Genomic DNA, 57,671 nt, shown 5'->3' with positions numbered 1-57,671 from the left:
TCAGCCAGATCTTCGATCACAACACATGTACCACGTGCCGCATTGATGAAGATTGAACCTTCTTTCATTTGCGCGAATTGTTCTTTGGTCATGAAGTTACGTGTAGACGGAACATCAGGAACGTGAATAGAAACAACATCGGCATTTGCAAGAAGTTCGCCCATTGTGCCGACCTGACGTGCATTACCGAGTGGTAATTTAGTCACTGTGTCGAAATAGATCACTTTCATACCCAGGCTTTCAGCAAGGACAGAAAGTTGTGAACCAATTGAACCGTAACCAACGATACCTAAAGTCTTACCACGAGTTTCAAACGAACCTACAGCAGATTTGTTCCAGCCGCCTGCATGTGTATCTGTAGATTTTTCAGGTACACGGCGAAGCAAAAGAATCGCTTCAGCAAGTACAAGTTCAGCAACTGAACGTGTGTTTGAATACGGTGCGTTGAATACCGGAATACCGCGACGCATTGCTGCATCCAGATTCACTTGGTTGGTACCGATACAGAAACAACCTACCGCGATCAGTTTGTTCGCAGCTTCAAACACTTCTTCAGTGAGCTGAGTACGGGAACGGATACCAATGAAGTGTGCATCTTTAATCGCTTCTTTCAGTGCTTCACCCTCAAGCGCTGTTTTGCGATAGTCGATATTGGTATATCCAGCTGCATTCAATGTGTCAATTGCGTTCTGGTGAACGCCTTCTAACAATAGAAAACGGATTTTATCTTTAGGTAGAGATAGATGTTGGCTCATTACGGCTCCGCTACAAAGGCCAAATTTAGTCGCCGTATAATAGCACAGGAATGGGGCGGTTATACATTTCCTTGATGACTACAATATCAGCTATTTTTGCAAGTGATAGTAGTGAAAATGATAGAACTGGTTGAATTAAACTATCATTTTCAAAGGTATATTATCAAAATTGTCATTTTTTAAGGGAAAGCCCCAAAAATAGCTTATAATATTGCGCCATGCTGTTTAAGCTGCCAGTTTTGGTGCTTTAATCATCATGTTTCGCCTGCTTTGTATACAGGTTTTAATGCCTGAAAAATATACAAATAAACCGGCGAGGTCTCTCTTGTTTAATTCATGCTAGGTCTGCAAACGATGAATGCTCCAGTCGCTTTAACCCCAGAGTTATTGACCCAATTGACTGCAATTGTGGGTGAAAACCGTATTAAAACTGATGCGGACAGCCTCCAGAATTGGGGTCGTGATCATACCAAACACTTTGATCCAAACCCATCGGTCATCGTTTTCCCATCTTCGACTGAACAGGTTCAAACAATTGTGAAGCTTGCCAACCAGTTCAATGTTGCAGTGACTCCATCAGGTGGTCGTACAGGTCTTTCTGCAGGCGCTGTCGCTGCGAATGGTGAGATTGTGGTGAGCATGGACAAGATGAACCAGATTCTGGAATTCTTCCCGGCAGACCGTATGGTGCGCGTACAGGCCGGTGTGGTGACTGAACAGCTGCAAAACTATGCTGAAGAGCAGGGCATGTATTACCCGGTAGATTTTGCCTCTTCTGGTTCAAGCCAGATCGGCGGGAACATCGGAACCAATGCTGGCGGAATTAAAGTGATCAAATACGGCATGACCCGTAACTGGGTGCTTGGCCTGACTGTGGTGACTGGTAAAGGTGATGTACTGCGTCTGAACAAGGGCATGATCAAGAACGCGACTGGTTATGCGTTACAACACCTGTTCATCGGTGGTGAAGGTACTTTAGGTTTAGTCACTGAAGCAGAAATCAAACTTGAGCGTCAGCCACAAGACCTGCAAGTGCTGGTACTGGGCGTACCTGATTTTGATGCGATCATGCCAGTGTTACATGCATTCCAGGCAAAAATCGACCTGACTGCATTCGAGTTCTTCGGTGAGCTGGCGATGCAAAAAGTACTGGCCAATGGTCACGTACAGCGTCCATTTGAAACTGAATGTCCATTCTATGTATTGCTTGAATTTGAAGCGCCGTTTGAGCCAATTATGGACAAGGCGATGGAAATCTTCGAGCACTGTATGGAACAGGGTTGGGTGCTGGATGGCGTGATGAGCCAAAGTCTTGAGCAAGTACATAGCCTATGGCGTCTGCGTGAAGACATCTCTGAGTCAATCGCTCCATTCATTCCGTATAAAAATGACATCTCTGTACTGATCACTCACGTACCGGCATTCATTAAAGAAATCGATTCGATCGTGAATGAAAACTACCCAGACTTCGAAATCTGCTGGTTCGGTCATATCGGTGACGGTAACCTGCACTTGAATATCCTGAAACCGGCTGACCTGGCCAAAGATGAATTCTTTGCGAAATGCCAAGTCGTGAACAAGTACGTATTTGATACCGTGAAAAAATATGACGGTTCAATTTCTGCGGAACATGGTGTGGGTATGACCAAGAAACCTTATCTTGAATACACCCGTTCAGCTGAAGAAATCGAATACATGAAAGCCTTGAAAAAAGTGTTCGATCCAAATGGCATTATGAACCCAGGCAAACTATTCGATCTTTAATCAGAATAGATTTACAAAAGCGCATCGAAAGGTGCGCTTTTTTTATTGCTCTGTAACTGGACTTACAGAGTCTAAATAGCGTTAAGCTGAAAAGCCCGGCATGATAATTTCTGCATAATAAAGATAATCTGGGTTAAACAATATGTTACGGTTATTGGCGGTTACAATTTTAGGTCTGGGTGTGATGACATCAGGTTGTACAACCACCCAAAAAGTGATTGCAAGAGTGCAGTCTTCTTCAGATACACCTTTGGATCAGGTGCTTAAAATGAGGCCTGACCTGCGTGAAGAACTGGCAACAGTCGAGATTCGTCAGTTCTTTAATCGTGTTGAGTCACCGACGGTTGGACAGGTGAAAGTGACTGAAACAGGTCTGATGGATGATTCGGTGAGATCAATTCAGACCATTTATCATTTCAGAAAAGAAGAGAAGAACTGGAAAATGCACAATACTGAGAAGCTCTATCAATGTGTACGTGGTTCAAATACCAAAACTTTCCAGAAAGCAGTCTGTCCATAATAATGTTTGATCTTTAAACAAAACTTCGTTAAAAGCGTATCTTGTTGATGCGCTTTTTTGTTTTAGAAAAGAGGAATTAATGGACTCAAATATATTAGCCGCCACAATTGGTGTTATTGGGGGATTTTTAGCTTCACTTTCACTATTCTACTTAAATAGGTTTCATACTAACTACGATAAAATAAAATCAGAAAAAATCCTACGAGAAAAATTATTGTATCGTGAGAAAGATAATGAACTAGAGGCAGATAAAATTTTTATTTTTTCTTTACCCGCTCTGAAAAGAGAAGTCTATTTAAATTGTCATGTTAATTGGGATAGTGGCATCACGCTTAATATAATGAAAGGTAATGAAGATTTAATATGGTTCTTAAGATTCTGTTGGTTAAGTTTGGTAAGGTTTTTTCCTCAAGACCATTTTTCAGCAGAAGGGCATATTGATTATATTGATAAACTTATTACGGATAGGGCCAACTATCATTACTCTAGATTGGACTGTAGTGACCAATTAAAAAGTGGGAGTATTTCAAAAATAACTTTAGGATATTCGATAGCAAAAGATATTGATCAACTGATTATAGAGTTAGTAGAACAACTTCTTCCTTTTGAAGATTCTAGAAAAGAAAAATGGTTTCAAGACTGGAATACTGTATAATTTACTTAATTATCATAAGTATATAATATTTATTGAATTAACTTGGAAGAGCTATAAATTCTTTTAATTTTTAGTTTTTCACTCGTGCTTATGAACCGGATGATTTGAGGTTAATTCAGAAAGAGAAAAATATAATATTTTGATTAGACCCTTCAAAAAGAGAACGGATTTAAAAATAGTACTCTGCTAAAATTATTCTTCTCTATTTTAGATAAAGTTCGGTCTGCTATTAACGGACAAACTGGCAATAACAACTCCCATGCAAAATATCCAGACCCAAAAACTGACCAGTGCCACACTGATGTTTCCTCTGGCACTGGTACTGTTTGAATTCTCCGTCTATATCTGTAATGACCTGATCCAGCCGGCCATGTTGGCCATTACCCGTGATTTTGGCGTAAGCAGTTCCTGGGCACCATCTTCTATGTCCTTTTTCCTGTTAGGTGGGGCATTTGTTGCCGCAATTTTAGGACCCTTATCAGACCGATTAGGCCGTAAAAAAGTCCTGCTGGGTGGCGTAGCATTTTTTGTAATCTGCTGTCTGGCGATTTTACTCACACCGAATATTCAAAGCTTCCTGTTCCTGCGCTTTTTACAAGGTTTTGGCTTGTCCTTTATTGCTGCTGTGGGTTATGCCGCGATTCAGGAAAGTTTTGAAGAACGCGATGCCATTAAAGTCATGGCACTTATGGCCAATGTTTCCTTGCTGGCACCACTTTTAGGGCCAGTAGTCGGTGCCTTTATGATTGACCATGTCTCATGGCACTGGGGTTTTATCGGCATTGCCTGTCTGGCATTTCTGAGCTGGTTTGGACTAAAAGCGAAGATGCCGAATCCGAATATCAGTATTCCCAAACAGCCACTCAGCTATATTATCGATGACTTTAAGCAGGTCCTGAAAAATAAGCGTTTCGTGATCATGACCATGGCATTACCGCTGGTGAGCTTGCCATTGATGCTATGGATTGCATTATCTCCCGTGATTCTGGTTGAAGAACTAGGCTTGAGCAGCATGCAATATGGCTTGGCTCAGTTTCCGGTATTGGGTGGCCTGATTCTGGGCAATATCATTCTGCTAAAAATTATCGACAAGATGCCGCTCGGTAAAACAGTAATGCTGGGTGTGCCATTGATGCTGTTCGGAACCATTTTGTTGTTAGTGGGAATATTGATTCCAGACTATTTTCTGCATTGTCTGATTATCGGTACCACTTGCATCAGTCTGGGTGAAGGGATCAGCTTCTCAGTATTGTACCGTTTTGCGCTGATGTCATCTGAAGTGTCTAAAGGCACGGTTGCGGCAACGGTATCTATCTTGATGATGCTGAGTTTCTTTATCGTGATTGAAGTGGTCAGAATTGCTTATGAAGCTTTTGATCTTTTGGCTTATTGCGGCGCCTCGTTTATTTTAATTGCACTCTGGTTTAGCTTGCCACGTATGCAGCTAAAACAGGTGATGCTGGAAAGAAAAGAGCGAGGGGAGTTTTAGAAGAATTCCTTCCTTTTAAATGTTTAATCGAATGAAGCTATTTACTTTATGTGCCTCAAATAAATGTATTGAATGTTCTCTCCCTATGGGAGAGAGTTAGAGAGAGGGAAATATTAATAAAATAACCTCACCCTTGCGCAGCAGTGCTGCTTATCTCCTAAAAGGAGAGAAAACGTCCATGATGGATTTAATAATAATTAGAATCCAAAAGTTAAGCTTCAGCCGGCTGCTCCAACTTCTTTAATTTCATATCAAAGATAAATGGTCCAAACGGCAGAATTGACGCGATCAAGCCCAGAATAAACATACTCAGAGACCATTTCTGTTTTTCACAGACAGCAAATAACACCACAAGAAAAAGCACAAAAAGTACGCCGTGACCCATGCCGATATATTTCACCAGAATCGGGTTATCCATCATGTACTTGACCGGCATGGCAATAAATAACAGCAACAGAAATGAAATACCTTCAAGCAATCCAACCAGACGTAAAGTTTTAATATTCACGCGCACTCACTCTTCTATGTTCTATTCAATCAGGCTTGAGTGTACCCAATCTGCCGATTTAAGCAAAAGAAATTTATAGAATAAAATTAATTATTTTAGATACTTATATCCTAGTAATCTGCTTGGTTATTTTATTTCAACCGCCAGTAACTGCTGCCTTAAAGACAATAATTCAGGCAAGGTTTCCAGTAACAAACTGATCTGTTTAAGTACTAGCAGCAGGTGGGTGGAAATATGCTCCTGCTGACTCAGCTGCCGGATTTCTGCCAGTTGGTCCTGAATGTTCTGCTGCGGTACATTTTCAGGATTTGATAGGGCAGAGGTTAAAGTCTGCTGACAGGCAGATAGCAGTTGCAAAATTTGTGGATCAGATACCTGTTCGCGATGGCTACCCAATGCGGAAATATAACTGAGCTGACTGTGACTATAAACCAGATAGCGAAAGGCATTGCGAATTAGCACTGGATCTGGATTCGGTTCGGTACTCAGACTCGAAATCATATTGGAAAGGTCAATCTGGGCATTGTGGGCCAAACGACGCGCTGTCCGATAAGCAATACTGTTATTTTTGCCATGCTGATATTGCTCCAGAATAGCCAGTAAATAGTTCAGCGTCGCTTGGGAAGACTTTTTAATATTGCTAGAAATATTCCGGAAATTCCAGTCCGGCCAGATACAACTGACCGCCAGCCAGGCAATCAGACAACCAATCAGGGTATCGATAATGCGTGGCAGAATGACTGCATAGCCAGCGCCTTTCAGATTGAAAATCAGCAGTACCACCAAGGTTGCCATCAACGTGGCCATGGCATATTTCTTGGAACGCAAATAGAAAAAACCGACACCGAAAATCACAGTAAGCAGCAACTGGCCTTCAATACTTGGTACAAAATACAGGATCGGGATGCCTAAAATGACACCGAGCAATGTACCTAAAGTCCGCAGTTTTAAACGGCTTTTGGTAGCGAAATAACTGATCTGGCAGACAAACAGACTGGTCAGCAATATCCAGTAGCCATTTTTGGCAAAGGGCAATAGAGAAATGGCATAGCCAACCAGAAAGACCAAAGCGATCCGCACCGCATGACGAAACAGCGCCGATTGTGGTCCCAAATGGGGTTTTAATTTCAGCCAGAAATCTGCGGGTCCACGCAGGTCATCATCAAACAGGCTGGAATCATCAAAATGCTTTGGATAATCCGGACGGTAAATGGCTTGTTTATCCTGCAAATGTTGCAGCTGTTCATGCACACTGAGCAGATTGCTCAGAATGAGCTGTAAGTTTTTTACCTCAATATTCTGTGGATGCTGGGCAATCCAGTCCTGCATGGAGGCTTCTAATGCTTTGAGTGCCAGCTGATGCTGTTCAGGAAGTTGATAGGTTTCATTACGCAGTACACAAGCAGCCAGCTGCTGACAGGCAAGTGCCTGCAAGTGAAAATTTTTCTGAATGCGAAAAATCAGATCGGTACGGCTAAAATGCTGGTGAATCTGCTCATAATGCAGATAGTTGGCAGTTGCCTGCTCATGAATATCCTGAGTCAGAAAATAAAGGTTCAGCCAGTAAATGGTCTTATGATTCGGACGCGAGGCTTTGAGTCGGGTCAGTAAAGAATCTTTGGTACGGTTAAAGCTTTCAATCACTTGAGTATTTTTTAAGGAAAGCTCGTAGAGCAGCGGCTCGACATTATTCTGATTATCGGGATCAAATAATTTGGCTTTGGTCGATAGAAGCTCCGCCATCTGTTGCAGGTTGATGGACAGATTTTCCTGAACCTGTAAAGTTGGACGAATCAGATAAAATAGGATAGAAGTCAGGCCATACCACACCACCCCAACTACAAAATAAAGCGGCTGCTCATACCAGTGTCCATATTCTCCCAAGCCAAACATGGTGTAAATGGACAGCAATACAGTGCCAAAAGAAATAGTGGCATAACGCTGTCCCAAAGCACCCATCAAGATAAATACAGCACTAGAAAGTGATAACCAGAGCGAAAACCAGATTTTATAGGGATGCAGAAATTCCAGCATGCTACTGACTGCAAAAAACAGCAGCATGACCAGCCCCAGATTGCGTAGCCTTAAACTTAAACGGTCATCAAAATCGGTCAGGGCAGTGGCAATTGCTCCTAAAGTGACCGGAACAATCAAGGTCTCATAGCCGAGAAGTTTTAGACCGAAAGTCGTCCCTGAAAGCACAATAAACATCTGCAAACAGTAAGTCATCAAGGCACTGGACTGAAAAGGCAACAGGGCTTTTTTAAGTATGTGATGAAGAGGATGTAACATGGAATCTGAGCTATTCACAAGAATATGATCCGTGGTATTTGACTGCCGGTTTTAAATGCAATTTAAGCGCCTATTTCAGAAGAAATGTCTACTAAAAAACGGGCAAGAAGCCCGTTTTTGAATGCTAATCATCTGTAATAAATCAGATCACACCACAGGCAATACGTTCACCGCCACCGCCCAATGGTAATGGGTTGTCAGAATAATTGTCGCCACCGGCATGTACCATAATCGCACGACCCTGAACATCAGCCAGTTTCAGACGTGGCGCAAGCAGGGTGACACGTGCAGTTCCATCTGTATTAACTTTCAATGCGGGTAAATCACCGAGATGACCGGTTGTTGGCGTACCGTGATGTGGAGCCTGATTTGGATTGTAATGGCTACCTGCAGCCAGTGCTGCGCCCATCTTGCCGTCTTTCATGGCAGGTGCACATGAACCATTTTCATGAATGTGGAAACCACGCTCACCCGCAGGAAGCTGTTTCAGATTAGTACGAATCACCAAGCCAGCCGGGCTGTCACTCAATAATACGGTACCAATCGATTCACCGACGCCCTGTGCAGAAACTGCATTCAGGGTCACGGTTTTAACATTTTCAGTCGAAGTAGAGGTTGAAGCGCAACCGGTAAAAAGTGCGGCACTGACTGCGCACAAAGCTGTAAGTTTAAATAATGAAGACATAATTATCACACCTTGATCTTTATTCTGCTTTTCGGAATCTATTGAAACAGAGCAAGACCAAAAGCACTATAGAAAATCAGTACTTAAATGTTTTAATTTGTTTAAGCCAGTCAGTCTTGTGATTTCGGTGCCTTGTTACGGCGCAGACGGAATTTTTTCTTCGGTTCAACCTCATGCGCCATAGTGGCTTTAGGCATCATCAAAGGTTCGTTCAGGTTGCTTTCATGCAGCCATTCACGCCAGATGGCCAGTAGTACGGCCAGAATCACCGGTCCAATAAAGACACCAACCAGACCAAAGCTGGCAATACCACCCAAAACACCAAACATAATCAGCAGGAATGGAATCTGTGTTGCACCCGAAATGACCAGTGGACGAATCACGTTGTCCGCTGTACTCACAATACAGACACCCCAGACCATGACGCCAACGGCTTCAATGGTTTGTCCTTGCGAGAACAGCCATAGCGAAACTGCACCATAAGCAACGGGAGGGCCAAAAGGAATTAAGGCAAAGATGAAGGTGATAATGGTCAGTACCATCGGGTTCGGTACACCAGCCACGAAATAGCTGATACCTGCCAGCAAAGACTGGGCAATTGCTGTTAAGCCTACCCCATAGACCACCGCACGTGTGGTATCTGAAATTGTCGCCAGATAATGGTGAATACGTGGACCGACTACCATCTCAAAGGCTTTACGCACCTGATTCAGAATGGTATGACCATCACGGTAGAAGAAGAATAACGACAGTACGGCAAAACACAGCTTGAAGACATTTTTACTGATTTCATTCAGTACAACTTTACCGTAATTCAGATGACCCTGAATCCAGACCGAAATAGTTTGTGCAATGCTGTTTGGATCGGCATTAATCTCATTCAGGGTACGGGTAATTTCCTTACCTACAAGTGGTAGGCCGCGAATAAAATCTGGAACGCTAAGATGACCTGAGAATACCTGTTTTTGCAATTCAAAATACAGGTTCCGACCTTCGTGCTGCAGCATAAAAATGGCAAAAATAAAAGGTAGACCAAACACCAGAATCACACCCAGAATCATAATAGTCGCACTCAGTGTCGGCCGATTGCCACTCATTCTTAAGATCGACTGATACAACGGCCAGGTCATGTACGCAATAATGGCTGCCCAAACTACAGGAATGATGAAATACTTGAGTATGTGAAAACTCAGAAAAATCAGAATGAAAAACAGTCCAAATAATAAGACTTTTTGTAGTGTGGGCGCGTATTGTTGCACTGAATTTAGAAGCTCATTTTTTTAGGTCATGTCAGGCATATTAACTGAAAAAAAAGCGATCGAAAACGATAGTACAGGAAGTAGTACGATTATTTTCCTAAGAATAAAAAGAAGAGGCAAAAATAACAGAACTAGAACCATTGGCTTGGATCGTCAATAATGGCATTCAATAAAGGTTGCCATTGATCCTGTAATTCCCGGTACATCTTCTGCTGTTTGTCAAAAATAGACAGGCCTTGCATGGCCAGTCGGCTATAGGGTACACGTTCAGAAATCCAGGCAACCGGTTGCTGATCAATTTTATTGAAAAACTGCTGAATGTCCTGATTGCTGGCTGCATTAGGTTTGGTGCGGTTGGCGAGGAGCAGAATTTCAACCTTGCCTTTACGGATGCGTTTAATGTCCTGCAAGTGCTTGAGAAAACGGCGCGTAGAATCAATATCAAAAAATGAAGGCTGCAGCGGGGTAATGATGGCATCTGCTTCACTGATTAACTGCTCGGCATGATCTTCATTCAGCGCTCCGGGTGCATCGATGATCAGATATTCCAAGTTTTTAGGCGCATCCCCAATCGATTTGGCATTTCGCCAGTCCAGACTCTGAATCGGCGCGGCATCTTTTGGGCGATGTTTCAACCATTGCAAGGTCGATTTCTGGCTGTCCGCATCAGCCAGAGCAACTCTATAACCCTTTTGTGCCAGGGCAGCTGCCAGGCTAATTGCAGTAATGGTTTTACCACAGCCGCCTTTCTGATTTGCAACTAAAATAGTTTTCATGACCTTGGATGATTTAATTCTGCTCCCGCCTAGCATATCATTCTTTGCAGGCTTACTGGATGGCAGACCCTTTCAACTTCAGTCGAAGGTAGGCAGCAAAATAAAGCAGATTAGGAAGATTGAATGTCCATTGGAATGGCTATGCTGATTGGTGCCTGTATTGGAGTGGTTTTAACTACCCTGATTCTGGGCCAGACGCGAAATGGTCGAATTAAAGCAGAATATGAACAATATATTGCCGAGCTGGAGCTGGAACATCAGCAAGCTTTAGTTGCTGCACAAAAACGCAGTGTGAATACCAGTCGTGCGGTACTCAAAGGCAAAATGGCCGAGCAGTTGGCACCGATCATGCCAGAGTTTCAATATCTGCCTAGTGATGCCAAATTTTTAGGTGATCCGGTGGATTATGTGGTCTTTGATGGTTATACCGATTTTCGTGATGGTGAAGGGCTGGCTGAAGATATTGAAGTGGTGTTGATTGATATTAAAAGTGGGGGTGCACGTCTGACCAAAGGCCAGATGGCAATTGCTCAAGCCATTCAGGAAGGGCGGGTACGTTTTGAAACCATCCGGATTGATTTTGAAGACTGAAGGACAGCAAGCTTCAACTCTACACTATGGATAAACTGATTATTGTCGCAGCACTGTTTGCGCTTGGACTATGGATCTGGTCGGAATACTTTCGGGCGATTCCGAATCTGGAGCAGGCCGGAGTACTCAAAAATTTTCAGGTAGAATCGATTGAGCCGCATCAGGCTGAATATCGCGTACTGGCTAAACAGTATTATGGGCCTGAGCGGCGTACCATTCATCCAGCCAGTCCAGTGGTGGGAAGCTTTAATGATCTGGCCTATGTCAGCAATATTGATCTGTTACTGGTCGCACCGAAAGTATCCAGTACTGTATTTAAACCATTCAAGCTTGAGCAGGACAGGCATTGTTTCAATATGACCGCTACAGACGCACAGGCCAATCCTGCGAACATTCAACCTCATTTGCTGAACCTGAGTGTGATTGCCGCCAGCGAAGTTGTTGCCAATAAGGTTCGCCGTTTAAAAGCAGATCAGCGGATCAGGCTGCAAGGGGACTGGGTACAGGTCAAATCAGCGACTAGCCAGCAAGAATTTCAAGTTGGAATAGGCAATCCAAGATCAGACCAATGCCGTCTGTTTAGAATAACTGATTTAAAAGTGCTGGATTAAAGCGGTTTATGTACTCGTGCCAGCAGCATACGCTGACCAATCTTTGGAATACCTTCTGCATCGATATAATGAACTTCATCCAGTTCAAACCCAGCCTCTAAAAGAGCGGTTTCAATATCCCGGTTGAGATAACAGCCATCTGCCACTTTCTTCTGAATCGGGGTGAGTAAATGCTGCAAGCGCTGAATGTTGAGATGCTCTCGGTTTAATACATGCTTAACCAGATGAAAATGGCCGCCTGGCTTCAGAACCTGGTAAATTTCATGCAGACTTTGATGCAGATCCGGAATACTGCATAAGGTCCAGGTTGATACGATATTTTCCAGACTATTTTCTGCAAAAGGCAGGACTTCTGCGCTCGCCTGAATCTGTTCGACTGCAAAAGGGCTTTGACTGATGCGCTGCTCAGCCAGTTTAAAAATGTCCGGGTTAGGTTCCAGCGCATAGACTTTATCTACGGCCTGATAAAAAGGCAGATTCAGTCCTGTACCAAAGCCAATTTCCAGAACTTCACCTGTAATAGGCAATAATAATTCGCGGCGTAAATCCATCAGGGAGGGGGTCTGCATAACCTGATTCAGCAGATGCGGAAAAATATGTTGTTGATAGAATTTATACAGCATGGTCGCATTCAAATGATTCTTAGACAGGCTTAGATTAACCGAAAATAATCAGATTAGCTAAAGCTCTCCGCTCACCAAAATTGATCAACTTGTTACTAATTTCAACTATTTATTCATTAAAAAAATTGTACTATCAAGCAAAATATTCTTGAAAAGATTTGATGGAATAAAGACAGAATTATGTTCAAACATCTTCGATACTATGCCTTGGCGGCCAGTCTTTTACTACCGCTTTATGGTCACACTTCTGTAGACCATAATGTTGCCAAAGGACTGCCACCGATGGCCAAAGACCAATCTATTTCAGTCTTGCAGCCGTTTAAAGGTGATTTCCGTATTTTGGGATCAAAAATTTATACCGACGACGAGCAGGCTAAGTTCTCTCCGATCGATTATGCGGTGAGTTGGGGGCTGTTTGCACAACCTGAAATTGCCCGGCACATTACAGTCAATCAGTATAACCGTTATCTGAACTGGAAAATGGATCGCGTGCCAGTGCCCATTAAACAAGCCAAACAGATGGTATCCAATATGCACATCATTCCTGCCAATCCACAAATTGCCAAAGCAATTAAACAGGTAAAACGTGGTGATCTGGTGCGTTTGCAAGGTGAACTGGTGGAAGTACGTGATAAAGATCTCGTCTGGAAATCTTCCTTAACCCCAACCGATACTGGTGATGGTGCTTGTGAAGTGTTTCGGGTTAGCTCAATCAAGTGGGTTGAGAAAGTAGGTAAAGGTTAAAAACTGGAAAACTTTTAAAGCTTTCTAAAAGGGTGGCCTAGGATGCTTCTGGGTGACCAGGCTTTATTGATATTTAATTTATTTTAAGCCTCATAGTTTTTCATTTTTTAAATGAGTTACTTCTTCCAAAAAATAATTTTAATCTTAAATAAGAATGTCATCTTGTTTTGTTAGTTTGATATAAAAAACCGCCAGAAATAGGCGGTTTTTTATTTGGCAGAATAACTTATTTGGCAGCTAGAGCTTCACCTTCAAAGGCAATGCCATCCCAGCCATTTTGCATGAACTGGCGGATATTCTGGTGATCCGTTGCTTCTGGTGTGGCCAGTACAGCCGCATAGTGTTCTGCAAACAGGCTCAAGGTTTGTGCCTGATCTAGGCCATTCAATTTGGCAAATGAAAATACTTTGGCACTGCCTTGGTTCTCAGTGGCAGCATTGGCCTGTTGGCCATTTTTAAAAGCAGTGGGTGTATGAGCATAGTGCGCATCGATATATGCAATCACATCTGCAAATTTAGGTTCGCCCGCAGCCAATTGGGCCAGTAATTCCTGAGCCATGTAGATTCCCTCTAAACTTAAATCAATTTGAATGGCGTCGAATATACCAATTTTTTGGCAAAGATCCATGTTCATTCTGCAATTTTAGGTGCATGATGTTATTCATTATTCTCGTCCCACATGGCGGCTGACGAAAGATTTAAGATCGAATCGAATAAAGACGGAGTAGACATGAACTGGCTTTTGGTGGCAATGGGCGGCGCGATTGGGGCAACACTGCGTTATGGAACAGGAATGTTGATTGCCAAACCACAGATGCTATTTCCGTGGCCGACCTGGTGGATCAATATTATAGGTTGCCTGTGTGCCGGGATTTTCTTTGCCTTTAGCCAGAAATACAGTTTCCTGCAAAGTGAAGCGCGGCTATTTTTGATGATAGGCATCCTGGGTGGCTTTACGACTTTTTCCAGTTTTGGTCTAGAAACTTTTCAGCTGCTTAAGCAGGGTGCAGTCACGATTGCCCTAAGTTATGTGATCTCTAGTGTGATTGTCGGAGTATTTATGCTGGGGGTGGGCTTTTATTTAACCCAGCTGACTTTGCCACAAGCATAAAAAAGCCAGGAAATTGGAGGTAATTTCCTGACATAAACCACGATTTAAATTGAGAGAAAAAAATCGGAGGTTTTAAGTTTAACCACGTTTAAAACGGGCAAAACGTTTGTTAAAGCTCGCTACGCGACCTTCATTACTGGTTTGACGTTGCTCACCGGTATAAAACGGATGTGAAGCACTCGAAATATCCAGGGTGACATAAGGATAGGTTTTACCTTCATATTCCTTGGTCTGGCTAGAAGTCATGGTGCTGCCAATCACGAAGTAGGCATCAGCATTAGTGTCATGAAATAAAACTTCTCGATATTCGGGATGAATGTCTGGACGCATCGTAATATTCCTCTTGTAATTTAAGAGTAATGTTATAATGTAACATTTGATATTTCAAGTGAAGTAGGGTTACAGCTTGTAAGCTTATTACTGTAACTTAACTGCGACTTGGCACAATTTCCTCAAATACATCACTCAAATCATCATGTACTTTCAAATGAATCAGGTTCCAGTATTGTCCGGAAATAGTACGATTTACCATCAGGGTATCTGGCGAAGGTTTGAATACATCCCAATATTTCAGAGAAGGTTTGAGCAATTCCATTCCATCATGATGTGCTGAGTTTTCAGCAAAATCATAATTGGTAGTTAAAGGACGCATCAGTACTTCTAGCCATTGCTCATACAGATCGGCCGGGAATTTTCCGGTCTCTGTCAGGGTATGCAGGGCATCTAGTTGCTGTTCAATAGTCGAAATATCCTTGTCACGGGCTGCATGGATTAATTCTTTGAAATGAGTAATGATCTCGGTAGAAAGGGTTTTAACACCGCCGTAATCGTAAATAATCACCGAGCCATCTTCACGGAAGGCAAAGTTCCCTGGATGCGGATCACAGTGAAAACGTTTCAGATAGAAAATTTCCTGACCAATTGCACGGAATAGACGGCGGCCTAGGGCATTACGGGTTTCTAGCGGCCATTGGCTGGCCGTTTCCATACTCTCACCCTGTTCCAGACTTAGGGTCAGAATATGGCGGGAAGAATATTCACTAAATACTTTCGGAATCACAATTTGATGATCGAGCGATTCATGAAAGGCACGCGCCACTTCCAGATTCTGAGCCTCAATTTCATAATTGAGTTCATTGTCCAGACTATGCTGGATTTCCTTGAATAGCTGATCCTGCAATTTGCGGTCAATTTTCAGTACACCCATCAAACGCAAAGCGAGACGAACCTGTTTCAGGTCACTTTCGCAGGCTTCTTCTACTCCTGGATATTGCACTTTGACCACAACCTGCTGGCCATCGGGAAGAGTCGCTTTATGTACCTGTCCGATCGAGGCTGCGGCAAAAGGCTGCTCATCAAACTGCTGGAATAGATCCTGCAAAGACTTGCCCAATTCTTTTTCGACCTGTGATTGAATCTCTTTAAATGGCATCGGTGGAGCCTGACGCTGCAATTTGGAAATGGCTCGAGCAACTTCAGGCGGAAAAATATCTTTATATTGCGACGCAATCTGGCCGACTTTCATCACCGCACCTTTCATTTCCCCCAAGGTATCAGCAATCTGTACTCCAATATCCTGAAATAATTTACTGCGTGCAGCATTTTTCTGCTCTTCATCCGCAGTTAAATTTTTAATCGAATTGGATAGGGTTTTACTTGCAATACTTGCGGTCATTCCAGCCAATTTCATAAAGCGGCGACCAGGCGTTCGAGCCGTTTTTGCCATGCGAGATTCCTCAAAATCACCATTTTTATGGGTGTATTTGATCATAGGTGACAAACTATAAATTGCCTATATTTAATTGTAGATGTTATGTTGCAAAGCTTCTCAAAGTGTTCATATTTGCTTGATATTGTTCACTTGATTTACGCAATTTTTAAACCATTTTGTCGTCTGTACGGCAGTTTTTGAATCAATTATTTAATTATTCTGAAGAGAGCAAAGCACGATTTTTAAGTTCCTTTCCATGATGAAAGGCTTAAAATAATGGCACCTCAAGATCAAGAAATTTCAATGAAAGTCTATCGATATTTTACTGGCAAAGATGATGTGAATTTTTGTGCCCGTGTGACCAAGGCACTCAATGAAGGCTATGAACTTTATGGTGCACCGACCATGACCTTTAATGGAACAGAGGTCATTGTCGGGCAAGTGGTGATTAAGGAAGTGTCAGATGAGTCCGAGATTCCACAGGGATTAAAAGATGCATTAAATCAGTAATTCAATGCATCTTTTTAAATAATAAGAGGATTAGGCACGCTGGCTTAAACGTTTGTTATTGCCATAAAGCCGTGCCAGCAATAAAACACAGGCCACGCTCAGACCGACAATCAGACCGACCCAGACGCCTGCCGCCCCCATATTTCCAAAACGGGACAAATAAACCCCCACCGGGAAGGCAATCACCCAATAGGCAATCATGGTGATCCACATTGGGCCTTTGGTATCCTGCATACCGCGTAAGCAGCCTGCAGCACTGATCTGCCAGGCATCCATCAGCTGATAGGCCACTGCAAAGAGCACCAGATAAAGCGCGATCTGGGTCACCATCGGGTCAGAAGTATAGAGTGCTACGATTTCACTACGGAACACCCAAAGCATCAGCATGATCAGCAGAGCTAGAATCGTCGCGGTCATCAGACCTAAACCTTGTACTCTACGCATGGCATCCCAGTTCTGTTCACCATAGTAAGTTCCCACCCGAATGGTCAGCGCAATGGCCAGAGACATCGGAATCATGAATAATTGTGAGGTAACGGAAATAGCAATCTGGTGAGCGGCCACAATGGTTTCACCTAATGGACTCAAGACAATCGCTGCGGTACTAAAAATACTCACTTCAAAGAAAATTGCCAGTCCGATCGGAAAGCCCAGCTTTAAAATCCGTTTCAGCCAATATCCGTTCAGCTTTTCCCAGTGACTAAATGGCTGACTGCTTTGATAGACCTGATTTTTAAAAATATATAGTGCCAGACTCATTAACATGAGCCATTGCAGAATTGCTGTAGCAAAACCACAACCGGCACTGCCCAGTGCTGTAATAGGGCCAACTCCATACATAAAAATGAAGTTTAATGGAACCAGAAGCAGTAGCGCCATGAGGCTAATGGCAGTGACCGGACGCGGGTAACCAATGGCCTCAGAATAGCCGCGTAAAGCCGCATACATAGTCACAGCAGGCATACCAAAACCGATCGCATGCAGGAACAGGCCAGCTTTAGGTTGCAGGCTTTCTGGGACACCTAGTAAAGGTAAAGTGAGGGGCAAAACTTGTAAAACCAGACCCGCAATCACCCCCAGGATGAATGCGACCCATAATGATTGCCGCGCAATTGTAGCGATTTTTTCAGGTGTACGTGCGCCTTTGGCTTCCGCCACTAAAGGTGTAGTGGCGATCATGATACCGCTAAAAAGCAGCATGACTGGAATCCATAGCCCGACACCAACTGCAATCGCTGCCAGGTCAGTCGGTGAGAGACGTCCGGCCATAATGGTATCAATCAGACCCAAACCTGCCTGGGAAAATTGTGTGACCAGAATGGGCAACATCAGATGGAACAGCTGTTTTAATTCATAACGACGGGTTGTGGCTGTCAAAACATTAGACACAAAAATTACTCATTAGTGATCATGTGCTTAGAGATAAGGTTTAGCGTTGTAAAGTGAGAAGCACACCAATAAAAATCACCACGCCACCTAAAAGACGTTGCCAGTTCACCGGCATTTTTTCATTGCCCAGCAGACCAAACTGATCGACGATCATGGACATCACCATCTGACCAAAAATAATCATTCCGGTCAGTGTCAGGAAGCCCATTTTAGGTGCAGCATAAATGCTCATGCTGATCGCATAAACACCTAAAAATCCACCTAACCAGAGATACCAGGGAACTGTCATCAGCTCCTGTAAGCTTGGTTTGAGATGTGACTGAAATAGCACGATGCCGGCAAGTACTATTGTACCAATCAAAAAGGAAAAAAATGCAGCTTGAATAGGAGAATATAAATATTCTTTTAGTTGGGTATTAACAGCCGTCTGTAAGGTCAGCAAGACCCCGATTGCAAAGACCAAAGGCAGTAAAATGAGGAGCTGGGAGGATATTTTCATAATTTTAACTATCTAATTCTATTTAAATTTTTAGGCATTAGGCGATGGCGATTTTAATTTTAGCAGTGTTGTTGCCGAGTCATGTTAAAATTACGCTAGATCTTGTAGTTGTTTTTGAGTAGTTCTTTGGCTGAATTGAATCCTGCACTTATTCCCTTATCCTTGTATATCCATATGCCGTGGTGTGTACGTAAATGTCCGTATTGTGACTTTAACTCGCATGCCGTGCCTGATGGGGAGTTGTCTCTCGAGCTGGAGCGGGAATATCTGCATGCGCTGGTAGAAGACTTGAAGACTCAGGTTGATTTTGCCCAAGGCCGTTCGATTCATAGTGTATTTATTGGTGGCGGAACGCCGTCACTGATCTCTGCTGCAGGTTACCAGTGGTTATTAACCGAACTGAAAGCACTGATTCCTTTTGAAGAGAATTGTGAAATCACGCTGGAAGCCAATCCGGGTACAGTGGAGCATGATCCATTTGCTGGCTATTTAGCAGCTGGTATTAATCGTCTGTCGATTGGTGTGCAAAGTTTTAATACCGAGCATCTGAAAAAGCTGGGCCGAATCCATAGCAATGAAGAGGCGATCTCAGCGATTGGCCTGGCGCGTGACGCAGGATTTCAGCGGATTAATGTCGACTTGATGCATGGCTTGCCTGAACAGTCACTGGAGCAGGCACTCAATGACCTGAAACTGGCGGTCGAGAATGGTGCTACGCATATTTCCTGGTATCAGTTAACTATTGAGCCAAATACCGTATTTTTCCGTACTCAGCCGATTTTACCGGTCGATGAAGTACTGGAAGAGATTCAGGAGCAGGGCGAGGCCTATTTAAAAGCCAATGGCTTTATCAATTATGAAGTCTCTGCTTGGCGTAAAGAATTACCCTCGGCACATAATATAAATTACTGGCAATTTGGTGATTATCTGGCCATTGGAGCAGGGGCACATGGCAAAGTGACTCAACCGGATGGTGTTTACCGTTTCCAGAAAACCCGTTTGCCTAAAGACTATTTAGCCAAAGTGCCAGCCGAACATTTGCAGTTTAAGCGCATCGAAGCGGCAGATATGGCGTTTGAATTTATGATGAATGCCTTACGTTTAAATGATGGTGTGAAAGCGAAGCTTTATCTTGAACGAACAGGCTATAGTCTGGATACACTGAGTGAATTATTGACTTCACTGCGTCAACATCAACTGATGGTAGAAGATACAGAACGTCTGGCATGTACTGAGCAAGGTCACATCTTTTTAAACTCTGTGCTGGAAGAGTTTCTTTAATTGCCTAATCTATCCGAATAATTAATCCAATTTAAAAAGAAAAAGCCCGATGAGTTACATCGGGCTTTTCTTCTCTCTCCACTATGCATTTAAACTATTCAGATTAACGATACTTAGGTGGCAATGTGTGATGCGGGCCATTGTGATGATTTTTGTTGAAGAAGCCTTTATGGTCTTTTTTGCCAAAGTTATCATGACGATCATGCTGGTTAAAATGCGCATTAGGAGGTGCTTTATAGAAACCACCTCTATGCGGCATTGGTTTCTTATCAAAATGATGCGCTGATGGCGTTGGATAACGATGATCCGGTCCAGGCGCCGCCATTGCAGACATGGTAGCTGTTGTTACAATCAAGCCAATCATTAAAGAGGAAACTAATTTTTTCGTGATCATACTCATATTTATTCAATGAGTTCATCATAGGAGTCAGCGATGTAGGGAAGAGGGAGCCATAGACAACACTTTTGTAAATTTCAGAATTTCTTTCAATTTTGTATTTAAATAATTAATAAATAATAAATTTTATTAAAAATTCTATATTTTTATGGGCAATTTTTGATTTTAAAATCATAAAAATTCTTCTCCGTTTCTTCATGTTTTAACGTGAGCGAAATCAGATGAAGAAATTTAGGACAAGATGATGAATGAAAAGCGAATATAATATTTAATTATCTTTTAAATTTAATTAATTGATCTGGAAACTAAAATTAGTCAATTTAAGTTACAAAAAAAGCACTCTAATGAGTGCCTTTTTTCATCTTTGCAATATTAGATCGCAGTGATGTTAGTCGCTGTAGGACCTTTTTGGCCTTGAGCTACGATGAAAGAAACCTTTTGGCCTTCAGCTAAAGTTTTGAAACCTGAACCTTGGATTTCGCTGAAGTGAGCGAAAACGTCTGGACCATTGTCTTGTTGAATGAAGCCAAAACCTTTAGTTTCGTTGAACCACTTTACTGTACCGGTAACTGTGTTAGACATAATATAACCTATTGAATCTTATGGATTTATAGTCAAAATTTCAGATGACTAGCTGTAACTTTGAAAAATAAAAAGGATGGAGCTTATTGATCTTTAAAACGAAGGTTTATGACTAAAACTGCGATACTTAAAAGAAGACTAACCAAAACAAGAATTTTTCTAGTTATCGCCATCATACCCTGTATTTATAGATATTCAAGTAAATTATATGGATAATTTAATAGACGTCTGAAAATTATAGATATAAATTTGTGTAGTTTGTGTACGCAGCAGATTTTTCTTTGTATCCAGTCATCATTTTGACATATGAAAAAGAGCGCCGTAGCGCTCTTTTTAAAGCTAAAACCTAAACTTTTGACTTAGTAATCAAAACTGAAGTGTTCTGCTGCCAGTGAAGTCATGGTTTTGGATGGATTCACCATTGCTTCAGCATGGCCTTGGGCACGTGGCAATAAACGCTCAAAGTAGAAATCAGCAGTTTTAATTTTCGCTTTGTAGAACTCTGGAACTTCTGCACCATCACCAGCAACCAGTTTCGCTGAAGCCACTGCAGCTTGTTGTGCCCAGAAGTAAGCCATCATTACATAGCCTGAGAACATCAGGAAGTCCACAGAAGCAGAGGATACGATGTCACGGTCTTTACGTGCTGCCAGCATGATACGTACAGTTAACGCATTCCACTGTGCACATAGCTTGGTCAGGTCCCAGGCAAAACGGCGCATGTATTTATTGCGTGCATGCTGTCCACAGAATTTCAGAATTTCAGCGGTGTAATCACGAATCACTTTACCTTTAGAGGTTAGCAGGACCTTACGACCAATCAGGTCAAGTGCCTGAACGCCAGTCGTTCCTTCGTACAGGGTAGAGATACGTGAGTCACGAACGATTTGCTCCATGCCCCATTCTTTGATGTAACCATGACCACCAAATACTTGCATACCGTGGTTCGCTGCTTCATAACCCATTTCAGTCAGGAAGCCTTTCAGAATAGGGGTATAGAAACCTAAGTGATCATCCTGCTGTTCAAATTCAGCAGTATCACCACGCAGCAGGGCATCATTCATGTTATCTGCGATTTTTGCTGCATGATAGATCATGGCACGACCACCTTCAGCAATCGCTTTCTGGGTCAACAGCATACGGCGCACATCGGCATGGTGGATGATCGCATCCGCCACTTTTTCCGGATCTTTTTTACCAGACAGGGCACGCATCGACATACGTTCTTTGGCATATGGCAATGCACCCTGGAACGATAATTCTGCATGACAGATACCTTGAATTGCGGTACCAATACGCGCGGTATTCATGAAGGTAAACATGGCATGCAGGCCTTTGTTTGGCTCGCCAATTAAATAACCCACTGCATTATCAAAGTTCAGTACAGCGGTTGCAGAGGCACGGATCCCCATCTTGTGTTCAATCGAACCACAGTTCACGGCATTACGTTCACCGATGCCGCCATCTTCAGTGGCAATGAATTTCGGTACGATAAACAGGGAAATGCCTTTGGTGCCTTGTGGTGCATCTGGAAGACGTGCCAAAACGATGTGTACGATGTTTTCAGTTAAATCGTGTTCACCCGCAGAAATGAAGATTTTAGTACCAGAAATCGCATAAGTACCATCAGCTTGTGGTTCTGCTTTAGTTTTTACCTGACCCAGATCGGTACCGCATTGTGGCTCAGTCAGGCACATGGTTCCTGACCAGGTACCTGCAACCAAATGCGGTAAATAGGTATTTTTCTGTTCATCAGTACCATACTGGATGATGGTATTGATACAGCCCACGCTCAAACCTGGATACATCTGGAAAGACCAGTTTGCCGTACCCATCATTTCTGATTTGATCAGGTTTAAAGACATCGGCAGATTTTGACCGCCAAATTCTTCAGGATAAGACAGACCTTGCCAGCCACCTTGCACGAACTGATCATAAGCTTCCTTGAAGCCTTTCGGTGTGCGTACTTCGCCATTTTCAAAGTGACAGCCTTCTGCATCGCCAGTCTGGTTAAGCGGAGAAAGTACATTTTCACAGAAATCTGCCGCACCTTCTAGGATCATGTCTACCGTATCTGCATCGGCATATTCGCCATTTGACAGTTCTTGGTAATGTGCAGGGTAATCAAGCACTTCATTCATTAAGAAGCGAATATCACGTAAAGGAGCTTTATATGCTGGCATGCGTTTAATCCTGATTAAAATAGTTTTGGATTATCTGTATCGATTCTATGATTATTCACATTGGAGATAAAAAAACATTGATAAAGACAACAAATAAAAATGTCAGAAAAGCGAATCGAGAAGATCAGACAAGTTTAAAGATTAAATAAAGGAACTCTCCATCTTTAAATAAGACACTTGTATTTAAAAATGCTTATCTGTCTGGACTTTAATCAATATTTAGGGAGATTGTCTAGGGGTATTTTTGTATGAATTGTACACGAATGTTAGGATCTAATCATTGGATAAATCATGTCATTAAATCCAATTTAATTTTATTATTTTTAATGAAAGGAAAAGAGTGAACGAATTAATGACTAACGCGTTCACCTCAAAAATATTCAGAATTAAAGAAAATCTTTCAGCTCAGGTTTTACCCCGTTCCAGATATAAAAAGATTCAATAGCCTGACCGACCAGCATGCCGAAACCCTCAGAAGTAGGGACGCCACGGGCTTGAGCTTGATCCAGAAAAGTGGACGGTTTGCCATAGGCCATTTCATAGGCATGTTTAAACTGTAGAGCTTCAGGTAGTACCAGCGCATCACCACTAAGACTGGCAGAAGTCGCATTAATTACAATATCAAACTCACCGGCCAAATCAGTTAAAGCAATGGCTTGCAGTTCTGCTTGTGGAACAGCGTCTTTTAGATCGGCAACCAGTTGTTCTGCACGTGACAAAGTACGGTTAGCAATAACAATCTTCTTCACACCGGCCTGTACTAATGGATAGATAACACCGCGGGTCGCGCCACCAGCACCAATAATCAGGATATCGGTATTTTCCAGAGTCCAGTCAAGAGCACGAATAGCCTCCACTAAGCCTTGTCCGTCAGTATTGTCACCATGCAGAATGCCATCTTTCATCCATAGGGTATTCACGGCTTTGGCGATTTTGGCACGTTCGGTAAGGACCTGGCATTGGGCAAAGGCCTGTTCTTTGAAGGGCACAGTCACATTCATGCCAATACCGCCCTGAGCAAAAAATTCCTGGATATTAGCTGTGAAACCATCCAGTGGGGCAAGGCGTTTGGTATAGGTCAGATCGACCCCGGTTTTAGCAGCGAAAGCCTGATGTAGTTCAGGAGAGCGTGATTGTTCGATGGGGTTGCCAATAACGGCAAATTGCTTGCTCATTTCACCATGTCCATGTGCGGAAATGGCCATTAATATACGTGAAAATGCAGGAGGGCTAAAGCCTGTCAGCAGTGAAAAGCAGGCTGGAGTTTAAAGGTTTAGGAACTACAGATTTCAATAATATGTTCGACAAAAAGCAAGGCCATACTAAAGAGGGTTCCGGCAATCGTGAGGACACTCACAAAAATGGCAACTACATCTAAAATCAGGTTATGACTGATGACAGCGGTACTAATCGCACTAATACCAAGCGCCAGAAATAGCCAAAAGGCCAATGTAGCAGGATTAAGGTGAAGCTTAAACATTGTTATTTTTACCTAGCAGAATTTATCTTTATCAGAGTCGAGATCTAGGAGTAGATCCTGAAATATCTTTCTGAGTTGCAGTATAGAGGATTTATCCATTAAAAAAGCCCTCGATCTGAGGGCAATTTGTATTTAAATATTTTGATTGCTTTATTTAGTTTTTAATTCTGTTAACCAGTCATGCGGTTTAAGGTAGTAATCGGTCAAGCGTTTTTCTGGTGATCCTTCAGCCCATTCCGGGCGGTATAACCAGCCGGTAAGAGGCGGCAGGCTCACTAGAATCGATTCAATCCGGCCACCCGTCTGCAGGCCAAACAGTGTGCCACGGTCATATACCAGATTGTATTCCACATAACGGCCACGACGGTACAGCTGGAAATCACGTTGTGCTTCAGTATAAGACTTGTCTTGGTTACGCTGGAAAATTGGCAGAATTGCTTCGAGATAACCATTACCTACAGCCTGTATATACTGAAAACAGGTTTCAAAATCCCATTGATTCAGGTCATCAAAGAATAGGCCACCGACACCGCGCTGCTCATCACGGTGTTTTAGATAGAAATAATCATCACACCATTTTTTATGTTCTGGATAAACCTCTTCGCCAAAAGGCGCACAGAGATCATGCGCGGTCTGGTGCCATGACAGCACATCTTCATCATTTGGATAGAAAGGGGTGAGGTCAAAACCGCCACCAAACCACCAGATCGGATCCTGACCTTCTTTTTCCGCTACAAATAAACGTACATTGGCATGTGAGGTCGGGACATTCGGATTTTTAGGATGGATGACTAACGATACACCCATGGCTTGGGCTTTAGCTCCTGCTATATTCGGATGGCGTTCGGTGGCAGAAGCGGGCAGTTTGGAAATATTGATGTGAGAGAACATCACACCGCCTTTTTCAATTACCGTACCATTTTGCAGTACGCGTGAACGGCCACCGCCACCTTCAGGGCGTTCCCAGTCATCAATTACGAATTCAGCTGTGCCGCCACCGGCACGTTCCTGCTGTTCCAGCGCGGCACAAATCCGGGCTTGCAGGTCGAGGAGAAAATCGCGAACGCGTTGAATATCTGCAGAGGTGGGATGCTGCATCAGAACCCTCATAGGGAAATAAAAAGACTGATAACATCAAAGCATAAAATGGCCTAAAAATTAAGGTGTTTTTCTGGATGCTCACCATCTGTAACAACATTCAACCTAATGTTTTAGAGCAATTTGCTTCAGCTCAAATCCGACCAGACTACTAGGTTGAATTCTTTTTTTGAGCTCCGCACAATAACCTCAACAGCGCTCTATGCAGCGCATTAACCTGACTGATAAGGTGGTAGGCATTCATGACTGTGCAGGCAAATTCTCTCATTCAAAAATATAATGTCCCCGGTCCCCGCTACACCAGTTATCCAACCGTTCCTTATTGGGAAGACTCAGGATTTTCACTAGAGCTCTGGAAGCAGACACTAAAACGTTCTTTTCAGGAGTCGAATGCGACTGAAGGCATTAGCCTGTATATCCATCTGCCATTTTGTGAAAGTTTATGCACCTTTTGTGGCTGTCACAAACGGGTGACCAAACGTCATGAAGTCGAGCAGCCCTATATACAAGCTGTGCTGAAAGAATGGGAGCTGTATTATGAGTTATTAGAAGAAAAACCCATCATCAAAGAAATTCATCTTGGCGGTGGGACACCAACGTTCTTTTCAATTGAACATTTAACCCAGCTCATTCAAGGTATTTTGTCCAAAGCCGAGATTGCAGCAGAACATGAATTCAGCTTCGAAGGTCACCCAAACAATACCACGCGTGAGCATTTGCAAGGCTTGTATGACCTAGGCTTTCGTCGGGTGAGTTATGGCGTGCAGGATTATAATGAAACTGTACAAAATGCCATTCACCGGATTCAACCTTATGGAAATGTTAAACAGGTGACTGAATGGGCAAGAGAAATTGGTTATGAATCGATTTCGCATGATCTGGTTTTTGGTCTGCCATTTCAAAGCCTGGAGGATGTCTTAAATACCATTGATCAGACCAATTCCCTATTACCAGACCGTCTGGCTTTATATAGCTATGCACATGTGCCTTGGATTAAAGGGAATGGCCAGCGCGGTTTTAAAGATGCTGATGTACCCAAAGATGAGATCAAGCGTCAGTGCTATGAAGAGGGTAAGAAAAAGCTCTTGGCGCATGGTTATCATGAAATTGGTATGGATCATTTTGCGCTAGAAAAAGACAGCATGTACCAGTCCTTTCAGTCTGGAACTTTGCACCGCAATTTTATGGGTTATACCGCGTCTAAAACTCAGGTGATGATCGGACTCGGAATTTCTTCGATTAGTGATAGCTGGTATAGCTTTGCGCAGAATGTGAAAACTATTGAAGAATATTATGAACTGCTAGAGCAGAATCAGATTCCAGTGGTGAAAGGGCATATCCTGACTCAGGAAGATCTGATTATTCGCAAACATATCCTGAACTTGATGTGTAGCTTTACCACCTCTTGGGCAAAACCTGACATGCAGTTTGCTGAAATTAATGAAGTTCTAAAGCAGCTTGAGGAAATGCAGCAGGATCAGCTGATCAAAATTGAAGACTCTTCAGTCACGATTTTGGAGAAAGGGAAACCATTTGTACGCAATATTTGCATGGCTTTTGATTTACGTTTAAAGCGTCGTATGCCAGAGAACCGGATTTTCTCGATGACGATTTAAGAATCCCTCTTAGGATCTTATAAATCCCTCCAAACTTCCCTTTAAAAAAGGGAGGCTTCCCTATACTTATATAAAAGGAAATTTCCCCTCTTTGAAAAAGAGGGGGCAGGGGGAGATTCTTTTAAAAATCTTCCTTCTGATACATATGCGCCATACGCTCATGCTTGGTTTTGAGATATTGCTCATTGAAGGGATTTAAGCCCACAGTGAGTGGTACACGGTCCACTACATTAATACCTTGCTCTTTCAGTGCATCAATTTTTAAAGGGTTATTGGTGATCAGGCGGACGGCTTTTACACCTAGGTGATCCAGCATGATGCTGCACATATCATATTGACGTGCATCTGCAGGTAAATTCAGCATCAGATTGGCATCGACCGTATCATGTCCCTGGTCTTGCAAGGCGTATGCACGGATTTTATTGGTCAGGCCAATTCCGCGTCCTTCCTGACGTAAATAAAGAATGACACCGCGACCCACTTCATTAATCAGTTTTTGTGTTGCCTGGAGTTGAGGGCCACAGTCGCATTTTAATGAAGCAAAGGCATCACCGGTTAAACATTCAGAATGTACACGGACCAGCACAGGTTCATCACTTGGTTCTTCGAGACCTTTAGAAAGAGCGACATGCTCTTCTCCAGTTTTAGGGTCTTGAAAAACAGTAATTTTAAATTCACCATGAGCGGTCGGTAATCTTGAAGTTGCGACAAATTCGATAGGCACAGCTGAACCCGTAAAATCCTAATAAAGTAGCTAAAGTATAGCGTAATGCTTAAACATTAGTAGAATTGCTCAGCTGAATTTATGAAGAACATTTTCTTTTTTGTAGAAAGCGAACGATAATAGTTGATAAATAGTAAGATTATTCAGGATAATCGTAGCCTGCAAATTTTTCACCCCGACGAGATCGCTGTTTAATATTGCATCGCTAGAAGCGTAGTTGAATTGAAGCTGCTACAATTCAACTATATGATCGGTTATTCCCCATTGACCTAGCTTAAGATTTTGCCAGGCTTTAGAAGGCTTTGCCATATATGCTGTATACAGAAATACCAACTCAACGCCCTGTAACACCGTTGCTTGATGCGATCGATCATCCTGAGCAACTGCGTGCACTCGAGCAAAGCCAGCTCACACAAGTGGCGGATGAGTTACGTCAATTCATTTTGTATGCTGCGGGTCAGAGTGGTGGACACTTTGGGGCCAATCTGGGTGTGATTGAGCTTACTGTCGCTTTACATTACTGCTTTAATACGCCACATGATCGCCTGATCTGGGATGTGGGTCATCAGGCTTATCCGCATAAGGCGTTAACCGGACGTCGTGAACAGCTCACTACAATCCGTGCAAAAGATGGTCTGGCTGCATTTCCGGCACGTGAAGAATCCGAATTTGATACTTTTGGGGTAGGGCATTCATCTACCGCCATTTCTGCTGGCCTCGGCATGGCTTTGGCACGCCGTTATCAGAACAATCCGTGTGAAGTCGTATCAATCATTGGTGATGGGGCCATGACCGCAGGTATGGCTTTTGAAGCTATGAATGATGCTGTGGCACATCAGGCTGACCTGATGGTGGTTCTGAACGACAATGATATGTCGATTTCATGTAGTACTGGCGGTTTTGCCAAGCATCTCGCTGCAATCTGGGAACGTGGCGAATTCGTCAACGTAACTGAAGATGGTGAGGCTTATGTACAGCCGCACCCGGAATGGCTGTATAACTCGCGTTTACATCAAGCTGCAACTGATGCCGCAGATAACCTGTTTAAAGCCATTGGTTTTGATTATTTTGGTCCTTATGATGGCCATGATGTTAAACAGCTGGTACACGTTTTTAAAGCCTTGAAAAAACGTAAAGGCCCACGTCTGATCCACATCTATACCAAAAAAGGTAAGGGCTTTGCGCCAGCAGAATGTGATCAGATTAAATACCACGCCATTAGCAAACTCAATGCAGTTGCAGCCCCTAATCCAGCACCCAAATATTCAGATGTATTTGGACAATGGTTATGTGATGAAGCAGCACAGGATAAACGTCTATTGGCGATTACTCCGGCAATGTGTGAAGGCTCGGGCATGGTGCAGTTTGCCAAAGAATATCCTGAACGTTTCTTTGATGTGGCCATTGCAGAACAGCATGCAGTGACGCTGGCAGCAGGTATGGCTTGTGAAGGTTTAAAACCGGTCGTCGCTATCTATTCAACTTTCTTGCAACGTGGATATGACCAGTTGGTCCATGACGTGGCACTGCAAAATCTGGATGTGACGTTTGGGATCGACCGTGCCGGTCTGGTCGGTGAAGATGGTCCAACGCATGCCGGTGCCTATGATTATGCCTATATGCGTACCATTCCGAATCTGGTGATCATGGCACCAAAAGATGAGAATGAATGCCGTCAGATGTTGCATACGGCTTATCTGTATCATGGTCCGGCAGCAGTGCGTTATCCGCGCGGGAATGGACTGGGTGTGGAAATCCAGAAAACCATGACCGAGATGCAGATCGGTCAGGCAGAATTGTTGCTCAGTCTGAACGAACAATATGATGAATATGTTTCGATTCTAGCATTCGGTAGTCGAGTTCAAGCTGCAGTTGAAGCTGCTCAAGTATTTGCCAGCAAGCATGATGTGGGTGTACGCGTGGTAAATATGCGTTTCATCAAACCACTGGATACCAAAATGTTAAACCAACTGGCCCATTCAACCAGCCTGTTTGTTACTGTTGAAGAACATGCAGTCATGGGCGGCGCAGGAAGTGCAGTGAATGAGTATCTGGCTGAAGCTCAAATTGTTAAACCCATCCTGAATCTAGGTTTAGCGGATAGCTTTATGGCACAAGCAACACATAGTCAAATGTTGCAACAGGCAGGACTTGATAGCCAAGGCATTGAAAAATCAATCAATGAAGCCTGGTCAAAGCTAGGTCAAAGCGTCCTGTTATAAACTCTTAAAAAGTTTCGACACATTTTTTCCCAAAAAGCCCGGATATTTGCTAAAATATGCGGGCTTTTATGCATTATTCTTTATCAGTATCTTCAAATTTGTAGTGGGTGTTCAATGGAACCTATGGTGGTGATGGCTGCGCGTGCGGCTCAATTAGTTGGTCAAGAGCTTTTAAAAGCGCATCAAAATCGTCATAAACTCGATCTGCAAGTCGAAGAAAAAGGCATTGATGGTCCGGTAACGCGTGTAGATCGTTATCTAGAACAGTTGACCATCGATACTCTACGTAAAAGCTATAAAAATCACAGTTTCCTTGGTGAAGAATTTGGTCTGCAAGAAGGTAAAGGTCACGACGCTGATTGGTGTTGGGTGATCGATCCACTTGATGGCACACTAAACTTTATCAACGGTTTTCCGCATTTCTGTATCTCTATCGCAGTTCAGCACAAAGGTGTAACTCAGCACGGTGTTATTTATGACCCTGTGAAAGATGAGCTATTCTCTGCGAGCCGTGGTCGTGGTGCGATGCTGAACCAGCGCCGTATCCGTGTAAATGTTAAAGACAGTCTGAACAATACTTTCCTGGCAGTAGGTCATGCTTACCGTACTAAACGTAATGGTGAAGTAGTCTCTTATGCCAAGAATCATTTTGATGCATTGCTCAATGTGACTGAAGCAGGTGCACAATTCCGTCGTGGGGGTTCAGCTGCCTTGGATCTGGCTTATGTCGCTGCTGGTCGTCTTGATGGTTACTTCGAGCTTGGCTTGAAACCTTGGGATATTGCAGCAGGCGAGTTAATCGTGAAAGAAGCGGGCGGTACTGTGGTTGATGCGCGTGGTGGTAGCGATTCTATGGAAAATGGTCAAGTTTTGGCTTGTTCAATGAAAATGCTGAAACCTCTTATGCAAGCAGTTGTTCCTGCTTGGGGTGACGCAGCGAAATAATCGGGTTTAACGCCGTAAATCGAATATTAAAAAGGTATCTCTCGGGATGCCTTTTTTATTTTTTGAAAATAATTACCTGATAAATATCTTCATATTTAGATGATTCACAGCCTTGATAAAAAGAAAATTGACCAGCCGGAGAATTAATTACATTTCTTTTCTTGTTTAAGTCTTAGAAATTGATGAAGAAATTAGCAGTTAAACAAAATAATCTGAAAAGCGGATGACTTTATGAATAATCCTGCTATAATCTGCGCACGCACTTAATTTCTGTTCGTCACCTGAACATTTCTCTTCTTATCATTGTGTATGCGCGTGCGGTCCAAAGAGAGGACGATATCTCGCGCCCCAATCGCTAAAGCGATTCCTTCAGGTTATGCCGTAATCATGCGTGCGTTATATCACATCGTCGTTACTCGGATCGCCGCTGAATTATCTCTTTTCAGCGTTTAATTGCTGTACCGCTTTTTGTCGATGTCCATTTGACTTTATTTTTAATGGAGCACCCAATTTCCGGGTGGAATACTCTATGAGCAAAACTTTTGCTGAATTTTCTTTGCATGAATCGTTACAACAAGCCCTTCAAGGCTTAGGTTTTACTACTCCGACTCCTGTACAAGAACAATCTATCCCTGCTGCACTAGAAGGTAAAGACCTTTTAGTATCTAGCCAGACAGGTTCGGGTAAAACCGCTGCGTTCCTTCTCCCAACTTTGAACGCACTTGCTAACCAAGATACTTTCGTACCATTTAAAGAACGTATGAAAGCGGTGACTCAACCAACTATTCTGGTGATTTCACCAACTCGTGAATTGGCACAACAAGTATGTCAAGACGCGATTGCATTTGTACGTCACATGAAAGGTGTTCGTATTGCTGCAATTATGGGTGGTATGCCTTTTGGTAAACAAATCCAGCAGTTAAAAGGTGCACAGGTTGTTGTAGCAACTCCAGGTCGTTTACTTGACCTTGTTAACCGTCGTCAAATCAAACTTGACAAAGTTGACTCGCTGATCGTCGACGAAGCTGACCGTATGCTGGATCTTGGTTTCTCTGAAGACTTGGAAGCAATCGGTGACTTGGCTGCAAACCGTAAACAAACACTGATGTTCTCTGCAACTTTCGCTCCACGTATCATTACCCTTGCTGAACGCATGATGAATGAGCCAGAGCGTATTGCAATTGAAACTGGTCACTCTACCAATACTGACATTACCCAGACTTTACACTGGACTGATGGCTTTGAGCACAAGAAAAAACTTCTTACTCACTGGTTGAACGAAGAAGACGTTGATCAGGCAGTGGTCTTTGCTTCTACTCAAGAAGATACAGATATGCTGGCTGAAGAACTTGCTGAAGCAGGTTTGTCAGTTGTTGCTCTGCATGGTGCGATGCCACAAACCGTTCGTAACCGTCGTCTGCGCAGTATCCGTGAAGGTCGTGCAAAAATCCTGGTTGCAACTGACGTTGCAGCACGTGGTCTTGATGTACCGACAATCTCTCACGTGATCAACTTTGGTCTTCCTATGAAGAACGAAGACTATGTACACCGTATCGGTCGTACAGGTCGTGCGGGCCGTACTGGTAAAGCAATTACTTTAGCGACTTATCGTGAACGCGGTAAAATCCGTGCACTAGAAGACTTCCTTGAAGCTCGTCTAAACGTATCTGAAATTGAAGGTCTTGAGCCATCTCCACCTCCTGCACGCGGTAGCCGTGATGGCGCTGGTCGTGGTCGTGGCGGTCGTGGCTTCGGTGGTGGTCGTCGTTTCGAAGGCGAGAGCAATTTCAAACGTCGTGAAGGTAGTGATGACCGTCCACGTCGTAGCTTCGATGACAAACCTCGTGGCGAACGTCCTGCGTTCGGTGGCGAAGATCGTCCACGTCGTGACTTCAACAGCGATCGTCCTCGTCGTGAAGGCGGTTTCGTTGATCGTCCACGTCGTGACTTCAATGAAGACCGTCCACGTCGTGAGTTTAATAATGATCGTCCGCGTCGTGACTTCGGTGACCGTCCTCGTTTCGAAGGTAATGATGACAACCGCGGTAACCGTGTAGATTACAAACCACGTCGTGAAGGTTCATTTGGTGACCGTCCAAAACGTGATTTCGGTGATCGTCCTGCTTCACGCCGTGAAGGTGGTTTCGGTGACCGCCCAAAACGTGATTTCGGTGATCGTCCAGCACGTCGCGAAGGTGGTTTTGGTGATCGTCCAGCGCGTTCATTCGGTGATGACCGTCCAGCGCGTCGCAACTTTGATGACAAGCCACGTGGCGAGCGTTCATTCGGTGAAGATCGTCCACGTCGTAAATTCAATGACTAATTGAATAACGTCTGAAAAAAAACCAGCCTGAGTGCTGGTTTTTTTATGCATTGATTTTTTGTTTTTTCAGCATAAAATGCCTACTTCATCAACTTTTTCTGGGTTTATGATGATCCGTAATCTGAAAGCGTCTTTTTATAGTCTTTCATATTATTGAGGGGTACATGTCCTACATTGCAGTAATTTTGCTTTTATGCAATCTGATTTATTATGTATATCATTTTTTAAATGGATCATAGTCTGTTAAAATCGCGTCGAAATAAAATTTTTGATTACTAGAAATATATGGCCAGGCATGGAGCATTATGTTTTCCATGAACTTGACCCTTCATTTTCAAATGCTAACATGTTGAACTTCGTTCTTTTGTCATATGCATGCTGAAAAAATGCAGGAATAAACTCAGCTATGAAAAATCAAACAGCGCAGGATCCTCAGTCTTTGATTGAAGTCAAGAATTTGAGTTTCAAGCGGGGTGAGCGTGTAATTTATGACGATGTCAGTTTAAACATTCGTCGTGGACAGATTACTGCCATTATGGGACCTTCCGGAACTGGTAAAACCACTTTATTAAGATTGATCGGTGGGCAACTGACGCCTGAACAGGGTCAGGTTTTACTGGACGGTAAAGATATTGCCAAGATGGCCCGTTCCGAGCTTTTTTCTGCACGTGCACGTATGGGGATGCTGTTCCAGAGTGGCGCTCTGTTTACCGACATGAGCGTCTATGAAAATGTTGCCTTTCCGATTCGTGCGCATACCAAATTGCCTGAACATCTGATTGCTGAAATCGTGGCTTTGAAACTCGAGTCAGTAGGCTTACGTGGGGCAGAGCAGATGATGCCTTCAGAGCTGTCTGGTGGGATGAATCGCCGTGTCGCATTGGCTCGTGCGATTGCACTGGACCCGGAGCTGATCATGTACGATGAGCCTTTTGCCGGGCAGGATCCGATTGTCATGGGAGTTTTGACCCGACTGATCCGCTCTCTACGTGAAGCATTGGATTTAACAACCATTATTGTTTCGCATGATGTAGCAGAGACTTTATCGATTGCTGATTACATCTATGTGGTAGCAGAAGGCAAAATCCAGGGTGAGGGCACAGCAGAGGAATTGAAAAATCATCCTTCAGCCTTTGTGCAACAGTTCCTAACCGGTTCGGTTGAAGGCCCGGTAGATTATCAGTTTAGTCATCAGGCTTATTTAAGTGATGAGGTACGTTCATGAATGCCATTGCTGCCTTAGGTAGACGCGTTATTGAACGTGTTCAGGGGATTGGTGTTGCAACACTGATGTTGTTGCAGATTCTCTTTTCCATGCCGACCTGGCTTGGAGTAAAGCTGTTTGTTTATCAGATGTATCGGGTTGGGGTGTTGTCACTCTTGATTATTGCGGTATCTGGCCTGTTTATTGGTTCGGTACTCGGTTTGCAGATGTATACCATCCTGTCGACATTTGGTAGTGAAGCGATGCTTGGTACTGCAGTGGCTTTAACCCTGTTACGTGAATTGGCACCTGTGGTTGCTGCCTTACTGTTCGCGGGTCGTGCCGGCTCTGCTTTAACCGCCGAAATTGGTCTGATGAAAGCGACCGAGCAATTGTCCAGTATGGAAATGATCGGGGTTGATCCCTTAAAACGGGTGATTTCACCACGCCTTTGGGCCGGTATTTTTAGCTTGCCAATGCTCTCAGTGATCTTTGCTGCGGTCGGGATTATGGGCGGAAAAATGGTAGGCGTTGATTTTCTGGGTGCTGATGAAGGGGCATATTGGAGTGGCATGGAAAGTACCGTGCGATTCTATAAAGATGTCCTGAATGGCACCATTATCAAGAGTTTTGTTTTTGCATTAATTTGTACCTGGATCGCGGTTTATCAGGGTTATGCCTGTGAACCAACATCAGAAGGTATCGCAACTTCTACAACACGTACGGTCGTCTATTCTTCGCTGTGCGTATTAGGTTTTGATTTCGTGTTGACTGCGGTCATGTTCGGAGGTATTTAATGAAATCACGTACTAGTGAGCTGGCCGTTGGTGTTTTTGTCATTCTTTTCGGTATCGCCCTGTTCTTCCTAGCGATGCGTGTCAGCGGTCTGGTAGGCACCAATATTTCTGATAGCTATCAGATGACAGCGACTTTTGAAAATGTAAATGGTATCAAACCACGCGCTAAAGTTGCTTTAAGTGGGGTGAAAGTCGGTCAGGTCGATAAAATTACACTTGATCCGGTGACCCGTTTAGCCACAGTCCATATGACACTGGATGGCTCTTTGACATCCTTTAATGCCGAGCAGCTCAAGCAGGTTCAGCAGGAAGCCCTTGAAGAGTTACGTTATAGTTCAGACTATACCGCAGCCGATCCTGCGCAACAAAAATCACTGGAAAAACAACTATTAGACAACATGAAATCCATCACCAATATTGATGAAGATGCTTACATTATGGTAGCAACAAATGGTTTATTGGGTGAAAAGTATCTGAAAATTATTCCAGGTGGCGGTCTGACTTACTTGAAACGTGGTGAGCAGATTGCGAACACTCAAGGCACCATGGAAATTGAAGATTTAGTGACGAAATTTATTACCGGCGGTGCCGGAAAATCGTCAGATAGTCAGGAAAGTGCCTCAGAAGAAGCTGCATTTTCAGAAGCAACAGATGCAGAACCTGCATTTGTTGAATAACAGATTGAGGAGATTTGAGTGAAGACTTTAGTAAAACAAACGCTTGCTGCAAGCATTCTTTCAACAATGGTTGCTGGTACAGTGTTTGCTGCACCGTCTGAAGCCCCACCTGCTTTTATTAAAAGAGTTGCAGACAATTTGATTGATCGTCTTAAAACCGATCATGCCAAATTGCAGAATAATCCTGCGCTTGTGAAAACGATTGTCCGTCAGAATCTTGACCCATATATCGATTCACAATCGTTTACCCGGATTGTGATGGGGACTTATGCGACCAATCAGTATAGTACTGCAGCGCAGCGTGCACAGTTTGAAAAAAACTTCCGTGAAACCCTGATTGAAAATTATGGTACGGCTTTCTCTAAGTTCAGTAACCAGACTTACAGCGTTCGTCCTTACAAGGCGACTAACAGCAAAAATCCTGTGGTGACCATCGACTTTAATAATAAAGGCGAGAAAATTCCGGTTGCTTTCCAGCTGGTTGATAAAGGTTCACAATGGAAAATCCGTAACATCAATGTGTCTGGTATTGACCTAGGTCTGCAGTTCCGTAACCAGTTTGCGGCTACAGTAAAACGTAATGGTGGCAACCTGGATAAAGCCATTGCTAACTTCAAGCCAGATGCTGAAGCGGCGATTGACAAGAAAAAATAAGATAGGTGAGCTGTGATTCAATTCAATAATCAGGAACTGCAGGTTTCAGGTAAGATTGACGCTGACAATGCGCAAAGCTATTACTTAGAGGGTCTGCGCGTCATTCAGTCACAGGACAAGTTTCCTGTGGTAGTTAATCTGGCTGGACTTGAGCAGGGTAGTACTTTGGCTTTGGCAGTTCTGGTGCGCTTGTTGCGCCAAACTCCACAAGCACGAGGACTACAGTTTAAAGCGGTTCCTGGGAAAATGATGAAGATCATTCAGGCCTGTCATTTGCAGGATGATTTACAGATCATTCAGTAAATAAAAAAGCACCGAAAGGTGCTTTTTTATTGCCGATATATTTTAAAAAAGTTCCTCCCTTTCTCAAAGGGAGCTTAGGAGGGATTAGTTAATTAACCTCTCCCTAACCCTCTCCTGAAAGGAGAGGGAACTTGTATTTTAAAAAGTGGAGAAATGGGTCTAGACTCGAACTTTAGGCAAATATTGGAAGTCTTTTCTCTCTGGACGAGATTTAAAGCACTGCCTTAAATCTAAGCACAAGAGAGTTAGAGAGGGTTAATTCTGACCTCACCCTTGCGTAGCAGTGCTGCTCATTACCTGAAAGGAAAAGGAAATTCTTCCTTTAGGAGGTATTCTAAATCCACTTCTTCCATCTAAAGTAAATCAATGGCCCAATCAGGAAGCCCATAATAATAATGCTCACCATCACAAAGCTCATCGAACCTTGAGCGAAAGGCAAGACATCAGTGTTCATCCCGTAAATACTGGCAATCAGCATGGGTGGCGCGAGCATACTTGGTAAAATCGAGAAGCGACGGATCGTATCATTCTGTTCAGTGTTAATGAATCCGGACGTGGTATCCAGCAAGAAGCGGACTTTCTGGAACAGGAAGGCATCATGCTCGACCAGTGAGCGGACGTCTTCACTGAGTTCCCGAATATCCGCATCATAAATATGACTGCCTAAGGCTCGTGGACGTGACAGGAAGGTAAGTACCCGTCGTAAATCGATCAGACACAGCTGAGCTTTTCCGAGCATATCTTCCAGTTGGGCCAGACGGGTAATCATGTCATCCAGATCAAGGATCTGTTCACGATGCCGGTTATTCAGAACTTCAGTTGAGTATTTTTCCAGATCCTTATGTACATCTTCCAGAATATCCGCTAGCTCATCCAGTTTGGCTTCGAGTAAACCGAGCAGAATCCAGGTCGGATCTTTATAGTCAATATCATAATCATTGCGACGTGCACGGGCACGAAAGGCCCGGAAAGCTACCAGCTTTTCACCACGCAGGGTAAAGAGCCGGTCTTTATGTAAAATGAAAGCGACTGTCTGAACTGTCGCGAGGATGCTGGCATCATCCTCATGTTCACTTTCGACCTGATAATTTTTATTTTTCGTTAAGAAATAGGTACTGATGTGCAAAATACCGTCATCATCACGGTAAAATCGGGCACTCGAAGAAATATCTTCCAGAGATTTTAAGGTGGGCAGGTTTTGCTCATAGGCATCCAGAATCCATTGCTGTTCTTCTTGTGAAGGCGCAATTAAATCTATCCAAACCAGTTCCGGATGCAGGTCGAAATCACCATTGATGGTGGCATCTTCTAGGCTACCGCGCTCTGTGGCGTAAAAGGCTTCAAGCATGCTGTCTTTTCTCCCTTGCGCAGTATGTTAATCTAAATGCGTGTATTTTAGACAAGGAATTGAATAAAAACACTGATTGTGCAGTTATTTTTGAAAAAAAACTCTCAGGCGCTGCCTGCGTACTATATACCGGCAATGCAATGGTGAAAATGATGAATTCTATCGCAATTTTCTGTGGCTCAGCGCTAGGTTCTGAACCTAGTTATAAACAAATTGCCGAAAAGGTAGGCCAAACCCTGGCAAAAAGACAGCAAACACTAATTTATGGTGGGGGTCGTTCCGGATTAATGGGCATTGTAGCAGATAGTGCCTTAGCTGCAGGGGGCGAGGTCATTGGTGTCATTCCAAGACCCTTGGTAAATCGCGAACTGGCACATCCGCATATTACCAAGTTGTATGTGGTCGATAATATGCATGAGCGTAAGACCAAAATGTCAGAACTCTCCGATGGTTTTATTGCCATTCCAGGTGGGGCTGGAACGCTCGAGGAAATTTTTGAGCAGTGGACTTGGGCTCAACTCGGGATTCATAAAAAACCTTGTGCTTTTCTTAATGTCGATGGCTTTTATGATGATCTGCTTAAATTCATTCAGATGACCACAGACAAAGGTTTTACCAAGCCACGTTTTACTGAAGCTTTGATTGTGAGTGATGACTTCGAAGAAATTTTGCAAAAATTTCAAGACTACCAGCCGCCTGAAGCAAAATGGGGTATGGTCGATCAGGAAGATCTCGTAAAATAAGTATTTCCCATTTGATCGTTCCGAATTCATGAAAATTATTACCGTTGCAGCTGCCATTATTTTGAATTCTGATCAGCAGCTGCTGGTGGTTCGTAAGAAAAATACTGACTGTTTCATGCAAGTCGGTGGCAAGTTGGAACCGGATGAAGCACCTGAACGCACCCTGCTACGTGAAATTCAGGAAGAAATTGGCTGTCAGGCTGAGATTCAGCAATTTATCGGGCGTTTTGAAACTCAAACTGCCAACGAACCGGATCATCAACTGGTCAGTTATGTTTATCTGGTGCAATTAGATGGCGAACCACATATTGAAGCTGAGATTGCCGAGATGAAATGGGTGGATCTGGATCAGGAAGATGTGAAACTTGCACCACTGACTACAGAAATTGTCATACCCTGGGTTAAAAAGAACTTGTTGGTACAAGCCTGATTTAAAGTTTGGCTCCTGCCAGACAAGCGGCATAAATCTGCTGGCAGCCCAGTTTTTCCAGTTGCTGGCTTAAAGCTCGAATCGAGCTGCCAGTCGTAACCACATCATCAATAATTAAAACCTTACGATAACGAACTTTTGAAGAGGTAGTGACCCTGAATTGGGCTTCAATGTCTTCGATACGTTCCAGACGGCTTAAGCCTTTTTGTGAATGTTGCTTGAGTCGTTCAATGGGCTGCCAGACGGGAACTTGTAAGTGTTTGGCAACATGCTTGGCCAGTAATAGGGATTGATTATAGCCACGTTCGACCAGCCGTTCGGTTGAAATCGGCATAGGAACCACTGCACTGACTTTAGGAAATTTTAAAGCCAGTAATGCACCTGCCAATAATGGTTCCAGATGCAGCTTTTGCTCATATTTAAATAATTGAATCAGGCGATCCATCGGGTAGGCATAGTCACACGCCACCTGAAACTGCATTTCCTGACGCTGAATGGTCTGATGTGCCCAAGGTAACTGTTGCCAGCAATCCTGACAGACAGAATGCAGGTTTTGATAATCTGTCTGGCACAGCTGACAAGGCTGTAAACGATTCAGCCAGAGTTTACCCTGTTGTAAAAGCTTAAACATAGGCATAGCGTGGAGCCTCAGGTAGCCAGCGTTTTAATAATGCATCCGCCTGTTTCGGATAATCTTTTAGCATCTGCTGGGCGACATAATGGGCCTGATTTAACAAGTGATCATCACGTTCCAGCTTGGCTACACGGAAACCCATATCACCGGTCTGTTTGGTACCCAGTAATTCACCTGGACCACGTAATTCCAGATCTTTCTCGGCAATGATAAAACCATCATTGGTTTCGCGCATGATGCGCAGACGTTCCTGACCATTTTGGGACAATGGATTTTTGTAAAGGAGGGCACAGAAACTGGCTTTGGCACCCCGGCCAACCCGACCACGCAGCTGATGTAGTTGTGACAGGCCGAGACGCTCGGCATTTTCAATCACCATAATGGACGCATTCGGGACATCGACTCCGACTTCAATTACGGTTGTAGCAATGAGTAGCTGCAGTTTATTGTCTTTGAATTCCTGCATGACTGCCTGTTTTTCATCAGCTTTCATCTTGCCATGTACCAGACCGATATTCAGTTCAGGAAAGCGTTCCTTAATTTCGGCAAAGGTTGCTTCTGCAGCTTGGGCATCCAGTGTTTCAGACTGTTCTACCAAGGTACATACCCAATAAGCTTGCTTACCTTCAGCACAATTCGTGGCAATCCGTTGCAAAACCTCTTCTCGCCGATCTAACGGAATAGTCACAGTCTGGATCGGGGTACGGCCCGGTGGGAGTTCATCAATAATCGAAGTATCCAGATCCCCATAGGCTGACATGGCAAGCGTGCGTGGAATCGGGGTCGCGGTCATGACCAGTTGATGCGGCGACATGCCATCCAAGCCTTTATTTCTCAAGGCTAAGCGTTGATCGACCCCAAAACGATGCTGCTCATCAATAATCACTAAGCCCAGTTTGGCAAACTCGACATTTTCCTGAAACAGGGCATGTGTGCCTACCACAAGATGCGCGCTGCCATCACGGATCACTTGCTCTGCTGCAGCACGCGCTTTACCTTTCTGTTTCCCGGAAAGCCAGGCGACATTTAAACCGAGTGGTTCGAACCAGCGCTTGAAGTTGAGGTAATGCTGTTCGGCCAGAATTTCAGTGGGTGCCATCAGCGCGACTTGCCAACCTTCTTCTAGGGCATGACAAGCTGCTACACCGGCCACTAAGGTTTTTCCTGCACCCACATCACCCTGCACCAGACGTAGCATCGGTTTATTCTGTTTCAGGTCTATGGCAATTTCTTTGGATACACGTTTTTGCGCACCGGTCATTTCGAAAGGCAAACCAGCCAGAAGCTGTTTGGCATAGGTTTTACTCGGGAAAAATGAAGGGGCTTCAATCTGCTGAATAAAAGCACGCCGGGTCAGCAAACTAATTTGATGTGCTACCAGTTCCTCAAAAATCAGACGCTGCTGTGCCGGATGTGAGCCTTGAGTGAGCTGCAACATATTGGCGTTCAGCGGCGGATGATGAATATATTCCAATGCCTGCTTCAGGCCATAACCATTGCTAAATTTTTGTGGCAACAGTTCAGGCAAATCATCACTATGCAGTTCTAGTGCCTGTTTAATATATTCCCGCAGCTTGGGCTGAGTCAGTCCTTCGGTTGCCGGATAGATCGAGGTGAGTTGGGTATGAGGCAGAGGTGTATGTTCAGTAATCACTTGCAGCTCTGGATGATACATTTCCAGGCCACGGGCACCGACTCGCACTTCACCAAAGACTCTTAAACGGTTACCGAGCTTGCAGCGATCGGTAATGCCTTTATAAATATGATAAAAGCGCAAGGTTACTTTGCCAGAATCATCATCCAGTAACACCGCCATGGACTTGCGTTTACCGGGAGGGAAATCAACCCCTTTCACGACACCTTCCAGCAAATAGCTGCGTCCCACTGTCAATTGATTCATGGGAATGATCGTGCTACGGTCTTCATAGTCACGTGGTAGATGAAAAAGCAAATCATCAGTATTAAAGATATGTAGTTTTTCGAGTAAAGCAGCGGCGGCATTGCCAACGCCTTGTAACTGATGGACTGCAGCCATGTCCCCTCAACCAGGTCTGTGATTCGGTGTCGAATGCATATTTTATTTATTGGTTATGGTAAAACATCCGAGCGGGTAGCTAAACAATTATTTGAGCAAGGTCATCAAATTAGCACAATTAGCCAAAGCCCCAAAACAGATTCATTCGCAACTCATCTGATTCAGGATGTGCACACTCTGGATTTAAGTGTAGTCGCTCCGATAGATTGGGTCTATGTGTTACTCACTCCCAAACAGAGTGGTGTCGAAGCCTATCAGCATACTTATCTGGATTCGGTTCAGCCAATCGTCACTGCCTTGAAATTCCATCCGGTAAAAAGAATGGTGGTGGTGTCATCAACCCGGGTTTATGGACAGAATGCAGGTGAAAGCGTGGATGATGAAACTGAAATTTATCCGAATGATGTTCAAGGTGAAATTCTGCATCAGATGGAACAGGTATATCTCGCGGCTTATCCTGAACAATGCACCATTATTCGCCCAAGTGGGATTTATGGGGTTTCTGTGGCACGTATGCAGAAAATGGCAGCATCAATGACCAGCTATCCAAATCTGCATTGGTCGAATCGGATTCATATTGAAGACTTATCACGTTTTCTAGCTCAGATGATTCACGTGGAACATCCTGATTCTTCATATATTTTGACCAATAATCAGCCAAGACTTCTGCATGAAGTCCTGCAATGGTTTCAGCAGCAGATGGGCGTACCTATATTGAAAGTGGAAAGTGACAGGGTGACGGGTAAAAAGCTGTATGCCACAAGAATTGAAAAGATGGGATTTGAATTACAATATCCAGATTGTTTTCAGGATTATGTAGGGTTGATGAATAAGACTGATTTATAAATTTGGAAGTTCCTCCTTCCTCTGGGAGGAGGTTAGGAGGAGGGTTTTTTAAATCACCTCTCCCTTGCGCAGCAGTGCTGCTCATCTCCTAAAAGGAGAGGGAATATCTATTATTTTTATTAATTCCCAAGCAAAAAAAGAGAGGCCAAAACCTCTCTTTTCCTTTACTTAAGCTTTACTTTTTCTTGCGCTTCGCACGTTTCTTGGCTTGTTCAGCCGCAACTGCATCTAATGCTTCTTTCAGCTCTTCATCGGTAAAGGACGTGATGTGATGCAGCATTTGCAGCTTCACTTCATCCAGTACCAGATCTGCATACTGCGCAACATTGGTTAGCTGCTCATCATAGACAATGGCATTGTCTTCGTTGGTACAGATATAGCCTTTTTGCGTCAAAACTTTGATAAAGCTTTGGAATAAGGCTTTATCAAAAAATTCTGGTGAGTTGAATTCATATAGTACAGAAAGGCGTTGCCCAACCAGATGACTGAGTTCTTCCACCTGACGGGTCGAAATGTTGCCTGGTCCACGCTGAGTGATTAAAGCCAGTGTCATATAGTAACGTTCTAGACTTTGGGTCACTGGAGCAGCCAGAACTTCAAGCTGGTGATGTGCTTCAGTATTTGGTGCCGGTGCTACCAGATTTTCACCATCTTCACTGATCAGGTTGGTTGCAAGTAAAGCATCGATATATGCGTCAACGTGTTGCTGAATTTCGTCTTCTTTCCATTTCAGGAACAGCTCGGCTTTCAAGAACGGATAGAGCGTACTGCTGGCATTAATCGCATCTTCACGACGAATCATGCCGTTGTGTTCTACCAGTGCTGCAATCAGGGAAGGCAGTACAAAACTATGCACGATGTTATTACGGAAATAGGTCAGAAATACAGCCTGATTATCTTCAATCGCAATAATATCGCCCAGAACATGTTTCACCCGTTTGATCAGCTTGAGCTTCATTGCATAGGCAATAATCTCTTTACCTGAAAGTGAGGTAATTTGCATACGCTCATCATAAGGTAAAGCCACCAGCAGATTACGGTAGGTATCCAGCTGCTTGATACAGATTTCTTCGTCCAGGGTATGTTTCGGTGTTGCCAATAAAATGAGTGACAGCAGAGAAACTGGATTCACCACGACTGCACGGTTGATATTTTCCAGAATGGCTTGAGCGGAACTGTTGACTGCGTCGGATACCGGCTGCGGAATCGGATCATCATTCTTTTCAATTTTGATATGTTCTGCACCGTGCTGTTTCAGGATGTCATCCAGAAATACTGGTTCACCGAAATTCAGATGGACCTTGCCAAAAATACGTTCAATTTTGCGCAAGGTTTTCAGGATACCGAAAATAGATTCTGCTTCTTTCGGCTTGCCGTTCATCTCACCGACATAAGTACCACCTTCCATCAGGCGTTCATAGCCGATATAAGTCGGAACAAAGACAATTGGCTTGGCCTTGCCACGTAAATGACCATGTATGGTCATCGCCAGCATGCCGGTTTTTGGTGGCAGCAGACGACCAGTACGTGAACGGCCACCTTCGATAAAGTATTCCAGTGGAGTATTACGCGACAGCACGCTATACAGATATTCTTTAAATACGGTGGTATAAAGTGCATTACCTCGGAAGGTACGACGGATAAAGAAAGCACCACCACCCCGTAAGATCTGACCCACAAATGGCATGTTCAGGTTATCGCCTGCCGCAATATAAGGCACCATTAGGCCACGGCGATAGATTACGTAAGACAATAACAAATAGTCGATATGACTGCGGTGACATGGCGTATAGACAATTTCATAATCTTTGGCCAGTTCACGCACGGTACTGAAATTATGCACTTCAACACCGTCATAGAGCTGGGTCCATAAACGGGTCAGGGCTTTATCGGCGAAGCGCACGGTAGAATGAGAATAGTCCGATACAATTTCATTCAGATAGCCAATCGCACGACGTTCTGCTTCCAGCATACTGATTTTGCTACGGATAATTTCATTACGAATAGCCGCCTGTACATCCGGAGATTTAATCAGGCCATGCATCACATTACGGCGATCTGACAGGTCAGGGCCGAGAATCACTTCACGCTGTGCATCTAGATAATCATTTAGTCGGCTAACAATATAGGTTGCTGGCGCTGAATTTGGATAGGTTTCTTTGGCAAAGTCCATGAGGGCGCGTAAAGATTGCGGCTCATGAAACTCCAGATAAGACTGGCGGCCATGCAGACCGATATTCACCAGCTGTTTGACTCGGCTTGGTGTTGACCAGGTATCGGTAAATAAAAGCTTGAACCAGGAATCTTCTTTTTCAGGATCACGACCCCAGAGCACAGTGACCGGTACTAGTTCCACGTCTAGTTCAGGATTTTTTTCGAGTACTTCAATCAGACGTAACAGACGTGGTGGAAAGGCATGTGGTGGTGAGCTAAGCAGATTATTCTCATCATGGTATTGCAGGAACAGCACTGAAGCCTTTTCCTTGCTGTCACCAATCTGTAGAGGATCGAGCGCAGGTGGCATATTTAAACGGCGAGTTTCTGCATCAACTACCAGCGCATTACTGCGTGAATGATTCTGCAAGATATAGCAGACAATTTTCTGCTGCGCTGCCGGAATCTGGTCAGTAGTAGGAGTTGTCACTTCACTTGGTACTTTCCCAAGAACATGCGGGGTGACCACAAGATCAAGTAGCTTACTTGAAAGCTTGCGATACATTTGACCAAAGCCACTCTTGGACATAGTTACTCCTAATTTTACTGACCAAAACTACAGAATTTCTGAGGGAATTTATTTTGATTGATTATAAAAACAAACAATATGTCATTTTCTGACAAATTCAATCGAAGTGGTTCAATTTTAGCGCGAAAGCAGATGTTTTTCCTAGTAAGTTGCAAGAGCAGTTGACAGAACAGTCAATCAATCTTTAGAAGATTGCCTGGATTTTATGGCAGAATATTCAGAATAAATTGTATAGATTTATTTCTACACTTCTGGATCTTGCCAATATCACACAGGTTGCTTATGAATGCCTTAACACAGGAACTGGTCGAGCTGCTCAGTTTAGAAAAGTTAGAAGAAAATATTTTTCGGGGAATTAGCCGTAATCTGGTAGGCAAGCGCGTATTTGGTGGGCAGGTTCTGGGACAGGCCCTACGTGCTGCGTCTTATACTACAGATCGTCCTGCGCATTCATTGCATGCCTATTTCCTGTTTGGTGGCGATGTCAACGCACCTATCATTTATGAAGTAGACCGTATCCGTGATGGCAAAAGTTTCGTCAGTCGTCAGGTTCGCGCCATTCAGCATGGTCGTACCATTTTCATGTGTATGGTTTCTTTTGCGCATCAGGAAGAAGGTCTGAACTATCAGATTTCAGAACCTGAATATCCACCGGCAGAAAGTCTAAAAAATGAAGCAGAGTTAACCCGACAGATTATCGAATTTATTCCGGAAAATGTGCGTGCGTCTTTCATGCGCGACCGTCATGTCGAAATTCGCCCTGTAATGCCAGTGAATCCATTCCAGCCACAACCGGAAGCGCCGAATTATGCGCACTATATCCGTACTCATGGAAAGATTGCTGCAGAAGTGGATGAAATTTCCCTACATCAGGCGATTGCTGCTTTCTATTCAGACTTTACCTTAATGACCACGGCGCTACGTCCGCATGGTTTGAGTTATCTTTCACCAAGCTTGCAATGTGCTAGTATTGATCACGCCATGTATTTCCATAAACCGTTCCGGGTAGATGAATGGATGTTATACGATATGGACGCTACTCAAAGTGCCAGTTCACGTGGTCTGAACTTTGGCCGTATGTGGCAAAATGGTGAGCTGGTCTGTAGTACCACACAAGAAGGCTTGATCCGTTTACGTGAAATTGAAACCCAGTAAAGCGTACTTTTAATCTAAATAAAGCCGGATCCCAGATCCGGCTTTATGTTTTTTTAAGCACGACTCTTTATAAAAAATTACTCGATTCTCCAGCATTTGCATGGCATATTGCCCTTAAGATCAATATTAAAAATGCATGTAAAATGAGCTTAAATACGCAGATTTTAATTGCCGCCGTATTGGGGGTACTGTTTGGATTTTTACTGACTTTATTTCCGCAAAGCACATTTTTTGATGTCGGCCTGTACGGGATTGGAATTGCCAGCAGCCTTTTTATTGGCCTGCTGAAAATGATTTTGATTCCCCTGATTTTTACTTCAATCGTGGTTGGTGTGTCTAATCTGCAGGCGGGGGGACAGCTGAGTCGAACCTGGAAAATTACTTTGCTGTGTTGTGTGACCACCACCTCATTGGCACTGATTCTTGGCCTCACTTGTGCACATCTGTTTGATGTAGGGAGAGGTGTGAATGTGGTGATGTTTCAGGATGCCATGGCTCAGCATCAAACGCCTGATACCTTAACGCCGTCGTCTTTCTTTACTAATTTTATTCAGAATACCCTAATCAATCCTTTTAAGGCCTTTGCTGATGGCAATGTCCTAGCCGTTGTAATTTTTGCTCTATTTATCGGTGTGGCTCTGGTCGCAGGTGGAGACAGCTTCCGTACTGTGCGTAAGCTCAGTCACCAGTTTTTTGACATCATGATGTTGATGATTGGCTGGATCATGAAACTGGCACCGATTGGGATTTTTGCATTACTCGCCAAGTTAATTGCCACTGAAGATATTTCAGTACTGAGCCGTCTGGCCGAGTTTGCGGCAGTCGTGACAGGTACCACAATTTTTCATGGGATAGTGGTGTTGCCGTTATTGCTATGGATCTTCGGAAAAATGAATCCACTGACCTTTTTTAAAGGCACCCGTAGTGCATTAATTACCGCCTTTGCCACCAGTTCCAGTTCGGCAACCATGCCAATTTCTTTAAAGTGCGCGCAGGAAAATCTAGGGGTACGTCCGCAAACAGCCGGTTTTGTGATTCCACTTGGCACGCAGCTGAATATGGATGGAACAGCACTTTATGAAGCAGCCGCAGCTTTGTTTATTGCCAATCTGATGGGGCTGGATCTAACCTTAGGTCAGCAGCTGGTGGTTTGTGCCACGGCAATGATTGCGTCCCTAGGCGCACCGGGCATTCCAAGCGCCGGCATGGTCACCATGATCATGGTGCTACAATCGGTGGGGCTGCCTGCTGAAGCGATTGCGATTTTACTTCCGATAGACCGTCTGCTGGATACCGTACGTACTGTGGTCAATGTACAGGGCGATATGATGATTAGTGTGGTGGTAGATCGACATACCCGCGAGCCTGAAGTGCCAGTTTAATCTTTGCTAATTCAGCTTTATCTAAGTCTGGATTCCAGACAATTTCCTAGAGATGACCATTGGGATCCTGAAAATAACCTGCATATCCGCCATAAAAAGTCGTGTGTGCAGGTTTAATAATTTTAGCACCGGCACGTTCTGCCTGTGCCATTGCTTGATCGACTTCTAAGGGACTATAAACATTATGTCCCAGAGTCATTTGAGTCGGACAGATTGGACTCGGCTCCCGACCGGTATCTTGCTGGATACTACGCTGTGGCCATAAGGCAAACTTAAGCGACTTTGAGAGTAGCACGTTTGGCTGCCTGTGAATGGTCGAGATAATGCAGCGCATCATCGGTACTGCCTTCATGCACCGGATCATACCAGGGCATTAAGTAGACGAGCTGTTGGGATACTAACCACAGCGGATTAGGTAGCAGGCGGTTATCAAACTGAGAAATACGCAACCATTCTTTCCAGATCCAGCATATTCGGATCAGCACCCAGACGTTCCCATTCAGTATTCTAGAGTGCATATTTACCCAAGACATAGGTCATATGTTCTATCGTCGCAATGATACCGAGACGAAACAGATCCCATTGGTGTTCTAAGATTTTAGGAATTTTGAGACCGAATGGCTGATCGGCGAGCAGCTTGTTAAATAGGAAATACATGATGTCCAGATTGCGCTGGATATCAATCTGACGTTCAGATAAATATTCTTTATTGGCCGAATTATGTGCCTGGGCATGCATGGCTTCCTGACGGATAAACGCCTGCACATCATGCTTTAATTTTTCGTCAGTGATCTGGGGGAGGACTTTGTTATATAAACGGCAGAACCAAAGTTCACCCGCGGGTAGAATATTGTTAATTTCATTGACGAAGTAACTGGCAAAGGGCTGATCAGGAATCCAGTCGACTGGAGTGTCTTGCCATTCAAAGCTGACTTTGCGAGGCTGGATAAAATAGGAAATGGAAGAGCCAATTCTTGTTGTTTTGAAGCGCGAAAGTAAAGACATGGTGTGAATCCATCACTGCTTGATCAAGACAGTATGAAAAAAATATCCCGAATTGCAGCAGGCAATACGGGACATTCTTTTATCCGATGAAACTCATTCGGCTTATTTTTGTGGATCCTGTTCGACAATCTCAGCTGGATCGGCTTCTAGAGGCGCGTCCAGATCATTCAGTTCACTGGCAGTGACTTCATGAGCGCTGTTGGTCTCATCTTCATCTTCTAATAATTCAAATGGTTCATCAGCTTCGTTTAAATCATGCATTGAAGCTTCAGGAATGCTGTCCAGATCAAATTCAGGTGCTTGATTCAAAGTGAAGTTCAAACGGCCGCCCATCACACTGGCCAATTCTTCCAAACCTTGCTTGTTTAGAGAAGAGAATAGTTGAATCGAGAAATCCAGCTTCATCTTTTTCAGTTTGGCTTTCACTTCTTGTAGCGCTTTCGAAGCGGGGCCACGGTTCAGTTTGTCGGCTTTGGTCAGCAGAACATGTACGAATAATTTACGTGAATACGCCCATTCCAGCATCATCACATCAAAGTGTTGTAGCGGATGACGGATATCCATTAGCAGCACTAAACCTTGCAGGCTCTTACGGTGAATCAAATAGTTTTCCAGTTCTTTCTGCCAGACAATTTTCATGGCTTCTGGGACCGCTGCATAGCCATAACCCGGTAAATCGACCAGACGCTGATCCGGATTGCCAAGGCTAAAGAAGTTGATCATCTGGGTACGGCCTGGTTTTTTGGACGCACGGGCCAACTGTTTCTGATTGGTCAGGGCATTGATGGCACTCGATTTACCTGCATTAGAGCGGCCAGCAAAAGCCACTTCATAACCGGTATCTTCTACACACAAGCTCAGCTTGGGTGCACTCATCAGGAACTCAGCTTTGCGTAACCAGTTGAGGGCTTGTACCGAATATTCAGTAATGGCTGGATCGACCTTTTTTTCATAGCTGATCTTTTGCTTTGGGGCATTTGATGCCTTACTGTTTTTCGACTTTCCTCTGCTGTGATGCATGACTCAACTTCAATGACTAATTATACAAGAAGCTATTATAAAGGAAGTCGGGCGGGCAAGCGAACTTTAGAATTGTTCAATAGAATAAGGGTATTAGAGATTGATCAGACTAATCGGTGACTGGATACTAAAATGTTCCTTAGTCGGTTCAACGACATCACCCAGAATATATTGATCCAGAATGGTATAGAACTGCTCCACAGCCTGATCCAGAATGCCTTTTAATCCGCAATTGGTACGTAATATACAAGGTGGATCATTACATTCTACAATCTGGTTATCACGTTGTAGAATACGCACAATCTGTCCTAGCTGAACTTTCAGGGCAGCTGGATTAAGACGGATTCCACCCCCTTTACCACGAGAAGTAATGAGCCAGTCCTGTTTTGCCATAAAGTAGACGATTTTCATGGCATGGTTCTGTGAAATCTGTAAGCGCTCCGCCAGCTCGGCAATCGTATAAGGCAGATCACGGGGTTGTGCAACATACATCAGTATGCGCAGCGCATAGTCAGTAAATTTATTCAGTTGCATGATAATACTGATGTTTTTGATGAAAAAATTAGGGTTAGTCTAGCATACCAGACTAACCCTCTGTTTTTATTTTAAGCTGAAGAAGCAGTTAGTGGCGTACACCACCTGTGCCAAAGGCTTCGCTATGAATGTTCTCAGCAGGAATTCCGCGAGCGACAAGTGCCTTTTGCTGTTCAGCCATAAATGGCATTGGGCCACAGAGATAGTAGTCTGCATTGGCTGGTAATAATGCGCTATCTACAGTGCTTAAGTCCAGTCGACCGGCAACATCATAATCCTCGCCCAGTTTATCGCTTGGGTGCGGGAATTCATAAGCAGTCATTGTGCTTAAACGTGGGTATTTGGCTTTCAGGTCATGAATATGCTGTTTCATTGCATGAACCTGTTTGCTACGGCAGGCATGGATAAAAGTCACAGGCTGTGGCATGTCCAGAGTCATCAGCTGGTTTAGCATGGCCACCATTGGAGTTAGACCTACACCGCCACTGATGAACACATTACGTTTGTTCGGATCGATCAGGTAGAAGTTACCTGTTGGTGCAGAGACTTCAATTTCTGAACCTTCTGGCAGGCTGTGTAGGGTATTGGATACCCAGCCTGGAACCATGTCGCCTTTCTGGTCTTCACGTTTTACCGAAATACGAAGGTAATCCGCTTGTGGGCAAGTCGACAGGGTGTATTGGCGTGGCTGTCTCAGGTTGAGTTCAGGTACGAATACACGTACTGAAATGTATTGGCCGGCTTCATATTTTGGTAATGGACCGCCGTCAACTGGAGCCAGGTAGAACGAAGTGATTTCATCACTTTCCACGACTTTCTTGGCAATCTTGAAGTTGCGCCAGCCTAACCAGCTACCTTTAGTTTGTTCATGCTGGTCGTAAATCGCTTTTTCAGTTGCAATAAACAGATCCGCCAGTTGACCGTATGCTGCAGCCCAAGCATCAATCAGTGGATCATCCATAGAAATGTTCAGCACTTCACTGATCGAATATAAAAGGTTTTCCCCAACAATACCGTAGTCCGGTGCCTTAATATTTAAGCTCACGTGCTTGTGTGCGATCAGCTCAACCACAGGTAACAGCACAGATGGATCTTCGATATTTTCAGCATAAGCCAGAACCGCACCTGCCAAGGCTTGTGCTTGAGCTCCACTGCGTTGATGTCCCATGTTAAAGGTTTCTTTCAAATCAGGATTATTGCCTAGCATGCGGTTATAGAAATAACCGGTCAGGGCAACCCCATTTTCACGAAGTACAGGAACAGTGGCTTTTACAAGGTCAATTTGCTGTGGAGTCATAGCTGATCTCTCATGGCTGTTATTTATAAGATGTATTTAAAATACATCTTATAAAATGCTTTTACAATATAGGAAATGCATAAAACCATAAAAAAATTATGGGATATAAAAATATCCCATAAAAATGATGTTTTCAATCGGAGAAAGGAAGGCTATTTGCGCCCAAAGAGGGAACCTAATAGACCACGCACAATTTTCTGGCCGGTACTACCACCAAGACTACGTGCTGCACTTTTAGCAAAGGTACCCACAATATCCTGAGTAAGTTTTTCACGTTGCTTAGCTGTACGTTCAGCTTCTTTTTGCTGTTCACGTGCCAAACGTTCCTGTTCCTTGGCTTGCTGTTTAGCTAGAACTTCCTGTTCTTTGGCTTGCTGCTTGGCAAGTTCCGCGGCTTGAGCCTGCTGCTGACGTTCCAGTACTTTTTGCTGTAGCATCTCATGCGCACTGTCACGGTCAACTTCCTGCTCATAAATACCAGCCACGATGCTTTGTTGCATCAGTGCCTTACGTTCTTCTGGTGTAATCGGGCTAAAAGAGGAATGTGGGGGCATGATCCAGCCACGTTCAACAATCTGCGGAGTCCCTTTTTCATCCAGACAGCTAATCAGCGCTTCACCCATAGCAAGTTCAGTAATCGCTTCCTGCGCTTTAAATTCTGGATTGGCACGGAAGGTATCTGCCGCCGTTTTGACTGCCTTCTGGTCTTTAGGCGTAAAAGCGCGTAAAGCATGCTGAATGCGGTTGCCGAGTTGCCCTAATACGCTTTCAGGTAAGTCGAATGGATTCTGGGTGACAAAGTAAATCCCGACACCTTTGGAGCGGATCAGACGCACCACCTGTTCAATCTTGTCCTGCAGGGCGGGGCTAGCATTATCAAAGAGTAGGTGGGCTTCATCAAAGAAGAACACCAGTTTCGGTTTGTCCAGATCACCCACTTCTGGTAACTGTTCAAATAACTCTGACAGCATCCATAACAGGAAAGTGGCGTACAACTTCGGTGTGTTCATCAGCTTGTCGGCAGCCAGCAGATTGATATTGCCGCGGCCTTGGCTATCCGTTTGCAGGAAATCCATCAGGTCTAGTGCTGGCTCGCCAAAGAACTTGTCACCGCCTTGATCTGCAAGTGCCAATAAATTGCGCTGCATTGCACCGAGGCTGGCAGGTGAAAGATTGCCATATTCCACTTTAAAGTCTGCAGCATGTTCACTGACATAACTCAGCATGGCTTTCAGGTCTTTAAAGTCAATGAGTAATAATCCCTGATCATCGGCAATCCGAAAGACGGCAGACAGTACGCCTTCCTGGGTATCATTCAGATTTAGGATGCGGGCAAGCAAGAGTGGCCCAATTTCAGAAATCGTAGTGCGGATCGGATGGCCTTGTTCGCCAAACAGATCCCAGAACACGACCGGCGAAGCTTCAAAAGGAATCGAGTCAATATTCAGGCTTTTAATCCGTTCATCAAACTTAGGATTACTTTCCCCCGGCTTGGCCAGGCTGGAAACATCTCCCTTAGCATCGGCTAGGAACACGGGTACACCAATGCTGGAAAAGCTTTCTGCCAAAACTTTCAAAGTTACCGTTTTGCCAGTTCCGGTCGCGCCGGCAATCAGCCCGTGACGATTGGCAAGCTGTGAATGCAGCACAATATCTTGCGTGGTATCACTGGTTTTTTTAGCAATAATGATTGGTGTGCCCATAAATTTTCCTATTGTTATTTATTCATTTTTAAGTTTTTTCATGTTTTGTAGTGCATGCTGAATGTCTTCAATCAGATCTTCGGGATGTTCCAGACCAATACAGAAACGAACCAGAAAACCTTCTTTCAAATGTGAATGTTCAAGCACACGCATTTCTTTTAAGTTATATAGCATGACCAGACTGACAGGACCACCCCAGCTAAAGCCAAGCTTAAACAGTTGTAAGCTGTCACAGAAATTGCGAATATCTTGCAGCTTGTAATTATTGTCAAAAATCACGCTGACCAGTCCGGCGCTGTGTTCTTGCTTGCAAATTTCTTTCCAGTATTCATGACCTGCGTTGTCAGCATCAGCCGGATGTAATACCTGAACAAATTCTGGTTGCTGTTTGAGCCAGTCTAATAAGGTTAAACAGCTTTGTGATTGATGTTCATATCGGAGTTGCATCGATGCCAGACTACGTTGTACCTGAGCGACATCATCACCTGATACTGAAATACCCTGAATGGCATGCGCACGGAACAATTTATGGTGCAGTTCTTTATCGCGGGTCACTACTGAACCCATCAGGATATCACCGCCACCACTTGGATATTTAGTCAGGGCATGCACAGTCATATCGACACTTAAATGATCCTCACCAAAATCAAATGCATTAAAGGCAAGGCCTGCACCCCAGGTATTATCCAGCGCAGTGAGGATGTTGTTCACTCGGGCCTTCTTGACCAAGCGACTTAAATCGGGAAATTCTAATGTCACAGAACCTGCTGCTTCCAGCCAAAGTAGTTTGGCTTTTTCCGAGGGCTGAAAAGTATTCGCATCTATCGCATTATAAACTTTGACCTGAATGCCATAGCGGGTTTCCAGATTGCATAAATGTTCCATATTTGGACCATAGATATTATCCGCAACCCACACTTCATCGCCCTGGCTTAAAAAACAAGAATTCACGAGATTAATCGCGGATAAACCACTCGGTGCCAGCAAACAATATTGACCACCTTCGATCTGGGCAATGCTATCGCCTAAGGTAAATGTCGTCGGTGTACCATGCGTGCCATAGCTATAGTCATAGTCATCAGTCCAATGGCGATTAAATAGGGCATCGGTGTTGTTAAAGATAATGGTGGATGCACGAAACATGGGAGGTTGAATACTCGAAATGTATTGCGGGGCCTTTCGTGGTGCATGAATCAGCGCTGTTTGAGGATTTTTTTTCACGTGAATGCTCTTAAATGTAATCAAATATTGCTTTAGCTTAAGAGAATCTCATTATTGCTGCCAGTTATGTTGTGAAATGTTGAAAAAACTGACATTGCTAAAAAGTTGGCTTCATTTTTGCAAAACCTAAAATCAGAGAGCTACAACAAAAGGTTTAGGCGCATGAAGTCGCAGTTAAAAGTACATTATTTTCAGCATATTGCTGGCGAGGGTTTTGGTAGTTGTATTGATTTTTTAAAGCAGCATCAGGCGCAAATTACTGCGACTGAATTCTTTGCTTTACCCGTCGATCGTCCACTGGATATTGAAGCTTTGCCATCAGTCGATGAAGTTGATTTACTGATCATCATGGGCGGTACCATGAGCGTCAATGATGAAGCAAATTATCCATGGCTCAAGATCGAAAAACGCTGGTTACGCCGTTATCTTTCTCAAGGCAAGCCGTCAATTGGTCTATGTTTAGGCGGGCAGTTGATTGCCAATGCCTTGGGTGCGGCCGTCAGCCGTAACCAGGAGCAGGAGCTAGGCTGGACCACGGTACGAAAAGTCGCGCATGTACCCGAGGATTGTTTTGTCTTGCCTGAACAGTTCGAAATCATGCAATGGCACAGTGAAACCTTTGAAATGCCTAAAGGAGCAATTCATCTAGCAGAAAATGAAGCCTGCCGTAATCAGATGTATCAACTCGGCAAGAATGTTTTGGGTTTCCAGTTTCATCCGGAAATCACCCCGGAAACTTTAAAGCTGTTTTTGGAAAATGAAGAAGAAATTTCACAATTTTCTGGAAAATATGTACAGGACATTCAACAACTGAAAAGAACAACCAAAAATAATTTTATTCAAGGAAATCAAATACTAAACCAAGCTATTCAATATGTTTTGGAAAAAACGGCCTAGTGGGTAAAAAATAAACAATTGATTTCCCGAATAAATTGAAATACAGCAAGAAAAACTCTAAAAGGGATTTGCTTATGCAATAAACAATGGCTATAATAAGCGACCCTTCGATAGGAAGGGGGTTAACTGCGAAGAAAGTAGTTAACTATCGTTACAGTCGTGGCATCGATCACGACCTTAGTGATATTTCACTGCTCTTGACACTTGCCTTTAAATAGTGGGGTGAGATGCGTCAAGAGTGATTCTTTATATATTTGGCTTGGAGTTAACTGGTATGTCTAACCAGAGAATTCGTATCCGTCTTAAGTCTTTTGATCACCGTCTTATTGATCAATCAGCTCAAGAAATCGTAGAAACAGCAAAACGTACTGGCGCACAAGTTTGTGGTCCAATTCCAATGCCTACACGCATTGAACGTTTTAACGTTTTAACATCACCACACGTTAACAAAGATGCGCGTGACCAATACGAGATCCGCACTTACAAACGTTTGATCGACATCGTTCAACCTACAGACAAAACTGTAGATGCATTGATGAAGTTAGATCTTGCAGCTGGTGTTGATGTTCAGATCGCATTGGGTTAAGGCTTTCGGGTTAATTAACGCTCTAAGTTAATTAGGCCGCTTTTTTAGAGGTTTATGCACATGGCTATTGGTTTAGTCGGTCGCAAGTGCGGTATGACACGTATCTTTACAGATGCTGGTGTTTCTGTGCCTGTTACAGTGATTGAGGTTGATCCTAACCGCATCACTCAAATCAAAACGCTTGAAACTGATGGTTATCAAGCGATTCAAATCACTACTGGTGAACGTCGCGAATCTCGCGTAACTAACGCTCAGAAGGGTCACTTTGCGAAAGCTGGTGTTGCTGCTGGTCGTCTGGTTCAAGAATTCCGCGTTTCAGAAGCTGAGCTTGAAGGTCGTGAAGTTGGCGCTACTATCGGTGTAGATCTGTTCACAGTTGGTCAAATTGTTGACGTAACTGGTCAGTCTAAAGGTAAAGGTTTCCAAGGTGGTGTTAAGCGTTGGAACTTCCGTACTCAAGACGCTACTCACGGTAACTCTGTTTCTCACCGTGTTCTAGGTTCTACAGGTCAAAACCAGACTCCTGGTCGCGTGTTCAAAGGCAAAAAAATGGCTGGCCATTTAGGTGCTGAACGCGTAACTGTACAGGGTCTTGAAATTGTATCTATCGACGCAGAACGTTCAGTTCTAGTGGTTAAAGGTGCGATTCCTGGCGCTACTGGTGGCGACGTAACTGTTCGTCCTACGATCAAGGCCTGAGGGGAAATAACGTGAATTTAAATACTGTTTCCGGCTCTGCTGTTGAATTATCAGAAGTTGCGTTCGGTCGTGAATTTAATGAAGCTCTTGTACACCAAGTTGTTACAGCTTACTTAGCTGGTGGTCGTCAAGGTTCTAAAGCTCAGAAATCACGTGCAGACGTTTCTGGCGGTGGTAAAAAACCATTCCGTCAAAAAGGTACTGGCCGCGCTCGTGCTGGTTCTATTCGTAGCCCAATCTGGGTTGGCGGTGGTAAAACTTTTGCTGCTCGTCCACAAGACTGGTCTCAAAAAGTAAACCGTAAAATGTACCGCGGTGCTATGCAATGCATCCTGGCTGAACTTGTTCGTCAAGATCGCTTAGTTCTAGTTGAAGAGTTTGCTGTTGCAGCTCCAAAAACTAAAGAATTGCTTGC

Annotated in this window: 56 protein-coding genes and 2 pseudogenes (2 of these 58 running past the window's edge); 28 read left to right on the top strand and 30 right to left on the bottom strand. The window is 43.8% G+C overall.

The genetic code is table 11. From position 1 onward, the window contains the following. Window positions 1-755 carry the 5' portion of a phosphoglycerate dehydrogenase gene (gene serA / locus FOC32_RS02430; protein ID WP_004787044.1) on the bottom strand. The gene continues 478 nt to the left of window position 1, outside the view, so only the first 755 of its 1,233 coding nucleotides appear in the window; it begins with the start codon at window positions 753-755; its stop codon lies off the left edge, out of view. Window positions 756-1,109: 354 nt separating this feature from the next. Between serA and FOC32_RS02425 the strand changes: the two genes are divergently transcribed. The 4 genes from FOC32_RS02425 (at window position 1,110) to FOC32_RS02410 (ending at window position 5,183) form a co-directional block, all read left to right on the top strand. After that, the gene (locus FOC32_RS02425) at window positions 1,110-2,519 is read left to right on the top strand and encodes an FAD-binding oxidoreductase (RefSeq protein WP_175966190.1); all 1,410 of its coding nucleotides are present in this window, start codon (window positions 1,110-1,112) and stop codon (window positions 2,517-2,519) included. Between the two features lie 142 nt (window positions 2,520-2,661). Next, the gene (locus FOC32_RS02420) at window positions 2,662-3,039 is read left to right on the top strand and encodes a hypothetical protein (RefSeq protein WP_175966189.1); all 378 of its coding nucleotides are present in this window, start codon (window positions 2,662-2,664) and stop codon (window positions 3,037-3,039) included. A 79-nt stretch (window positions 3,040-3,118) separates the two neighbouring features. After that, window positions 3,119-3,694 carry a hypothetical protein gene (locus FOC32_RS02415; protein ID WP_175966188.1) on the top strand — a complete coding sequence of 192 codons (576 nt, stop codon included), beginning with the start codon at window positions 3,119-3,121 and terminating at the stop codon, window positions 3,692-3,694. Window positions 3,695-3,953: 259 nt separating this feature from the next. Next, window positions 3,954-5,183, top strand: a complete 1,230-nt coding sequence (locus tag FOC32_RS02410) for an MFS transporter (RefSeq protein ID WP_175966187.1) — start codon at window positions 3,954-3,956, stop codon at window positions 5,181-5,183. Between the two features lie 211 nt (window positions 5,184-5,394). On the opposite strand, the gene FOC32_RS02405 is transcribed toward FOC32_RS02410, so the two are convergent. From FOC32_RS02405 to FOC32_RS02385, 5 genes are all read right to left on the bottom strand, one after another. Next, entirely contained in the window at window positions 5,395-5,691 is a 297-nt protein-coding gene (locus FOC32_RS02405; protein ID WP_004787034.1) for a DUF3817 domain-containing protein, read from the bottom strand. A gap of 126 nt (window positions 5,692-5,817) precedes the next feature. Then, window positions 5,818-7,983 carry a YccS family putative transporter gene (yccS, locus tag FOC32_RS02400; RefSeq protein WP_175966186.1) on the bottom strand — a complete coding sequence of 722 codons (2,166 nt, stop codon included), beginning with the start codon at window positions 7,981-7,983 and terminating at the stop codon, window positions 5,818-5,820. A gap of 142 nt (window positions 7,984-8,125) precedes the next feature. Then, on the bottom strand, window positions 8,126-8,668 hold the full coding sequence (sodC, locus tag FOC32_RS02395; RefSeq protein ID WP_005233664.1) for a superoxide dismutase family protein: 543 nt from the start codon (window positions 8,666-8,668) through the stop codon (window positions 8,126-8,128). 110 nt (window positions 8,669-8,778) lie between these two features. Further along, window positions 8,779-9,927 (bottom strand): AI-2E family transporter, encoded by a 1,149-nt coding sequence (locus FOC32_RS02390; RefSeq protein ID WP_034169693.1) that lies wholly within the window; start codon window positions 9,925-9,927, stop codon window positions 8,779-8,781. Window positions 9,928-10,058: 131 nt separating this feature from the next. Next, window positions 10,059-10,703 (bottom strand): ParA family protein, encoded by a 645-nt coding sequence (locus FOC32_RS02385; RefSeq protein WP_175966185.1) that lies wholly within the window; start codon window positions 10,701-10,703, stop codon window positions 10,059-10,061. A gap of 123 nt (window positions 10,704-10,826) precedes the next feature. On the opposite strand from FOC32_RS02385, the gene FOC32_RS02380 reads away from it, so the two are divergent. Then, on the top strand, window positions 10,827-11,294 hold the full coding sequence (locus FOC32_RS02380) for a Holliday junction resolvase-like protein (protein WP_004787020.1): 468 nt from the start codon (window positions 10,827-10,829) through the stop codon (window positions 11,292-11,294). A gap of 26 nt (window positions 11,295-11,320) precedes the next feature. Beyond that, entirely contained in the window at window positions 11,321-11,905 is a 585-nt protein-coding gene (locus tag FOC32_RS02375) for a hypothetical protein (RefSeq protein ID WP_175966184.1), read from the top strand. Here FOC32_RS02375 and FOC32_RS02370 read toward each other — a convergent pair. Further along, entirely contained in the window at window positions 11,902-12,528 is a 627-nt protein-coding gene (locus FOC32_RS02370) for a class I SAM-dependent methyltransferase (RefSeq protein WP_175966182.1), read from the bottom strand. The genes FOC32_RS02375 and FOC32_RS02370 overlap by 4 nt on opposite strands. Window positions 12,529-12,708: 180 nt before the next feature. On the opposite strand from FOC32_RS02370, the gene FOC32_RS02365 reads away from it, so the two are divergent. Beyond that, on the top strand, window positions 12,709-13,272 hold the full coding sequence (locus FOC32_RS02365; RefSeq protein ID WP_175966180.1) for a hypothetical protein: 564 nt from the start codon (window positions 12,709-12,711) through the stop codon (window positions 13,270-13,272). A gap of 226 nt (window positions 13,273-13,498) precedes the next feature. Here the strand turns inward: FOC32_RS02365 and FOC32_RS02360 are convergent, their stop codons facing one another. Beyond that, window positions 13,499-13,831, bottom strand: a complete 333-nt coding sequence (locus FOC32_RS02360; RefSeq protein ID WP_175966178.1) for a HopJ type III effector protein — start codon at window positions 13,829-13,831, stop codon at window positions 13,499-13,501. Window positions 13,832-14,002: 171 nt separating this feature from the next. Between FOC32_RS02360 and crcB the strand changes: the two genes are divergently transcribed. After that, entirely contained in the window at window positions 14,003-14,383 is a 381-nt protein-coding gene (crcB, locus tag FOC32_RS02355) for a fluoride efflux transporter CrcB (protein ID WP_175966176.1), read from the top strand. A 78-nt stretch (window positions 14,384-14,461) separates the two neighbouring features. On the opposite strand, the gene FOC32_RS02350 is transcribed toward crcB, so the two are convergent. Together FOC32_RS02350 and FOC32_RS02345 are read right to left on the bottom strand one after the other, a co-directional pair. Then, window positions 14,462-14,713, bottom strand: coding sequence for a type B 50S ribosomal protein L31 (locus FOC32_RS02350; RefSeq protein ID WP_004787006.1), 252 nt, complete (start codon window positions 14,711-14,713; stop codon window positions 14,462-14,464). 97 nt (window positions 14,714-14,810) lie between these two features. Then, the gene (locus FOC32_RS02345) at window positions 14,811-16,109 is read right to left on the bottom strand and encodes an ABC1 kinase family protein (RefSeq protein WP_004787005.1); all 1,299 of its coding nucleotides are present in this window, start codon (window positions 16,107-16,109) and stop codon (window positions 14,811-14,813) included. Between the two features lie 288 nt (window positions 16,110-16,397). On the opposite strand from FOC32_RS02345, the gene FOC32_RS02340 reads away from it, so the two are divergent. After that, on the top strand, window positions 16,398-16,604 hold the full coding sequence (locus FOC32_RS02340; protein ID WP_175968141.1) for a DUF1737 domain-containing protein: 207 nt from the start codon (window positions 16,398-16,400) through the stop codon (window positions 16,602-16,604). A 30-nt stretch (window positions 16,605-16,634) separates the two neighbouring features. Here the strand turns inward: FOC32_RS02340 and FOC32_RS02335 are convergent, their stop codons facing one another. Next, complete coding sequence (locus FOC32_RS02335; protein ID WP_175966174.1) at window positions 16,635-17,993, bottom strand: MATE family efflux transporter; 1,359 nt, start codon at window positions 17,991-17,993, stop codon at window positions 16,635-16,637. A 40-nt stretch (window positions 17,994-18,033) separates the two neighbouring features. Further along, window positions 18,034-18,492, bottom strand: coding sequence for a DMT family transporter (locus FOC32_RS02330; protein ID WP_175966172.1), 459 nt, complete (start codon window positions 18,490-18,492; stop codon window positions 18,034-18,036). 126 nt (window positions 18,493-18,618) lie between these two features. On the opposite strand from FOC32_RS02330, the gene hemW reads away from it, so the two are divergent. Next, a complete protein-coding gene (gene hemW, locus FOC32_RS02325) occupies window positions 18,619-19,773 on the top strand; it encodes a radical SAM family heme chaperone HemW (RefSeq protein ID WP_175966171.1) in 1,155 nt (384 codons plus the stop codon). A 103-nt stretch (window positions 19,774-19,876) separates the two neighbouring features. Here the strand turns inward: hemW and FOC32_RS02320 are convergent, their stop codons facing one another. From FOC32_RS02320 to hemF, 6 genes are all read right to left on the bottom strand, one after another. Further along, on the bottom strand, window positions 19,877-20,173 hold the full coding sequence (locus tag FOC32_RS02320; RefSeq protein ID WP_228761271.1) for a hypothetical protein: 297 nt from the start codon (window positions 20,171-20,173) through the stop codon (window positions 19,877-19,879). Window positions 20,174-20,542: 369 nt separating this feature from the next. Continuing rightward, window positions 20,543-20,752 carry a cold-shock protein gene (locus tag FOC32_RS02315; protein WP_175966169.1) on the bottom strand — a complete coding sequence of 70 codons (210 nt, stop codon included), beginning with the start codon at window positions 20,750-20,752 and terminating at the stop codon, window positions 20,543-20,545. A gap of 359 nt (window positions 20,753-21,111) precedes the next feature. Continuing rightward, window positions 21,112-22,935, bottom strand: coding sequence for an acyl-CoA dehydrogenase C-terminal domain-containing protein (locus FOC32_RS02310; RefSeq protein ID WP_005233691.1), 1,824 nt, complete (start codon window positions 22,933-22,935; stop codon window positions 21,112-21,114). 386 nt (window positions 22,936-23,321) lie between these two features. Beyond that, on the bottom strand, window positions 23,322-24,110 hold the full coding sequence (aroE, locus tag FOC32_RS02305; RefSeq protein ID WP_175968137.1) for a shikimate dehydrogenase: 789 nt from the start codon (window positions 24,108-24,110) through the stop codon (window positions 23,322-23,324). 98 nt (window positions 24,111-24,208) lie between these two features. Continuing rightward, a complete protein-coding gene (locus FOC32_RS02300; protein WP_005233693.1) occupies window positions 24,209-24,415 on the bottom strand; it encodes a hypothetical protein in 207 nt (68 codons plus the stop codon). 150 nt (window positions 24,416-24,565) lie between these two features. After that, window positions 24,566-25,513 (bottom strand): oxygen-dependent coproporphyrinogen oxidase, encoded by a 948-nt coding sequence (hemF, locus tag FOC32_RS02295; RefSeq protein ID WP_175966167.1) that lies wholly within the window; start codon window positions 25,511-25,513, stop codon window positions 24,566-24,568. Between the two features lie 242 nt (window positions 25,514-25,755). Here hemF and hemN point away from each other — a divergent pair, with 242 nt between their 5' ends. Beyond that, the gene (gene hemN, locus FOC32_RS02290) at window positions 25,756-27,129 is read left to right on the top strand and encodes an oxygen-independent coproporphyrinogen III oxidase (RefSeq protein WP_175966165.1); all 1,374 of its coding nucleotides are present in this window, start codon (window positions 25,756-25,758) and stop codon (window positions 27,127-27,129) included. A gap of 121 nt (window positions 27,130-27,250) precedes the next feature. Here hemN and ribA read toward each other — a convergent pair whose 3' ends face one another. After that, entirely contained in the window at window positions 27,251-27,853 is a 603-nt protein-coding gene (ribA, locus tag FOC32_RS02285) for a GTP cyclohydrolase II (RefSeq protein WP_004786979.1), read from the bottom strand. A 311-nt stretch (window positions 27,854-28,164) separates the two neighbouring features. Here ribA and dxs point away from each other — a divergent pair, with 311 nt between their 5' ends. The 8 genes from dxs to FOC32_RS02245 all read left to right on the top strand — a co-directional run bounded on the left by dxs (window position 28,165) and on the right by FOC32_RS02245 (window position 36,978). Then, the gene (gene dxs, locus FOC32_RS02280; protein WP_005233697.1) at window positions 28,165-30,075 is read left to right on the top strand and encodes a 1-deoxy-D-xylulose-5-phosphate synthase; all 1,911 of its coding nucleotides are present in this window, start codon (window positions 28,165-28,167) and stop codon (window positions 30,073-30,075) included. A gap of 114 nt (window positions 30,076-30,189) precedes the next feature. After that, window positions 30,190-31,020, top strand: a complete 831-nt coding sequence (locus tag FOC32_RS02275) for an inositol monophosphatase family protein (RefSeq protein WP_005233698.1) — start codon at window positions 30,190-30,192, stop codon at window positions 31,018-31,020. A 529-nt stretch (window positions 31,021-31,549) separates the two neighbouring features. Continuing rightward, window positions 31,550-33,343: a DEAD/DEAH box helicase gene (locus tag FOC32_RS02270; protein WP_175966163.1), complete on the top strand. Its 1,794-nt coding sequence runs from the start codon at window positions 31,550-31,552 to the stop codon at window positions 33,341-33,343. Between the two features lie 406 nt (window positions 33,344-33,749). Beyond that, a complete protein-coding gene (locus FOC32_RS02265; RefSeq protein ID WP_175966161.1) occupies window positions 33,750-34,568 on the top strand; it encodes an ABC transporter ATP-binding protein in 819 nt (272 codons plus the stop codon). Continuing rightward, on the top strand, window positions 34,565-35,344 hold the full coding sequence (gene mlaE, locus FOC32_RS02260) for a lipid asymmetry maintenance ABC transporter permease subunit MlaE (RefSeq protein ID WP_004786970.1): 780 nt from the start codon (window positions 34,565-34,567) through the stop codon (window positions 35,342-35,344). Before FOC32_RS02265 ends, mlaE begins: the two co-directional genes overlap by 4 nt. Continuing rightward, on the top strand, window positions 35,344-36,021 hold the full coding sequence (locus FOC32_RS02255; RefSeq protein ID WP_175966159.1) for an outer membrane lipid asymmetry maintenance protein MlaD: 678 nt from the start codon (window positions 35,344-35,346) through the stop codon (window positions 36,019-36,021). The genes mlaE and FOC32_RS02255 overlap by 1 nt, the downstream gene beginning before the upstream one ends. 18 nt (window positions 36,022-36,039) lie before the next feature. After that, window positions 36,040-36,675: an MlaC/ttg2D family ABC transporter substrate-binding protein gene (locus FOC32_RS02250; RefSeq protein ID WP_004786965.1), complete on the top strand. Its 636-nt coding sequence runs from the start codon at window positions 36,040-36,042 to the stop codon at window positions 36,673-36,675. 12 nt (window positions 36,676-36,687) lie between these two features. After that, window positions 36,688-36,978, top strand: a complete 291-nt coding sequence (locus FOC32_RS02245) for an STAS domain-containing protein (protein WP_175966157.1) — start codon at window positions 36,688-36,690, stop codon at window positions 36,976-36,978. 334 nt (window positions 36,979-37,312) lie between these two features. On the opposite strand, the gene FOC32_RS02240 is transcribed toward FOC32_RS02245, so the two are convergent. Beyond that, the gene (locus FOC32_RS02240; RefSeq protein ID WP_004786961.1) at window positions 37,313-38,326 is read right to left on the bottom strand and encodes a CorA family divalent cation transporter; all 1,014 of its coding nucleotides are present in this window, start codon (window positions 38,324-38,326) and stop codon (window positions 37,313-37,315) included. A 152-nt stretch (window positions 38,327-38,478) separates the two neighbouring features. Between FOC32_RS02240 and FOC32_RS02235 the strand changes: the two genes are divergently transcribed. Next, a complete protein-coding gene (locus FOC32_RS02235) occupies window positions 38,479-39,069 on the top strand; it encodes a TIGR00730 family Rossman fold protein (protein ID WP_175966155.1) in 591 nt (196 codons plus the stop codon). 28 nt (window positions 39,070-39,097) lie between these two features. Beyond that, window positions 39,098-39,499: an NUDIX hydrolase gene (locus FOC32_RS02230; protein WP_175966153.1), complete on the top strand. Its 402-nt coding sequence runs from the start codon at window positions 39,098-39,100 to the stop codon at window positions 39,497-39,499. A gap of 1 nt (window position 39,500) precedes the next feature. Here FOC32_RS02230 and FOC32_RS02225 read toward each other — a convergent pair whose 3' ends face one another. Both FOC32_RS02225 and recG read right to left on the bottom strand, forming a co-directional pair. Further along, window positions 39,501-40,136, bottom strand: a complete 636-nt coding sequence (locus FOC32_RS02225; protein ID WP_175966151.1) for a ComF family protein — start codon at window positions 40,134-40,136, stop codon at window positions 39,501-39,503. Then, a complete protein-coding gene (gene recG, locus FOC32_RS02220; RefSeq protein WP_175966150.1) occupies window positions 40,123-42,168 on the bottom strand; it encodes an ATP-dependent DNA helicase RecG in 2,046 nt (681 codons plus the stop codon). Before recG ends, FOC32_RS02225 begins: the two co-directional genes overlap by 14 nt. A gap of 33 nt (window positions 42,169-42,201) precedes the next feature. Between recG and FOC32_RS02215 the strand changes: the two genes are divergently transcribed. Beyond that, entirely contained in the window at window positions 42,202-43,014 is an 813-nt protein-coding gene (locus FOC32_RS02215; RefSeq protein ID WP_175966148.1) for an NAD-dependent epimerase/dehydratase family protein, read from the top strand. Between the two features lie 175 nt (window positions 43,015-43,189). Here the strand turns inward: FOC32_RS02215 and plsB are convergent, their stop codons facing one another. Continuing rightward, window positions 43,190-45,757 (bottom strand): glycerol-3-phosphate 1-O-acyltransferase PlsB, encoded by a 2,568-nt coding sequence (gene plsB / locus FOC32_RS02210; RefSeq protein ID WP_175966146.1) that lies wholly within the window; start codon window positions 45,755-45,757, stop codon window positions 43,190-43,192. Between the two features lie 282 nt (window positions 45,758-46,039). Here plsB and FOC32_RS02205 point away from each other — a divergent pair, with 282 nt between their 5' ends. Next, a complete protein-coding gene (locus FOC32_RS02205; RefSeq protein WP_004786947.1) occupies window positions 46,040-46,912 on the top strand; it encodes an acyl-CoA thioesterase in 873 nt (290 codons plus the stop codon). Between the two features lie 143 nt (window positions 46,913-47,055). Continuing rightward, window positions 47,056-48,294, top strand: a complete 1,239-nt coding sequence (locus FOC32_RS02200; protein ID WP_175966144.1) for a dicarboxylate/amino acid:cation symporter — start codon at window positions 47,056-47,058, stop codon at window positions 48,292-48,294. Window positions 48,295-48,340: 46 nt separating this feature from the next. Here FOC32_RS02200 and FOC32_RS02195 read toward each other — a convergent pair. From FOC32_RS02195 to FOC32_RS02165, 7 genes and pseudogenes are all read right to left on the bottom strand, one after another. Beyond that, window positions 48,341-48,583, bottom strand: a pseudogene (locus FOC32_RS02195) (VOC family protein); the annotation flags it as partial. After that, window positions 48,567-49,299 (bottom strand): annotated as a pseudogene (locus tag FOC32_RS02190) (metal-dependent hydrolase). The pseudogenes FOC32_RS02195 and FOC32_RS02190, both read right to left, overlap by 17 nt. A 102-nt stretch (window positions 49,300-49,401) precedes the next feature. After that, the gene (gene yihA / locus FOC32_RS02185) at window positions 49,402-50,319 is read right to left on the bottom strand and encodes a ribosome biogenesis GTP-binding protein YihA/YsxC (protein WP_175966142.1); all 918 of its coding nucleotides are present in this window, start codon (window positions 50,317-50,319) and stop codon (window positions 49,402-49,404) included. A 93-nt stretch (window positions 50,320-50,412) separates the two neighbouring features. After that, window positions 50,413-50,853: an RrF2 family transcriptional regulator gene (locus tag FOC32_RS02180; protein ID WP_175966140.1), complete on the bottom strand. Its 441-nt coding sequence runs from the start codon at window positions 50,851-50,853 to the stop codon at window positions 50,413-50,415. 88 nt (window positions 50,854-50,941) lie between these two features. Further along, window positions 50,942-52,150, bottom strand: coding sequence for an NO-inducible flavohemoprotein (gene hmpA, locus FOC32_RS02175; protein WP_175966139.1), 1,209 nt, complete (start codon window positions 52,148-52,150; stop codon window positions 50,942-50,944). A gap of 152 nt (window positions 52,151-52,302) precedes the next feature. Then, on the bottom strand, window positions 52,303-53,853 hold the full coding sequence (locus FOC32_RS02170; protein ID WP_175966137.1) for a helicase HerA-like domain-containing protein: 1,551 nt from the start codon (window positions 53,851-53,853) through the stop codon (window positions 52,303-52,305). Between the two features lie 18 nt (window positions 53,854-53,871). Then, window positions 53,872-55,074, bottom strand: a complete 1,203-nt coding sequence (locus FOC32_RS02165; protein WP_175966136.1) for a PLP-dependent transferase — start codon at window positions 55,072-55,074, stop codon at window positions 53,872-53,874. A 162-nt stretch (window positions 55,075-55,236) separates the two neighbouring features. Here FOC32_RS02165 and FOC32_RS02160 point away from each other — a divergent pair, with 162 nt between their 5' ends. From FOC32_RS02160 to rplD, 4 genes are all read left to right on the top strand, one after another. Next, entirely contained in the window at window positions 55,237-55,971 is a 735-nt protein-coding gene (locus tag FOC32_RS02160) for a type 1 glutamine amidotransferase (protein ID WP_175966135.1), read from the top strand. Between the two features lie 274 nt (window positions 55,972-56,245). Then, complete coding sequence (rpsJ, locus tag FOC32_RS02155) at window positions 56,246-56,557, top strand: 30S ribosomal protein S10 (RefSeq protein WP_000070912.1); 312 nt, start codon at window positions 56,246-56,248, stop codon at window positions 56,555-56,557. Window positions 56,558-56,617: 60 nt separating this feature from the next. Next, window positions 56,618-57,256: a 50S ribosomal protein L3 gene (gene rplC / locus FOC32_RS02150; RefSeq protein ID WP_005233737.1), complete on the top strand. Its 639-nt coding sequence runs from the start codon at window positions 56,618-56,620 to the stop codon at window positions 57,254-57,256. Between the two features lie 11 nt (window positions 57,257-57,267). Then, a protein-coding gene (rplD, locus tag FOC32_RS02145; protein WP_004786925.1) for a 50S ribosomal protein L4 crosses the window boundary here: on the top strand, window positions 57,268-57,671 show its 5' portion. The gene runs 199 nt beyond the window's last position; the window shows 404 of its 603 coding nt (coding positions 1-404); its start codon is at window positions 57,268-57,270; its stop codon lies off the right edge, out of view.

The organism is Acinetobacter sp. FDAARGOS_724 (assembly GCF_013364475.1).
Classification (GTDB): Bacteria; Pseudomonadota; Gammaproteobacteria; order Pseudomonadales; family Moraxellaceae; genus Acinetobacter; species Acinetobacter variabilis.
Note: the sequence above shows the minus strand (reverse complement) of the source record. Positions and strands in the feature narration are given on the sequence as shown.

What these genes read in the sequence shown, in the direction of transcription:
- FOC32_RS02330 (WP_175966172.1), bottom strand. Translation starts at nt 18,492, where the DNA reads ATGAAAATATCCTCCCAGCTCCTCATTTTACTGCCTTTGGTCTTTGCA.
- rplC (WP_005233737.1), top strand. Translation starts at nt 56,618, where the DNA reads ATGGCTATTGGTTTAGTCGGTCGCAAGTGCGGTATGACACGTATCTTT.
- hemF (WP_175966167.1), bottom strand. Translation starts at nt 25,513, where the DNA reads ATGCAGCATCCCACCTCTGCAGATATTCAACGCGTTCGCGATTTTCTC.
- yccS (WP_175966186.1), bottom strand. Translation starts at nt 7,983, where the DNA reads ATGTTACATCCTCTTCATCACATACTTAAAAAAGCCCTGTTGCCTTTT.
- FOC32_RS02420 (WP_175966189.1), top strand. Translation starts at nt 2,662, where the DNA reads ATGTTACGGTTATTGGCGGTTACAATTTTAGGTCTGGGTGTGATGACA.
- FOC32_RS02360 (WP_175966178.1), bottom strand. Translation starts at nt 13,831, where the DNA reads ATGGCTCAGGAATTACTGGCCCAATTGGCTGCGGGCGAACCTAAATTT.
- FOC32_RS02315 (WP_175966169.1), bottom strand. Translation starts at nt 20,752, where the DNA reads ATGTCTAACACAGTTACCGGTACAGTAAAGTGGTTCAACGAAACTAAA.
- FOC32_RS02300 (WP_005233693.1), bottom strand. Translation starts at nt 24,415, where the DNA reads ATGTTTAAGCTTCACCTTAATCCTGCTACATTGGCCTTTTGGCTATTT.
- hemN (WP_175966165.1), top strand. Translation starts at nt 25,756, where the DNA reads ATGACTGTGCAGGCAAATTCTCTCATTCAAAAATATAATGTCCCCGGT.
- FOC32_RS02270 (WP_175966163.1), top strand. Translation starts at nt 31,550, where the DNA reads ATGAGCAAAACTTTTGCTGAATTTTCTTTGCATGAATCGTTACAACAA.
- FOC32_RS02240 (WP_004786961.1), bottom strand. Translation starts at nt 38,326, where the DNA reads ATGCTTGAAGCCTTTTACGCCACAGAGCGCGGTAGCCTAGAAGATGCC.
- FOC32_RS02385 (WP_175966185.1), bottom strand. Translation starts at nt 10,703, where the DNA reads ATGAAAACTATTTTAGTTGCAAATCAGAAAGGCGGCTGTGGTAAAACC.
- FOC32_RS02265 (WP_175966161.1), top strand. Translation starts at nt 33,750, where the DNA reads ATGAAAAATCAAACAGCGCAGGATCCTCAGTCTTTGATTGAAGTCAAG.
- FOC32_RS02215 (WP_175966148.1), top strand. Translation starts at nt 42,202, where the DNA reads ATGCATATTTTATTTATTGGTTATGGTAAAACATCCGAGCGGGTAGCT.
- rpsJ (WP_000070912.1), top strand. Translation starts at nt 56,246, where the DNA reads ATGTCTAACCAGAGAATTCGTATCCGTCTTAAGTCTTTTGATCACCGT.
- FOC32_RS02415 (WP_175966188.1), top strand. Translation starts at nt 3,119, where the DNA reads ATGGACTCAAATATATTAGCCGCCACAATTGGTGTTATTGGGGGATTT.
- FOC32_RS02365 (WP_175966180.1), top strand. Translation starts at nt 12,709, where the DNA reads ATGTTCAAACATCTTCGATACTATGCCTTGGCGGCCAGTCTTTTACTA.
- yihA (WP_175966142.1), bottom strand. Translation starts at nt 50,319, where the DNA reads ATGCATCACAGCAGAGGAAAGTCGAAAAACAGTAAGGCATCAAATGCC.
- FOC32_RS02345 (WP_004787005.1), bottom strand. Translation starts at nt 16,109, where the DNA reads ATGGCAAAAACGGCTCGAACGCCTGGTCGCCGCTTTATGAAATTGGCT.
- hmpA (WP_175966139.1), bottom strand. Translation starts at nt 52,150, where the DNA reads ATGACTCCACAGCAAATTGACCTTGTAAAAGCCACTGTTCCTGTACTT.
- dxs (WP_005233697.1), top strand. Translation starts at nt 28,165, where the DNA reads ATGCTGTATACAGAAATACCAACTCAACGCCCTGTAACACCGTTGCTT.
- FOC32_RS02180 (WP_175966140.1), bottom strand. Translation starts at nt 50,853, where the DNA reads ATGCAACTGAATAAATTTACTGACTATGCGCTGCGCATACTGATGTAT.
- FOC32_RS02320 (WP_228761271.1), bottom strand. Translation starts at nt 20,173, where the DNA reads ATGAGTATGATCACGAAAAAATTAGTTTCCTCTTTAATGATTGGCTTG.
- FOC32_RS02425 (WP_175966190.1), top strand. Translation starts at nt 1,110, where the DNA reads ATGAATGCTCCAGTCGCTTTAACCCCAGAGTTATTGACCCAATTGACT.
- FOC32_RS02170 (WP_175966137.1), bottom strand. Translation starts at nt 53,853, where the DNA reads ATGGGCACACCAATCATTATTGCTAAAAAAACCAGTGATACCACGCAA.
- FOC32_RS02340 (WP_175968141.1), top strand. Translation starts at nt 16,398, where the DNA reads ATGAAAGTCTATCGATATTTTACTGGCAAAGATGATGTGAATTTTTGT.
- FOC32_RS02380 (WP_004787020.1), top strand. Translation starts at nt 10,827, where the DNA reads ATGTCCATTGGAATGGCTATGCTGATTGGTGCCTGTATTGGAGTGGTT.
- crcB (WP_175966176.1), top strand. Translation starts at nt 14,003, where the DNA reads ATGAACTGGCTTTTGGTGGCAATGGGCGGCGCGATTGGGGCAACACTG.
- plsB (WP_175966146.1), bottom strand. Translation starts at nt 45,757, where the DNA reads ATGTCCAAGAGTGGCTTTGGTCAAATGTATCGCAAGCTTTCAAGTAAG.
- aroE (WP_175968137.1), bottom strand. Translation starts at nt 24,110, where the DNA reads ATGAGCAAGCAATTTGCCGTTATTGGCAACCCCATCGAACAATCACGC.
- FOC32_RS02275 (WP_005233698.1), top strand. Translation starts at nt 30,190, where the DNA reads ATGGAACCTATGGTGGTGATGGCTGCGCGTGCGGCTCAATTAGTTGGT.
- FOC32_RS02235 (WP_175966155.1), top strand. Translation starts at nt 38,479, where the DNA reads ATGAATTCTATCGCAATTTTCTGTGGCTCAGCGCTAGGTTCTGAACCT.
- FOC32_RS02255 (WP_175966159.1), top strand. Translation starts at nt 35,344, where the DNA reads ATGAAATCACGTACTAGTGAGCTGGCCGTTGGTGTTTTTGTCATTCTT.
- FOC32_RS02370 (WP_175966182.1), bottom strand. Translation starts at nt 12,528, where the DNA reads ATGCTGTATAAATTCTATCAACAACATATTTTTCCGCATCTGCTGAAT.
- recG (WP_175966150.1), bottom strand. Translation starts at nt 42,168, where the DNA reads ATGGCTGCAGTCCATCAGTTACAAGGCGTTGGCAATGCCGCCGCTGCT.
- sodC (WP_005233664.1), bottom strand. Translation starts at nt 8,668, where the DNA reads ATGTCTTCATTATTTAAACTTACAGCTTTGTGCGCAGTCAGTGCCGCA.
- mlaE (WP_004786970.1), top strand. Translation starts at nt 34,565, where the DNA reads ATGAATGCCATTGCTGCCTTAGGTAGACGCGTTATTGAACGTGTTCAG.
- FOC32_RS02350 (WP_004787006.1), bottom strand. Translation starts at nt 14,713, where the DNA reads ATGCGTCCAGACATTCATCCCGAATATCGAGAAGTTTTATTTCATGAC.
- FOC32_RS02205 (WP_004786947.1), top strand. Translation starts at nt 46,040, where the DNA reads ATGAATGCCTTAACACAGGAACTGGTCGAGCTGCTCAGTTTAGAAAAG.
- FOC32_RS02375 (WP_175966184.1), top strand. Translation starts at nt 11,321, where the DNA reads ATGGATAAACTGATTATTGTCGCAGCACTGTTTGCGCTTGGACTATGG.
- FOC32_RS02225 (WP_175966151.1), bottom strand. Translation starts at nt 40,136, where the DNA reads ATGCCTATGTTTAAGCTTTTACAACAGGGTAAACTCTGGCTGAATCGT.
- FOC32_RS02410 (WP_175966187.1), top strand. Translation starts at nt 3,954, where the DNA reads ATGCAAAATATCCAGACCCAAAAACTGACCAGTGCCACACTGATGTTT.
- FOC32_RS02310 (WP_005233691.1), bottom strand. Translation starts at nt 22,935, where the DNA reads ATGCCAGCATATAAAGCTCCTTTACGTGATATTCGCTTCTTAATGAAT.
- FOC32_RS02160 (WP_175966135.1), top strand. Translation starts at nt 55,237, where the DNA reads ATGAAGTCGCAGTTAAAAGTACATTATTTTCAGCATATTGCTGGCGAG.
- FOC32_RS02230 (WP_175966153.1), top strand. Translation starts at nt 39,098, where the DNA reads ATGAAAATTATTACCGTTGCAGCTGCCATTATTTTGAATTCTGATCAG.
- FOC32_RS02200 (WP_175966144.1), top strand. Translation starts at nt 47,056, where the DNA reads ATGAGCTTAAATACGCAGATTTTAATTGCCGCCGTATTGGGGGTACTG.